This is a genomic window from Candidatus Paceibacterota bacterium, from assembly GCA_041661305.1.
Lineage (GTDB): Bacteria > Patescibacteriota > Minisyncoccia > Phycocordibacterales > VMEP01 > VMEP01.
Genome location: JBAZUR010000001.1, coordinates 340,973 through 398,643, shown reverse-complemented (window position 1 = coordinate 398,643; position 57,671 = coordinate 340,973). Strand labels below are relative to the sequence as shown.

Annotated in this window: 26 protein-coding genes (1 of these 26 cut by a window edge); 24 read left to right on the top strand and 2 right to left on the bottom strand. The window is 42.3% G+C overall.

Features of this window, described 5'->3' with window-relative positions:
* Window positions 1–14 precede the first annotated feature (14 nt).
* The 6 genes from secA to gatB all read left to right on the top strand — a co-directional run bounded on the left by secA (window position 15) and on the right by gatB (window position 6,404).
* Window positions 15–2,495, top strand: coding sequence for a preprotein translocase subunit SecA (secA, locus tag WC724_02100; GenBank protein ID MFA6077792.1), 2,481 nt, complete (start codon window positions 15–17; stop codon window positions 2,493–2,495).
* A gap of 132 nt (window positions 2,496–2,627) precedes the next feature.
* Window positions 2,628–3,092 (top strand): 8-oxo-dGTP diphosphatase, encoded by a 465-nt coding sequence (locus WC724_02095; GenBank protein MFA6077791.1) that lies wholly within the window; start codon window positions 2,628–2,630, stop codon window positions 3,090–3,092.
* A 74-nt stretch (window positions 3,093–3,166) separates the two neighbouring features.
* Entirely contained in the window at window positions 3,167–3,556 is a 390-nt protein-coding gene (locus tag WC724_02090) for a hypothetical protein (protein MFA6077790.1), read from the top strand.
* A gap of 29 nt (window positions 3,557–3,585) precedes the next feature.
* A complete protein-coding gene (locus tag WC724_02085; protein MFA6077789.1) occupies window positions 3,586–3,933 on the top strand; it encodes a phage holin family protein in 348 nt (115 codons plus the stop codon).
* A gap of 2 nt (window positions 3,934–3,935) precedes the next feature.
* Window positions 3,936–4,931, top strand: a complete 996-nt coding sequence (obgE, locus tag WC724_02080; GenBank protein ID MFA6077788.1) for a GTPase ObgE — start codon at window positions 3,936–3,938, stop codon at window positions 4,929–4,931.
* 60 nt (window positions 4,932–4,991) lie between these two features.
* Complete coding sequence (gene gatB / locus WC724_02075; protein ID MFA6077787.1) at window positions 4,992–6,404, top strand: Asp-tRNA(Asn)/Glu-tRNA(Gln) amidotransferase subunit GatB; 1,413 nt, start codon at window positions 4,992–4,994, stop codon at window positions 6,402–6,404.
* Window positions 6,405–6,487: 83 nt separating this feature from the next.
* Here the strand turns inward: gatB and WC724_02070 are convergent, their stop codons facing one another.
* Window positions 6,488–6,739 (bottom strand): MerR family DNA-binding transcriptional regulator, encoded by a 252-nt coding sequence (locus WC724_02070; GenBank protein ID MFA6077786.1) that lies wholly within the window; start codon window positions 6,737–6,739, stop codon window positions 6,488–6,490.
* Between the two features lie 47 nt (window positions 6,740–6,786).
* Between WC724_02070 and lepB the strand changes: the two genes are divergently transcribed.
* The 13 genes from lepB to WC724_02005 all read left to right on the top strand — a co-directional run bounded on the left by lepB (window position 6,787) and on the right by WC724_02005 (window position 52,781).
* A complete protein-coding gene (lepB, locus tag WC724_02065; GenBank protein ID MFA6077785.1) occupies window positions 6,787–7,326 on the top strand; it encodes a signal peptidase I in 540 nt (179 codons plus the stop codon).
* A gap of 340 nt (window positions 7,327–7,666) precedes the next feature.
* Window positions 7,667–39,454, top strand: a complete 31,788-nt coding sequence (locus WC724_02060; GenBank protein MFA6077784.1) for a tail fiber domain-containing protein — start codon at window positions 7,667–7,669, stop codon at window positions 39,452–39,454.
* Between the two features lie 14 nt (window positions 39,455–39,468).
* Complete coding sequence (locus WC724_02055; protein ID MFA6077783.1) at window positions 39,469–42,744, top strand: LamG domain-containing protein; 3,276 nt, start codon at window positions 39,469–39,471, stop codon at window positions 42,742–42,744.
* 8 nt (window positions 42,745–42,752) lie between these two features.
* A complete protein-coding gene (locus tag WC724_02050) occupies window positions 42,753–44,843 on the top strand; it encodes a LamG domain-containing protein (GenBank protein ID MFA6077782.1) in 2,091 nt (696 codons plus the stop codon).
* Between the two features lie 8 nt (window positions 44,844–44,851).
* On the top strand, window positions 44,852–46,936 hold the full coding sequence (locus tag WC724_02045; GenBank protein ID MFA6077781.1) for a LamG domain-containing protein: 2,085 nt from the start codon (window positions 44,852–44,854) through the stop codon (window positions 46,934–46,936).
* Window positions 46,937–47,075: 139 nt separating this feature from the next.
* Window positions 47,076–47,648, top strand: coding sequence for a CRISPR-associated endonuclease Cas2 (gene cas2 / locus WC724_02040; protein MFA6077780.1), 573 nt, complete (start codon window positions 47,076–47,078; stop codon window positions 47,646–47,648).
* A gap of 226 nt (window positions 47,649–47,874) precedes the next feature.
* Window positions 47,875–48,918 carry a glyceraldehyde 3-phosphate dehydrogenase NAD-binding domain-containing protein gene (locus tag WC724_02035; GenBank protein MFA6077779.1) on the top strand — a complete coding sequence of 348 codons (1,044 nt, stop codon included), beginning with the start codon at window positions 47,875–47,877 and terminating at the stop codon, window positions 48,916–48,918.
* 49 nt (window positions 48,919–48,967) lie between these two features.
* Window positions 48,968–49,315 carry a four helix bundle protein gene (locus tag WC724_02030; protein ID MFA6077778.1) on the top strand — a complete coding sequence of 116 codons (348 nt, stop codon included), beginning with the start codon at window positions 48,968–48,970 and terminating at the stop codon, window positions 49,313–49,315.
* A gap of 49 nt (window positions 49,316–49,364) precedes the next feature.
* The gene (locus WC724_02025) at window positions 49,365–49,817 is read left to right on the top strand and encodes an RpiB/LacA/LacB family sugar-phosphate isomerase (GenBank protein ID MFA6077777.1); all 453 of its coding nucleotides are present in this window, start codon (window positions 49,365–49,367) and stop codon (window positions 49,815–49,817) included.
* Window positions 49,818–49,848: 31 nt separating this feature from the next.
* Window positions 49,849–50,220: a four helix bundle protein gene (locus tag WC724_02020; GenBank protein MFA6077776.1), complete on the top strand. Its 372-nt coding sequence runs from the start codon at window positions 49,849–49,851 to the stop codon at window positions 50,218–50,220.
* Window positions 50,221–50,233: 13 nt separating this feature from the next.
* A complete protein-coding gene (locus WC724_02015; GenBank protein ID MFA6077775.1) occupies window positions 50,234–50,911 on the top strand; it encodes a hypothetical protein in 678 nt (225 codons plus the stop codon).
* Entirely contained in the window at window positions 50,901–51,764 is an 864-nt protein-coding gene (locus WC724_02010; protein MFA6077774.1) for a transketolase, read from the top strand. The genes WC724_02015 and WC724_02010 overlap by 11 nt, the downstream gene beginning before the upstream one ends.
* A 3-nt stretch (window positions 51,765–51,767) precedes the next feature.
* Window positions 51,768–52,781: a transketolase C-terminal domain-containing protein gene (locus WC724_02005; protein ID MFA6077773.1), complete on the top strand. Its 1,014-nt coding sequence runs from the start codon at window positions 51,768–51,770 to the stop codon at window positions 52,779–52,781.
* 8 nt (window positions 52,782–52,789) lie between these two features.
* Here the strand turns inward: WC724_02005 and WC724_02000 are convergent, their stop codons facing one another.
* Window positions 52,790–53,776, bottom strand: a complete 987-nt coding sequence (locus WC724_02000) for a carbohydrate kinase family protein (GenBank protein MFA6077772.1) — start codon at window positions 53,774–53,776, stop codon at window positions 52,790–52,792.
* Window positions 53,777–53,825: 49 nt separating this feature from the next.
* Here WC724_02000 and WC724_01995 point away from each other — a divergent pair, with 49 nt between their 5' ends.
* The 5 genes from WC724_01995 to WC724_01975 form a co-directional block, all read left to right on the top strand.
* On the top strand, window positions 53,826–54,692 hold the full coding sequence (locus WC724_01995; protein MFA6077771.1) for a class II fructose-bisphosphate aldolase: 867 nt from the start codon (window positions 53,826–53,828) through the stop codon (window positions 54,690–54,692).
* A 66-nt stretch (window positions 54,693–54,758) separates the two neighbouring features.
* Complete coding sequence (locus WC724_01990) at window positions 54,759–55,403, top strand: 50S ribosomal protein L25 (GenBank protein ID MFA6077770.1); 645 nt, start codon at window positions 54,759–54,761, stop codon at window positions 55,401–55,403.
* 153 nt (window positions 55,404–55,556) lie between these two features.
* Window positions 55,557–56,945 carry a hypothetical protein gene (locus tag WC724_01985; protein MFA6077769.1) on the top strand — a complete coding sequence of 463 codons (1,389 nt, stop codon included), beginning with the start codon at window positions 55,557–55,559 and terminating at the stop codon, window positions 56,943–56,945.
* 165 nt (window positions 56,946–57,110) lie between these two features.
* A complete protein-coding gene (gene rpmE / locus WC724_01980) occupies window positions 57,111–57,344 on the top strand; it encodes a 50S ribosomal protein L31 (GenBank protein MFA6077768.1) in 234 nt (77 codons plus the stop codon).
* 54 nt (window positions 57,345–57,398) lie between these two features.
* A protein-coding gene (locus WC724_01975) for a PCRF domain-containing protein (GenBank protein ID MFA6077767.1) crosses the window boundary here: on the top strand, window positions 57,399–57,671 show its beginning. It continues 717 nt past the right edge of the window; the window shows 273 of its 990 coding nt (coding positions 1–273); the start codon lies at window positions 57,399–57,401; its stop codon lies beyond the right edge, outside the window.

The window sequence follows — 57,671 nt, the reverse complement described above, 5'->3', positions numbered from 1 at the left end:
CTAGAATACTCACCATGCTTTTCTTGGAAAAAATACTCGGAACAACTAGTGAAAAGGCTGTAAAAGCCCTTAGTCGTGACGTCTTGAAGGTTGCGGAATGCGAAAAAGATGTTGCAAATTTGTCTCTTGATGAGATGCGTCAAAAGACAGCTCAGTTTAAAGATAGACTTACAAAAGGTGAAACACTCGATGATATTATGCCGGAGGCTTTTGCGCTTGTTCGAGAAGCTGCGAAGCGTACGCTAGGTGAGCGCCATTATGACGTTCAGGTCATTGGGGGAATTGTTTTGCACAAAGGAAACATTGCAGAGATGCGAACGGGAGAAGGTAAGACTCTTGTTGCGACGTTACCTGCATATTTAAATGCGTTAACAGGAGAAGGAGTTCATATTGTTACGGTGAATGATTACCTCGCGCGTCGTGACGGTGTTTGGATGGGACAAATTTATTCAGCGCTCGGTCTTTCTGTTGGTATTATCAACCACGAATCGTCATTTATATATGACCCTGAACACAAAGAAGAAGATGCAGAGCGCGACTTAACAGGGTCATTCCATGTTGTTCATGAATTTTTAAGACCGTGTAGTAGACGTGAGGCATATCATGCTGACATAACTTACGGCACAAACAATGAATTTGGTTTTGATTATTTGCGAGACCATTTGGCGTATGACAAAGAAACACTCGTTCAGCGTGGACACGCATACGCAATCGTTGATGAAATCGACTCTATTTTGATTGATGAGGCGCGCACACCACTTATTATTTCTGGGCAAGCAGCAGAATCTGAAGATTTGTACCGTACTTTTGCACGTATTGCTTCGCAGATGAAAAAAGAGGAAGACTATACCGTTGATGAAAAGAGTAAGTCCATCGCTATGACTGATAGTGGTATCAATAAGGCAGAAAAGGCCCTCAAAATAGACAATCTTTACACTGAAAAGGGTATTAAGTATGTTCATCACCTAGAAACCGCCGTGCGTGCTAAGGCACTTTTTGAGAAGGATAAAGAGTACGTGGTCAAAGATAATGCGATTGTTATTGTTGATGAATTTACAGGGCGTCTTCAGCCAGGCCGACGCTGGTCAGAGGGTTTGCATCAGGCCATAGAAGCAAAAGAGAATGTTCATATTGAGCGCGAGTCACGAACTCTGGCCTCCGTTTCATTCCAGAATTATTTTAGACTATACGGGAAGCTTTCTGGTATGACCGGAACGGCAATGACGAGCACAGAAGAATTTTTTAAAGTTTATGGTCTTGAAGTTATCGCAATACCAACACACCGTGACATTAAACGCCTTGATAGGAATGATTTGATTTTTCAAACTGAGACTGGAAAGTGGAAAGCATTAACTGCGCGCGTTAAAGAACTTAATCAAAGAGGTCAGCCAGTCCTTATTGGAACAGCTTCAATTGATAGAAATGAAATTCTTTCCGAGTATTTTAAACGTGAAGGTATTCCGCATGAAGTGTTGAACGCTAAAAACCACGAACGCGAAGGAGAAATTATTGCGCAAGCTGGGAAGAAGGGGAATGTTGTTATTGCGACAAACATGGCTGGTCGCGGTGTTGATATTAAACTTGGAGGAAATCCTCACACTAAAGAAACGTATGAAGCGGTTCGGGATTTGGGTGGACTCGCGGTTATTGGTACCGAACGACACGAAGCGAGACGAATTGATAATCAGCTTCGTGGGCGCGCTGGGCGACAGGGGGATCCAGGAGAAACTCAGTTTTACGTTTCGCTCGAAGACTCGCTAATGCGCGTCTTTGCCTCTGACATGATAAAAAACATGATGGGGCGATTTGGAATTCCTGAGGACCAGCCAATAGAAAACAAAATGGTTAGTCGTGCGCTTGAAGGAGCACAGGAAAAAATTGAAGGTTTTAATTTTGATTCACGAAAACATTTGCTTGAGTACGATAACGTTATGAACCACCAGCGTGGCGTGGTTTATACTCGTCGCGAAAAAATGCTTTTTGGAGAGCGTGAATACATCAATGCTTTGGTTGAGGAAATAAAACTTGAGAGTGAAGAGGCCAAAAAAGAAATTGAAGAAAAACAAAAAGAGTTGGGTGATGAAAAGTTTTACGAAGAATTCCGAAAACTCGCCCTCTATACAAACGATATGCTTTGGCTTGAACACTTGGAGATAATGGACTATTTGCGCTCTTCTGTTGGTTTAAGGGGATATGGACAGCGAGATCCCTTGGTTGAATACAAAAAAGAAGGACTCAAGCTATTTAAGGAAATGGAAATCTCTTTTAGGTTGAATCTTTCGTCAACAATTAAGTTTATTAAAGGAGATAGTGGTCTCGCGCATAAAGAACAAATAGAAACTGTTGAATTGCACGAAAATCCGAGCGTTTTGAGCGCTGGTGGTGTTTCAAAAGAAGCCGATTCGACTAAGACGCAAGTTAAAGCGCCGGTGGGACGTAATGACCCTTGCCCATGTGGTTCTGGCAAGAAATACAAGAAGTGTCACGGTGAGTAAAGAAAAACCGCCGGAATTACATGAGATGGGTATCTAATCCAAATCAATCCGGCGGGAGCGCTCTGGCTCACGAAAACCATATCAGGTTATTGTTTTGTGGGCAACGAAATAAGGTAGTGGTAAAATAGAAACATGAAAAAATTACTCACACTCTGTATTGTTCACCAGCACCCTAATGTTTTGTTGGGAATGAAAAAACGCGGATTTGGTGCTGGCAGGTGGAATGGTTTTGGAGGCAAGGTTGGAGAAGGAGAAACAATAGAAGATGCTACAAAAAGAGAAATGATGGAAGAGGCGGGGATAGAGATTCCAGATATTAATAAAGTTGGAATTATTGAATTTGAATTTCAGGGGAATCCCGAGATATTACAAGTTCATATTTTCAGAGCAGACAATTTTTTAGGTGAGCCGACGGAAAGCGAAGAAATGAAACCACAATGGTTCCACGTTGATGAAATTCCGTTTACGGAGATGTGGCCTGATGATATTCATTGGATTCCGCTACTTTTGGAAGGGAAGAAATTTAAAGGAAAGTTTCTTTTTGGAGAAGGTGACTCTATTTTAGAGCAAGAGCTATTGGAAGTTGGAGAACTATAATTTTTGCATTTTATATAATCCGCCTTACTAAAAAAGGTGCGTATTTACGATTTTCAGTATATGATAAGCCGTATATGGTAAAGAAACTTCTTCATTTTTTCGACAAATTGGAAGATAAAATTCGGGGACGCTTGAGCCATTACCCGATAATTTATGCAATTGTTGGTGGTGTTGGCATAGTTCTTTTTTGGCGTGGAGTTTGGCATATAGCCGATAGTTTTAATGTTTCCGGCTTCTTCTCGCTTGTTCTTGGCGTTGGACTCCTTCTGCTAACCGGTCTTTTTGTTTCGTTCTTCATTGGAGAGAGTATTATTATCACGGGCTTAAAACGAGAAAAAAAGGTTGTTGAAAAAACGGAAGTGGAAATCGAAGAGGAGTCTGTAAGCTTGAGCGAGGTGAAGCGAGATATCAAAAAAATTGAACACGATATGGAAGAGTTGATTGAAGCAATAGAAAACAAATAATTATATAAAATTAAAATAAATTAAATATCATGAGACTTATAGCAAAATGGATTATCGTAGCTCTCGCTGTTTTTGCAACACCGTATTTTATTTCTGGAATCATTGTTGATGGTTTTTACGTTGCTTTTGTGACAGCTCTTTTGCTCGGTATCGTTTCTGTGACGATAAAACCGCTTGCGATATTAATCACACTACCAATCAACATAATAACTCTCGGACTTTTCACACTAGTCATAAACGGCGCTCTTTTATGGATGCTTTCTACTTTTGTGAAAGGATTTGAAGTTGCTTCCTTTTGGTCGGCTTTTCTCGCAGCTTTGTTTATATCAGTAGTAACATTTATCGCCGAAAAAATATTTTTGCGCGATGATGAATAATTATGGCATTCGTTGATGAAATAAAACTTCATTTGAAAGCCGGCAAGGGGGGCGACGGTGTTGTTCGCTGGCTTCACGAGAAAGGTAAACCACTGATGGGCCCTGCTGGCGGGGATGGTGGTAACGGTGGCGATGTTTTTGCTCTCGCCAAAAGACAGATGCACGGTCTTGCTAGATATGCTCATAAAAAAATATATGAGGCAGAAAAAGGGGATAATGGGGCCAAAAATAGCCTGCATGGTAAGGGTGGAGACGATTTGATATTAGAGTTTCCAATTGGGACAATAATAATAAACCAGGCTACCGGCGAGAAATTTTCTTTAACAAAAGAAGACGAAAAGATAATGTTGCTTAAGGGTGGTCGCGGTGGTTTGGGTAACGAGCGATTTAAGAGCTCAATCAACAGAAGTCCAAAAGAATTCACCTTGGGCAAAGAAGGGGAAGAGGCCGATTTTGCAATCGAGCTTCAGTTGTTTGCGGATTTAGGTTTGGCTGGGTTGCCGAATGCTGGTAAAACTAGTCTTTTAAATATTTTAACTCGCTCACAGGGCAAGGTCGCCGACTACGCGTTTACGACACTTGAACCAAACCTTGGCGATATGCACGGTTTTATTGTGGCTGATATCCCGGGTCTTATCGAAGGGGCTTCAGAAGGAAAGGGGCTTGGGCATAAATTTTTGCGACACATAAAGCGAACGAGCATAATCGCGCACATCATTTCTCTTGAGAATAAAAATTTGAAGGACGCATATCAAGCGGTGCGAGCAGAACTTGAAGCTTTTGATTCAGATTTGGCAAAAAAGAAAGAAGTAGTTATTTTAACAAAGACAGATGTGCTACCAGATGGAGAGCTATCAAAAATAATTACAGCGGTGAAGAAACTAAACAAAGAGGTGTACGCAGTGTCTCTTTATGATGACAAATCTATTAAAGAAATAGAGGATAATCTCGTGAAGCTTCTACGCAAAGCAACAGCGGAAAAAGCAAAAAAAGATTAAATCGCATTAAAATATAAGGTCGAACCTTGTAGAAGTGCGAATATGCTATAATTTTTTCTTATGGAATATAAGGCGACAATTGGCTTAGAAATACACGCAGAGTTGAAGACCAGGACAAAAATGTTCTGTAACTCAAAGAATGATCCGGACGAAAAACGCCCTAATGTTAATATTTGTCCTGTTTGCATGGCTCACCCTGGAACACTGCCTGTTATCAACAAGGAGGCTGTTAAACACGTTATTAAGGTTGGATTAGCCTTGGGTGGAAATATCGCTGATTTTACGGAATTTGATCGCAAAAACTATTTTTACCCAGACATTCCGAAGGGCTATCAGTTGAGCCAGTATCAGTACCCAATTGTGTCTGGTGGAAGCCTAAATGGCATTCAAATTACCAGAGTGCACCTAGAGGAAGATACTGCAAAGTCTAACCATGAAAAAGGGGACTATACTCTAGTCGACTTTAATCGTGCTGGAGTACCACTTATGGAGCTTGTTACAGAGCCTGTTGTGAAGGACGCCACCGAAGCGGGTGCTTTTGCTCGTGAACTTCAGCTTTTACTACGCTGTTTAGGTGCAGGTGAGGCAAATATGGATAAAGGTGAAATGCGTGTGGAGGCGAACATTTCAGTCTCTAAAACAGACAAATTTGGCACCAAGGTTGAAGTTAAGAACATAAACTCCTTTAGGGCTGTTGAGAAGGCGATAGATTACGAAATAAAGCGACAAATCGAGCTTATTGAAGAAGGTGGAGAGGTTAAGCAGGAAACACGTGGATGGGATGAAAATAAGGGAGTAACATTTTCTCAGCGAGAAAAAGAGAGTTCTCATGATTATCGCTATTTTCCAGACCCAGACCTTCCAAAGCTAAAATTAAGAGAAGTCCCAGAATTTGATCTTGAGAAATTGCGAAGCGAACTCCCAGAGTTGCCTTGGCAAAAGCGCGAGAAATACATTACTAAGTTTGGTATGAAATCAGAACAAGCGGAAATGTTTGTTCAAAGTGATACTTTTGCCTCATTTTTCAATAGCCTTGTTTTAGGAAAGGAGAATCTTTCTCCAGAAATTATCGCGGGCTATGTTAATTTCATTACTTCAGATCTTGCTGGTTTATTAAAAGATTCGACAAACAAAGTTCCGAGTGTAGAAAATTTTGATGAGCTAATGACCTTGTGGGGGAAGAAGGAAATAACAACACGAACAGCAAAAGATATTTTGGCTATCATGGTACGTGACGACAAGAACCCTACACAACTTATGAAAGAAAATAATCTCACAGTATCCGCGAGTGGTTCTGATTTGGATTTGGTTGTTAAGAAAATAATTGATGCTAACGACAAAGTGGTTGCAGACTACAAAGCAGGGAAGGATGCAGCACTACAATTTTTGGTTGGACAATGTATGAAAGAAACTCGTGGCTCCGCAGACCCAGCATCTCTTCGAGAAACTATAATTAGAATCATTAACGCATAAAATTTTAGCGACCACAAAAAAACACCTCGACAAACATCGAGGTGTTTTTTATTGATGATATTAATTTGTTAAATTATCAAAAATTAGTCTTTGAGATGTTTTACTTTTAGAACGTGTACGCGAGTGTTCAGTTTTTTGCGTGTTGTTTTTTTCTCTACACCCATTTCTATTTTTTTCATAACAGCATCAAGTTCATGGCGATTATACAGACGATAGTTATTCATTGGGTGACGAGAAGCGTTTAGCTTTCCGCTGTTGTCCCAATTACGAAGAGTCAGGGGAGTGACGCCCAAGTACTTTGAAGCTTCTTTTATTGTGAGGAATCGTTTTTCCATAGGAATGATATAATGTACTTCATAGTATATTCGAAAACAAGTAAGTTATGAAATGGCACCCATTAGTTAAAATTTTGTTCTGCGCTTTTATGATAGCGGTAATAGTACGAGTTTTCTTTGTTGATTCGTTTTCTGTGAGTGGGGACTCAATGGCTCCAACTATAAATAATGGAGAATACGTAATTATTAACCGCTTAGCATACCTTTTTGGGCAACCAAAAAAGGGGGATATTATAGTCACGCAACCACGCGGATCTTATAAGAAAATTATTAAAAGAATTGCCGGTATTCCGGGAGATAGATTGGAGATATCTGGAACAACTCTCGTTATTAAAAAAGATAGAAATGATGTCGGGCAGATTGTGGAGTCGCTCGATTTTAGTGACTTAAAAGGTTACGTGAAACAAAATTCTGAGCAAAATAATCCAACAGTCTTTACGGTTGATCCATACGAATATTTTGTTCTGGGAGATAACAGGGCAGTTAGCATAGATTCAAGAAGATTAGGTGCTACAGATGCCTGGGATATCAAAGGAAAGGTATTTGCGAAGTTTACCTATAAACCCTTTAAATATATCAATCTTTAATAATATATCTATCAAGGTTTAGTAATGTTTATTAAAATACTCGCTTCAACAAAAAAACGATCAGACTTAACCTTTTAATTTTCGAATTTGGCACTCATTTTGTCTTCCTTAAAAATCTCCAAAAATTTTGTTTGGAGATTTTTTGTTGTCGCCATCTTTTGATGGTTTATTTCATCTTTTTGTTATTTTTTGATTTTTCTTTAGAAAAATATTTTTGAAAATATTTTTTAATTTTTGTTGTAAATTTTGTCACTTATCCCCAAGATTTTTCTCTTGTATATTTTGGTTAGATGCTAAAATAACTATAAATCACGCGCCGATACATCGTATCGGATACCACATGAACTTTAACTTAGGAGCCAAAAATTTTTTCAAAAATGACCACTCAAACAATGAGTGGATTCCTCTAAGCCTAGCGGCAAAGTTGACCCCCTACAGTTCGGAGTACCTAAGTCTCCTTGCTCGCAAAAAGAAGCTTTCAGCTAAAAAGATCGACAATACCTGGTACACGACAAAAGCCATTGTTGACGAGTACATGCACCGACAGATGGTTCGAGCCCAGATTCAAAATGGCTCACTCGATAGCGGAAAGATTAAGCCAATTTTTGAAAGGGCTTCGGAGGTCACATCAGCTTCGGTTGCTACGCCAAAAATCTCAAGCCCTGTTTTTGCAGAGGAAGTTTTCGTAAAGGAAAAGGTGCGTCCAAGTTTTGCAGAATTTCCACATCCTAATTTTGCATCAGTTGTAAAACCAGAAACATCGACTGAAAAAAATGTTCATATAGTAGAGAGAGGAGAAGAGAAATCTTTCTTTATGAATGAGTTTAAAAAGATTGGAGAATCTCTTAGTACACTAAATTCAAAAATTGAAAAAACTCAAGAAGAGAAAATAGCTGAAGAGAATAATAAAAAAATAAAATCAACTGAAAAAAGCGCACCACTAATTCCACCACTCGCACCAAAGGTTACAATCGTTCCGGAAATAAAAGAGAAAGTTGCTGAAGCTCCAAAACCATTTGATATTTCAGCTGCAGTTAAAAGAGAAATCAGTTCACAACTTGAAGGTTCGATAGTTTCTCCAATATCTGTTGTTTCTCGACCAATGACAGCTGCTTCGAAAATAAAATTCGGAGCACTCACACTAACGGCGCTCGTTCTATTTATCATCTTGCCTATCCCTGTTGTTTTTGGAATGTTCGATACTTCTTTGCATGCGGTAAAAGATTGGATGAAAGATTCGCAAACAGTTCTCGGTTTTCGTCCGGGGACACATGCGAACGAGTTGCTTCTACTTAATGATAATGGTGAGATTTCGATTCTCGGTTCTATTGAAACTGAAGGTCAATTAAAATCATTTGCAAAGCAAGGTATTCCTCCACTTGTTGTTACTTCTTCTACAACAGTGGCAAATTTGAGTGTGCAGTATTTGAACGGTTTATCTTCAGATGATCTCACCGCCATAATCACGGACACTGTTATAAAGAAGATTAGTTCTTCTGGAATATTAGTATCGGCGTCTGGCTCACAAACAACCAACATCACCCTTGGAACAACAGAAGAAGCTTTGGACAAGAGGCTCACTGAACTAGCCAACCTACTAAAGAGCGAGATCTACCGAGTGTCTTCAAATGCCACCACAAATTACAACAACAATTTCTCCGCCATTGCTCTTACACAAAGAATCGACAATTTGTCGAATGTCCGAATCAACAATGCAATCATAACCAATTCAACTTTCTCTGGAACAACTGGAACTTTCGAGACTCTTACAGTAAATGGCACTGGTTCATTCGTGGCACTTTCAGCAAATAGTTTTAATACACAGAGTTTGACTGCTACTGGAATTTCAAATCTTGCAACAACAACTATCGCAAGCCTCACCGTTACCAACCTTTCATCATTTCAGGATGTGACATTTGCAAACGCAACAGGCACATCTGCAACAACGACGAACTTCTTTGCCTCCATCCTTCACGCTGCAACAGGAGTCATTGATACATTTTCTTCTTCGGTCGCTGCGTTCACTGATTACACGGCAGTAAATGGCACGACAACAAACGCAACATCAACAAATCTTTTCGCACAAAATATTACCGCAGGTAATATCACTGCGACTGGCACTGCTTCGTTCGCAACAACATCGGCAACAAGTTTAGTTGTCACAGGTTCGTCTTCATTTGCGACAACATCGGCAACAAATCTATTAGTCACAGGTTCATCAACACTTCAGGATTTTACTTTTAACAACGCAACTGGGACATCTGCAACAACAACGAACTTCTTCGCAGCTACCGCTTCATCAACAAATCTTTTCGCCTCACTCTTGAATGTCGGTAACAATTCTTTGGTTGTTAGCTCAAATGGTAATGTCGGCATTGGTACAAGCTCCCCAACAGACGTCTTTTCAGTGGAAGGGCCTATCTATCTTTCAGAAAATGGCGCACCAATGACTGTTTTTGATAATCGTCTCTACAACAATGCTGGAGTTTTGTACTTTGGTGGTGTTGCTGTGGGTACTGGTCTTGGAAGTATTGATTGGTCATATTTCAATGGTTCTGGAACAAGACTTTCAACAACAACCAACCAAGTTTTGATTGGCGCGGTGTCTACTACTACTTCAGCAAAACTTGAAGTTATAGGTGATACATATATATCAGGTCTAACAAATCTTTTTGGGGGAGTTATCTCAAACGCTTCAACTTCTACAATTTCAAATCTTTCTATCCTCAACAGCACGACGACGAATGCAACATCCACCAATTTATTCACCACACTTTTCCACGCAACATCAGGAGTTATAGATAATCTTTCTTCCTCGTTTGCTTCCATCACTGAGTACACGGCGATAAATAGCACGACAACAAATGCAACGACAACAAATCTTTTTGCACAAAATATTACTGCGACAAATATCACCGCGACAGGTACCGCTTCGTTTGGCACAACAACACTTACAAATCTCGCTGTTACAAACACAAGTACCTCAACATTCAATGGTGGACTTACAATTGGTGGTTCTCAATTTGTAGTACAAAGCTCAACAGGTAATGTTGGAATTGGAACAACGAGTCCTTTTGGAAGACTTGATATTACTAATCCTGTTTTAAGCTCGCCAAGTTTAGTAATTGGTGACCCTCTTACATCAGGTGTTAATAGGTTTTCTATTGGAACAAGGTTAGGTAGCGGTAGTGCTTCTGGTTTAGCTTTTTCTCCAGCTGGTGGTGTAACAGAATTATTCACAAGTGCTGTTGATGCGCAACTCTATGCATATAATGCTGCGGGGACCAGAACAATACAATTAAGAACAACAGGAGATTCGTATTTGAATGGTGGCAACGTCGGTATCGGCACCACCTCACCATTCGCCAAACTCTCTGTAGCAGGTGATGCATACATCGGAGGCAATCTCACAGCAACAGGCACAGTTTCTTTCTTGGGCGGGCTTACATCATTATCTAATCTTTGGGTTACGGGATCATCAACACTTCAGGATTTCACTTTCAATAATGCAACAGGGACATCGGCAACAACAACAAATCTTTTTTCGACAACAGCATCATCAACAAATCTTTTCTCCTCACTCTTAAATGTGGGTTCAAACGCGCTTGTCGTTACATCAAACGGAAAAGTTGGAATAGGGACTTCATCACCTCTTGGTAAGCTTGATATCGCAGGGGCAAATTCATTAGGAAATGCGATTGTAATTGGTCGCGGTGCGGGAGCAAACAGCGGAGTTGGCGCTGCTCTATATGCAATAGACCAAGCCACAGTTCAATTTACCGCAACTAATGGTGGTACTGTTGGCGTTAACTCAGATACTTTTGTTGCAGGCTCATCTTTTGTTGGAAATTTAATTAGGCCAACAGTAACTGGAGGGACAATAAGTATCTTAGATCGTTACTTGGGTACACCAACGATAACATTCACTGGCACCACTCAAAACGTCGGCATCGGCACCACCTCACCATTTGCAAAACTATCAGTCGCGGGTGACGCATACATCGGAGGTAATCTCACAGCAACAGGCACACTCACAGCTCCATACTTCACTGCAACATCTCTTACTCAGGCTTCAACATTCCCATACGCATCAACAACAGCACTCACATCGTCTGGTTCTGCATACTTTGCAACAGCGGGTGGTAATGTGGGAATTGGCACAGCAAACCCTGCGGTCAAACTAGACATAGGTGGAGGATCAAACTACACCAACACAACAGGAGTAAATCAATTCTTTTCACCAACAGGAAAGATAATCCAAGTTCGTGACACAAACCAATCATCCTTAAACTTAATATCAGATGTTGATACAAACGGAGCAACACTAGGAGCAATTGCTTTCTCTCGCTCAGGAGGACAAGCAGATTCCCACGTAAACGTCGCTGGAATAAATTCCACACAAGTTGGTACAGGTGCATTATCCGGAGGAACACTACAATTCTGGACAAAATCAAACGGTGGTTCTGTCACTGAGCCTCGTATGATTATTGATAACGCTGGTAATGTTGGGGTTGGGACAACAACGCCTGGTTCTCGCCTCTCAATTTCTGGTGGTGTATCAATTGGAGCAAATTATGGAGTACCCGCTCCAACAAACGGTTTGATAGTGGAAGGAAATGTTGGAATTGGTACAAATAATCCAGGCGCATTGCTTGATGTGGCAGGAGATGCTCGCATTAGTAGTGTTTACGGTAAATTAGAAATTGCTCCGAGCGGGTACGGACACCTCGGTTTTAGGAATTCATACTATTGGATGGGAGTGAAAACAGGGACTCCTTTTGGTATTACTGATCCGCTTATTATTAATGCGGGTGCAAATCGTGGAGTAGTGATTGCGAATAGTGCTACGATAGGAGCAAACGGGACAGTAACTGGCGGTACAGTTACTGCTTATTTTAGCCCGAATGGTAACGTCGGCATTGGCACCACCTCACCATTCGCAAAGCTATCGGTTGCAGGTGATGCATACATCGGAGGTAACCTCACAGCAACGGGTACAGTATCATTCCAAAACTTCACATTCGTAAACGCAACGGGTACATCAGCAACAACAACGAACTTCTACTCCACCACCGCATCATCAACAAACCTATTTTCTTCAGTATTAAATGTTGGTTCAAATGCTCTCGTTGTCGCATCAAATGGAAACGTTGGAATTGGGACGACGAGTCCAATAGCTCAACTACAAGTTAATGGACAAGTAGCCATAGGAACAACTACTCGTACCAATTTTAATCCAGCTGATTCTGCTTTAGATGTCTACGCACCAGCTAAATTTATATATGTTGATTCTGATGCTGCCGGTGAGTGGGGGCTTAAGTTTAGAGGTGCGTCTGGTGGTGGTTTTGTAGATATTTTTAAATACACAGCAAACGGCACGACTGGCGAAATTAAGATTGGCGGTGTTTTTGCTACATACTTCCCAACATTTTACTCGGGCAATGCGGAACGAATGAGAATTACAACCGCAGGCAACGTCGGCATCGGCACCACCTCACCATTCGCCAAACTCTCTGTAGCAGGTGATGCATACATCGGAGGTAATCTCACAGCAACGGGTACAGTATCATTCCAAAACTTCACATTCGTAAACGCAACGGGTACATCAGCAACAACAACGAACTTCTACTCCACCACCGCATCATCAACAAACCTATTTTCTTCAGTATTAAATGTTGGTTCAAATGCTCTCGTTGTCGCATCAAATGGAAACGTTGGAATTGGGACGACGAGTCCGTCTGCAAAATTGCAAATAGGGAGCATCGCGACAACTCCTGTTGCTTCTACAGAAACAGGAATATCTCTTGGTAATACATACAGCTTAACCGCTGGAAGTAATTTAAAGTTGAAGTTATATGAAGCAGGGAGTGTTAATTACGGATTAGGTATAAGTAGTGGTTCTCTTGATGTTGTGGCCGGTCAATCAACTGGAGTTATAAATTTTTATACCAACGGCACAGGGGGCACTTCCAAAATGATTATAAACGCCTCCGGCAACGTCGGAATCGGGGCAAGTAATCCTTCCGAAAAATTATCTATCGGACCAGTTTCAGCAGATGCTGGTTCTAGAAAAGCCATATTGTTTGAGATAGGTGGATGGGCCGATCCATCTACTCCAAGCACACAAGGGTCGGGTGAAAAAATTATTCTTTTAAAGAACGGCTCGGTTGAAAAAACTGTAATCGGTTTAGACGCGAATAATTCCATGTGGTTTCAAACTCACGGGTCTTCGGCCGGATACCGTTTCTTCACTGGTGCTTCTGGTGCATCAGCTGTTTCAAACGAGAGATTAACTATTTTGAATAATGGCAACGTCGGTATCGGCACCACAACTCCTTGGGCAAAGCTTGCAGTTAATCCAGTTGCGGGAGATACAAACCAGTTTGTTGTTGGTTCATCGTCGGCAACAAGTTTTGTAATTAACCCCGCAGGGAAAGTCGGTATCGGGACATCATCTCCTTTTACAAATCTTTCCATTGTTGGTAGTGGATATTTTTCTGGAGCTTTAGGAATTGGGACAACAAACTCTATTGCTGGCACTCTTGAAACATCGGGAAATATAGGAGCAGGAAGTCAACTTTTAATTCGTGGTTTAACAAATTGTAGTTCAGGCTCTCAGGCTCTTAAGACTGATGGTGCAGGTCAAGTATCTTGCGGAAGCATCACTGCACTCGGAGGAACATCTGCCGGTGGTTGGACATGGATTTCTCCAGACCAGGTAAATCTTGCGACAACATCCGACTATGTTGTTATCGGAACAAGTACATCAACTCCATACGCAAAGCTTTTCGTAACTTCTGGCGCACCAGCAACAACAACTTTGGCAATAAGTGCAGTATCAGGTCAGACAGCAGATGTTTTCCAAATTTATAACAACACACTTGCGTTAGATTCAGTCTTCACAGCAAGTGGACTTTTAGGACTTGGTACAACATCTCCATCTTCTAATTTTAAATTGTCAGTAGCTGGAAGTGGATATTTTACCGGCGATGGTTATTTTGGTGGAAATATTACAGCTCAAAATATAAACGGAGCAGGTTCTGTCACATTCTCATCTCTTGGAAAAAATATGGTTATCACGACTGATGAAAACGGCACTCTTGTTTCATCATCATCTCCACAAGTTTCTGCAATCTTTGCCACATCAACAACAGCAACTTCAACTTTTGCAGGAGGAATTACAGGACCAAATAATTTCACTGTTCAATCATCGAGTGGCCGTGTTGGAATCGGGACAACTAATCCAACAAACCAACTTAGTGTAAGGACGGGTATTTCAGGGGCGTCTGCATACCCAACTGCAACAGCATCATTTGAAAGTTCAGGCAACTCATATCTTAACTTCCTTACACCAAACGCAAGTGAATCAGGGATTCTTTTTGGGAATGTTTCCTCAAACGTTGCCGGGGGAATTGTTTATAATAGCGTGGCTGGTGGTACGGTAAACGGCCTTCAGTTCAGAGTAAATGGTAATAGTACAAAGATGGTTATCGGTTCTTCGGGTCTAGTCGGCATCGGATCTACATCACCATTTGCAAAACTTTCTGTTCAAGCCACAGCAGGAGACTCTACTCCATTATTCACAATCGCAACATCAACAAATGGCGCTGGCACAACAACCGCATTTCATGTCGCAAGTAATGGAAATATTGGTATCGGAACAAATGTTCCTTCTCGCTCACTTGATATAGTTGCTGCTGATACTTTTAGCACAGGCTCTTTGACGGGTGGACCAATGATTAGTCTTTACGATAATGGCGGTTTCTCTGGCTCTCGTCGTTTTACTTTGCAAAATACTCGCGATGCTACAAACAATGCACTTTTGTTTAATTTAGAAAATGATGCTGGCACATCTTTGGTTAGAAATGTTTTGACACTGCAATCAAACGGCAACGTGGGCATCGGCACCACGACACCGTACGCGAAACTTTCAGTTGCAGGTCCTGTCGTTGCAGGATACTTCACAGCAACATCAACCACAGCAACATCAACATTTGGATATAGCGTTAGTTTAGATAGTGGATGTTATGCCATCGCCGGTGTTTGTGTGGCTAGTTCAAATAGTACCTTCGGAGGTGGTTCTGCCGGTGCGATGACTTACTGGATAAACAGCAACACCTTAGGCGCAACGACTTCTCCCACAGTTGGTTATTTAGTTGCAACATCAACAACAGCAACTTCAACTTTTGCTGGAGGAATCACTGGACCAAATAACTTCACAGTTCAATCATCGAGCGGAAATGTGGGGATTGGGACGACGAGCCCACAAGCAAATCTTGAGGTAGCAGCAATTGCTCCAATTTTAAGAATAACTTCAAACGGTGTGGTAGGTGGGCAAACAGCAGGCATCTATCTTACAAGTACATCAAACGGTGCACCTTTTACGAGTTCTATAACGCAAGGCAACAATGGTGCTTATTTAAATATTGCATCTCCAAACAATGGTGGGGTAAATGGTTACATGACTTTTTCTCCAGCGGGAACAGAAGCTGTAAGATTATTAACAAACGGCAACGTCGGTATCGGCACCGCGTCACCAACATATAAACTTTCTGTTGAGGGAACATCAACACTTGGCAATCAAGCAATTGCAGGATACTTCACAGCAACATCAACCACAGCAACTTCAACTTTTGCTGGTGCTGTTGGTATCGGCTCATCAACACCTGGTTATAAATTATCAGTCGCTGGTTCAGCATATTTTGACGGTGGAAATATTACAGTCTCAACCATCACCGCCACATCGTCGGTTTCAGCACTTTCATACAATGTGCTTTCTGCTGGAATCGGCACTGGTTATCAATTGGGCGGGACAAGCGTGTTGAATTATGTTGGTGGCGTCACTCGTTTAAATGATCTTGGCGGAGGTATATCACTTCGCACAAATAGCACAGATCGTTTGTATGTAGATACAGCGGGCCTCGTCGGAATTGGCGATATTAGTCCTACTTATAAACTAGACGTCACAGGTGATGCTCGATTCACTTCTTTCGTAGATGCTTCACATTTTGTTGCAACATCAACCACTGCCACATCAACATTCGCTGGAGGTCTCACTGTCGGTTCCACAAATCTATCTGTCCCACCAACAGGCAACGTCGGCATCGGCACAGCAAACCCTGCAGTCAAGTTAGATATCGGTGGAGGATCAAACTACACCAACACAACAGGAGTAAATCAATTCTTTTCACCAACAGGAAAGATAATCCAAGTACGTGACACAAACCAATCATCCTTAAACTTAATATCAGATGTTGATACAAACGGAGCAACACTAGGAGCCATCGCATTCTCTCGCTCAGGAGGACAAGCAGATTCCCACGTAAACGTCGCTGGAATAAATTCCACACAAGTCGGCACAGGTGCATTATCCGGAGGAACACTACAATTCTGGACAAAATCAAACGGTGGTTCTGTCACTGAACCTCGCATGGTTATTGATAACGCTGGTAATGTTGGGGTTGGGACAATTACTCCAGATTCTTTCAAACTTCAAATTGCTGGAAATGTCGGACCAAACACAGACAATTCTTATGACTTAGGTTCTTACCTTTTGCGTTTTAGAAATCTTTATGTAGCAAATATTTTTTCTTCAAGTTCACCAACATTTTCATCTTTGGGTAAGCATATGGTCATCACGACCGATGCAAACGGCACTCTTGTTGCATCATCAACCCCACAAGTCGCTGCAATCTTTGCAACATCAACAACAGCAACTTCAACATTTGCAGGAGGAGTAACTATGGGCACGAATGGTTTTGTTTATCAGCGAACAACAGGAAATGTTGGGATTGGTATGTCACCGACTTATGGAGGAAAGCTTGAGGTAAACGGCTCAATATTTATGGTCGGTGCGAGTTCTGGTTTACAACAAGTTGGTGGAAGCACAGGGATTCTTTCTTGGCGTGGCGGTATAAGCAGTTTGGGTGATAACACAAGTCTTCCTAGTTTGAAACTTGTGCGTGAGGGTGGGGCAGTTGCCACTGATTTAATTCAAACATACACCGACAACGGCACAACACCAGCATTCTTCGTTAAAGGTAATGGTAGCGTCGGGATCGGCACAACGACACCAGGTAGCAAGTTGAGTATATCTGGCGGTGTATCAATTGGTGCAAATTACGGCACTGCTTCGCCAACAAACGGACTATCTGTTGAAGGGACAACTTTAATTGGAACACAAACTGCTGGGGCCAATGGTCTTTTGCAGGTTGCTGGTGATATCGGCCTTTCTGGAACTAGAACTATTCGCCCAGCATCTAACTCAGACACAGACACTTTACGTTTTCTTGGAACACAAATCGTCGTAGGTACAACAAACTCAATTGCATATGGGTATAGTGGAGGAGGGCTTATTGCTTCAAAGTCTAATAGTGCAAGTGCTATCCTTTTGGATGTCGGCAGTAATAGTGGTACTAACAACTTAAAGGTAACTAATGATGGAAGTGGTTTAACAGGAACAATGACCTATATGGGTGGAAATGTAGGTATCGGCACGACGACACCGTTCAGTAAATTATCAGTGACAGGTGCAGGCACAGGTACAGGGCGAGGATTCTCAGTTGCCAACTCAAGTGAACTTGATAACTTCTATGTATTAGATAATGGCAATACCTACACGAGAGGTAATGTCGGCATCGGCACCACAACACCCGGAGCACCTCTTCATGTGCAAGGCAATGCTATTTTAGGAAACAGAGGAACTCTAGGTTCATGGGAATTTACACAAAATACTTTTTCTCATTATTATGGTAGCGACGTAACAAATCCAAGATTTGCATACCAAAGAGATACAGTTCCATCAGGAGGAAGTTCTGGAACGCTACTTTTTGCAAATAGCACTCAAACTTTTGCCGCCGGTGGTGCAGGGTTGGGAGCGCCAGCCGCTGGGGTGCTCGCTTTTTTCACAAGCAATGGTTCTGCTTTGGTTGAACGTTTGCGCATAACAAGCGCAGGCCTCGTCGGCATCGGCACCACCTCACCATTCGCAAAACTCTCTGTGGCAGGTGACGCATATATCGGAGGTAATCTTACAGCAACAGGTACGGTCTCTTTCCAAAATTTCACATTTGTTAATGCAACAGGAACATCGGCAACTACAACCAACTTCTACTCAACCACTGCATCATCAACAAATCTTTTCGCGACGTTACTTGCAGTTGGTGGAAACAAACTTGTCACAACAGCGGGCGGTAATGTAGGTATCGGTACGGCGAACCCAACTGTGAACGTTGACGTTAATGGTGCTGGCGACACATACGTCAGAGTCAATTCGCCAGACGCAAACACATCCGGATTTTTGTACAACAAAGCAGGTGTGCAAAAGTGGTTTACATACGTGCCATCAAGTAGCAACGATTTGCGTTTTTATGACAACACACTCAATGACAGAGTTACATTCCAAGTTGGTGGAAATGTTGGAATTGGAACGACGAATCCAGACTCAAAACTACATGTTGTAGGAACAGATTCAGACACACTTCTTAAACTTCGAGGTACTAACGTCACTTTGATTGGACGCACAGATAGTACTGGAAATGGTAATGGGTATTTCGGTACACTTGCCGGACATGACTTGAACTTCGTTACAAACAATACCGCTAAAATTACTGTACAAAACTCAACGGGTAATGTCGGCATCGGGACGACGACGCCAGCACAAAAGTTAACGGTAAATGGTGGCCTCATGGTTGAGGGTGGCTCGGCTCCCGTCGGCTATAACGCAGGGGCTCTTTATTGGTCTGGTAACGTTTTTCAGATTGAAGGTAGAACGTCAACAGGATTTGCTTCCAATCGGTATGAAGGCGTCCAGCACATTTTCAATGTATCGGGAAGTGAGAAGGCCAGGATAGACCCAAACGGCAACGTCGGCATTGGGACGGCGAGCCCAGGAAGTTTATTGCATGTTCAAGGAAATATTCAAATAGGAGATAACACAACCGCAAACGGAGCGTTCATACAGCGCACTGCTGCTGCTGGATGGGGAGATGTAATACAAGTCTATAGGGCCGGAGTAAATGTCTGGAATCTTCAGAATAATCCAGCAAACTCTTATGCACGATTTACCAACGGTTTGATTGTTGACGGCAAAATCGGCCTCGGCACCACCACACCAACAGTCTTACTCACAGTAGGTTCATCAACACCAGACAGCATAGCTTCAACAAACTACTACAACTCTGCATACATATCAGGTGATCTAGAAGTAGATGGAACAATCTATGGCACAACAGCTCCTGTCTACTCATCACTAGGTAAGCACATGGTTATCACCACTGATGGCTCAGGTACTCTAGTCGCATCATCATCTCCACAAGTCTCTGCGATCTTTGCTACCTCCACTACTGCGACGAGTACGTTTGCTGGAGGAATCACAGGACCAAATAATTTTATTGTCCAGCAAAATTCAGGAAATGTTGGAATTGGAATTGCAAACCCAAGCACAATTTTAAATATAAAAGGTCTTGATCCAACATTATATATTCAGAGCAATGGTGGTTCTGCTTCAAGTATTAAATTTGATACCGGTCACAGTTTTTACTTAACAGACGGCACCACTCAATTTGTAAGTGCTCTCAATGTTGGTTCGGGTAATGATTTAGAGATTAAGGCACGCAACAGTTCTGATGCGGACATTGGTTTTGTAACAGGAAGTGCACAGCGACGAATGACAATCACATATGCCGGTAATGTTGGCATTGGAACATCGACACCAGGTAACCTGCTTACAATGCAAGCGACAAATCCGAATATTCAGCTCTCCACTAATAGTGGTGGAACAGGAGTTATGTCTTCTATTTCGCACGATGTCCTTGGTCTTGCTCGCACATCGGTCGGATTCGGTACAATTACTGGCGGACAGGGGTTCGTGTCTTTTTCGACAGGTTCCGGTTCTTTAAGTGAAACCATGCGAATAGTAAGCGGCAACGTCGGTATCGGCACCACCTCACCATTCGCAAAACTTTCTGTTCAAGCAACAGCTGGTGGCTCAACTCCACTATTCACAATTGCATCATCAACAAGTGGTGCGGGAACATCAACGGCACTACATGTCACGAGCAATGGAAATGTGGGAGTTGGGACAGTAGTGCCAAGTTCAATACTTCATGTCTCACAACCGGGAACAGCAAGTTCTCAGGGGATGATTAGATTCTTGCAACCTTCATTGGCTGACGGAAATTATATGTCGATGGACTTCGGCAGGGCCGAAGCAACCAACGAAAGTGCTGGCTATTTTTATAAATATGCAACCGGCGATAATTCAATATTAGGTTTGTATCACTACGGAGACAGCGGTATTAACGGACAAGGATTGATTGTTAAAAAGGGTGGCAATGTTGGTGTCGGCACCACTAGCCCATGGGGACTCCTTTCTGTAAACCCAAATGGCATCACTGGTCCTGCTTTCGTTGTCGGAAGTTCAACTGCGACAAGTTTCGTTGTTGATAATGGTGGCAGAATAGGTATAGGTACAAGTACCCCAAATGGTAATTACAAATTATCCATAGTAGGGGGGACATATATTCATGGGGCTGACAATGACGGAATATATTTTGCAAACTCAGCAGTCAATGACGTGGACAGAGTTTACAAGGTAACGACCAACACCATGGGAACTGATGCAAGGTGGGCCGTAAGTAACGGATCCGTTGGTGCACCTGGTTTTGCATTTGTCGCGGACTTGGCAAGCGGTATGTATGCTCCATCGGCAAGTAATATCGGACTTAATACAGCTGGAGTTGAAAGAATAAGAATTGATTCAACTGGCAACGTCGGCATCGGCACAACCTCACCATTCGCCAAACTCTCTGTAGCAGGTGATGCATATATCGGAGGAAACCTCACAGCAACAGGCACACTCACAGTAACAGGTGCCATCACAGCTCCATATTTCACTGCGACATCTCTCACTCAAGCTTCAACATTCCCATACGCATCAACCACAGCTATCACTTCATCTGGTTCTGCATACTTTGCAACTGCTGGTGGCAATGTCAGTGTCGGAGCAGGGGTGAATCCTGGATATCAAATGTGGGTGAATGGCACACTTGCAGCTAGTTCAACAATCATCACAGGGTCTGGTGTATCAAGTGATTTTCGTATTGCACGAATTGGTGGTGGTACCTACTTGAGTCTTAGTGCTGGAGGAGGTGCATATACTTCTTACAATTTTACTACCAGTGGAACACCGGTGATGAGCTTCCAGGGGAACAATGTCGCATTTGGTTCATTCTCTGGAGGTACGACTCAAATAGGAGGAACAGATACCGCAATATTTGGTGGCAACGTCGGCATCGGCACCACATCACCTTACGCAAAACTTTCAGTTGCCGGAGCTGTTGTCGCAGATTATTTCCACGCAACATCAACCACCGCAACATCAACGTTTGCTGGCGGGTTGAATGTTGGTTCAGATAGTTTGGTTTATGATTTTTCATCTGGAGTCACATCTATTTCAAGTTTAAATCTTGGAGCAACAAGTTTTGATGCCGACTCAGGTGCTCTTTCTTGGATTGATATGCCAGTGACATCTGATTCAGCAATCGGAACAGTTGAAAGCTACACTGCACACCTAGACGGCAACGCTCTGCTCACTGTTTATAGTGAGTCTGATGGGGTAGGTGGTATTCAAAATTATGGCGTTGGAATCGGATCATCAACTCCTTGGGCAAAACTTTCCGTAATGGGAACATCTGGTTCCACTCGTCCTGTGTTCCTAGTTTCAAGTTCAACAAACGCATCTATGTTAACTGTTGGTTACGACGGTAATGTCGGCATCGGGACCTCATCACCGTTCACCACACTCTCCGTTAACGGCTCAGGATTCTTTGGTGGCACACTCACAGCAACAAACATTACCGCGACAGGCACACTTTCATTTGCAAATCTATTAGCAACAGGTTCATCAACTCTTCAAAACTTCACATTCGTAAATGCGACAGGAACAAGTGCAACAACAACAAACTTCTACTCAACTACAGCGTCAACGACAAATTTGTTTGTCGGTGGAAATGTAGGAATTGGGACAAGTAATCCGCAATCCCCACTACATATCACCTCTAGTCTTTCTGATAATTGGAGAATTGGGACTGGCCGAACGTTTGCGTATTACTATAGCAGTGAAGCAAGTCCACGTTATCAGTTATATAACGGTGGTTCTCCTTCTATGGTAAATGGTTTGACAATGAAGATGTCAAGCACTGGTACTTTGGAAACCAACGGGGTTTCTGTAGTTACTATCGCAGAAAGAACTCTTGGTTTTGGTACTTCTAATGGCACTAATATAGTAGAAAGAATGAGAATAGATAGTAATGGTTTGGTCGGTATCGGCACAACGACACCGAATTCCGTTCTTTCAATTTCAAACTCTGCGACCACAGCTGTAAACACACCGCTATTCACTATTGCTTCAACAACAGCTGGAAATTCCACTACTACTTTAATGACTGTGCTTGCAAGCGGAAATGTCGGAGTTGGTACGGAAAATCCAAGCTCAAAATTCGTAATCAATCAGGGAAACATAACAAACAAGTATGCACTTTCACTGGAGAATCTTGGGGCAGGGACAGTAGGTATCAACTTGTCTTATGCTGGTGGGGGGACGATGGCCATTGGGCAACTAACAGGTGTCCAAAATCAAATTTATTCAGCAAACAGAACACTTAAGTTCTCTGTCTCGAACAGTGCCTATGACTCAGCACCACAAGCAATGTTGTTTACGCAAGATGCCAGCACCCCCACAAGAACGCTAGCAGTATTCCAAGGAGCATCATCACAAACTGCAGATATTTTTCAAGTTCAGAACTCAAGTTCAAGTGTATTATTTAACGTGAAAGGAAACGGCCTCGTCGGCATCGGCACCACCACACCAACAGTCTTACTCACAGTCGGCTCATCAACACCAGACAGCATAGCTTCAACAAACTACTACAACTCTGCATACATATCAGGTGATCTAGAAGTAGATGGAACAATCTATGGAACAACAGCTCCTGTCTACTCATCTCTTGGTAAGCATATGGTTATCACCACTGATGGCTCAGGCACACTTGTCGCATCATCATCTCCACAAGTTTCTGCTATCTTTGCTACATCAACCACCGCAACTTCAACTTTTGCTGGAGGTTTAACGGTTGATACGAATTCTTTGGTTGTTGATTATTCAACAAGTAGGGTTGGTATTGGAACTACAGATTTGCAAGCAAAACTTTCTGTGGAGAGTACGGTGAGCGACACATTAAGAATAGGACAAACAAACAGTATCGCTGGTAATCGTTTTATGCATATTGGTGTTGATACCACGAATGGATTTGGTGAGATTGGTGTGACTCAGTATGCCCAAACATCACTTCCCTTGATTTTGCAAAGACTTGGTGGAAATATCGGGGTGGGAACGACGACGCCAACGGCAAAGCTCAGTGTCTTTGGTAACACAGTAGTAGGGACGTCTACGGCTCTTGTTTCTGGGTCAGCACTTACAGTAGCCACAGAGAGTGTGAATTCCGGTTCTAATCTTTATGGGGCTGTTGCGATGATATTAAAGACGACGAACGCCGATATCTCTAACTCGACGATACGTTGGGTCAACCAACAAGGCACCTACGAAACATTCCTTGGTCGTAACTTCAATGTTTCGGATTCTATCCTTGAAGTCGGCGATAACACAACGACTAAATTTATTATTACCAACGCCGGCAATGTTGGCATCGGCACGACGAGTCCGGCAGATAAACTCCACGTAGAAGGTGGGGGGGTTACCGCTCAATCTGTTCAAGCTGTTGGCTCGCCTTCATATTGGGGCACAGGACAAGGTCTTGGTATAAGTTACGCTTCTAATATTGGTTCTATTCGTGCTTACAACAACACTTCAGGAACAGGTTCCGCTGATATTAACTTCATCACAGGCGGTACAGAAAAGATGAGGATAACAAGCACTGGCAACGTCGGCATAGGCACCACTTCTCCATATGCAAAACTTTCTGTCGCCGGCCCTGTTGTCGCAGATTATTTCTACGCAACATCAACAACAGCAACATCAACATTCGCCGGAGGCTTGAACGTTGGTTCGGGTGATTTAACTTATGATTTTTCATCCGGCATAACTTCTGTTTCAAATCTAAATCTTGGTGCAACAAGTTTTGATTCTGACGCAGGCGCACTTTCTTGGATTGATATGCCTGTTACTTCTGATTCAGCAATCGGAACAGTGGAAAGCTACACAGCACATCTTGATGGCAACTCAATGCTCACTGTTTATGGTGAGTCTGATGGGGTAGGTGGTATTCAAAATTATGGCGTTGGTATCGGCTCATCAACTCCATTTGCAAAACTTTCTGTAATGGGAACATCCGGTTCCACTCGCCCTATATTCCAGGTTTCAAGTTCAACCAACGCTTCAATATTAACAGTGAGCTACGATGGCAAAGTCGGCATCGGCACCACCTCACCAACAGTATTACTCACAGTCGGTTCATCAACACCAGACAGCATAGCTTCAACTAACTACTACAACTCTGCATATATAGCAGGTGACCTAGAAGTAGACGGCACAATCTATGGAACCACTGCTCCTGTCTACTCATCACTAGGTAAGCACATGGTTATCACAACTGATGGCTCAGGTACTCTTGTTGCATCATCAACTCCACAAGTCGCTGCTATCTTTGCTACATCAACAACAGCAACATCAACTTTCGCAGGATACTTGAATGTTGGCACAAACGATTCGTTTACTAATCCTTCTGGTAAGTTGAATGTTATCGGGACCGCAGTTTCTGCTGGTTCAACTGTTATCAAAAATCAGAAATTGTTTAGTCTAATGCTTCCACAAGAATCAACCTACGAGCAGGTGGCTGATTTTTGGATGGGAAGGTGGCAGGACGCAACAAACAATTCACGTACAGCACTAACAATTTCTCTTAACTATGCAAGTGGTAGTGATGCAGATACTGATGTGATGACATTATTATCTTCCGGCAACGTCGGCATCGGCACGACGACACCGAACGCGAAACTGAACGTACTTGGTAGCAGTGGAACTATATATGCAAATTCCATTGCAAAGTTTTACGCGGCAAACACACAGGGTGTATATGTTGGCTACAACACAACCAATAAATACGGATATATTGGAGCAATTACAGAGGGGGTGACACACGACGCATTAGTCTTAGAACCATCTGGAGGCAATGTCGGTATTGGAACAACGAGCCCTGATAATGCACTCGTTGTATCACGCAATACCACAAGCGGTTCTTATGGCACTTACCCTCTCTCCGCGGTTAATAACGATGCCCTAACTGGATACGCTGGTTTCGCGATTACGAAAGGCACGGGTCTCGCTGGTCTCCGTTCGCGTATATATGTTGATAATAATGATGATCTTTTCATGGGTACGTATACTTCAGACCCACTTACGCTTACGACTAATAACTCTGCTCGCGTTACAATCGATACAACCGGCAACGTCGGTATTGGGACAACGACACCTGGATTCAAGACACAAATCGTAGCAGATGGAACGGGGCCCTATCCTTACGACAACAACGGCGGTGCACAATTGGCGATAAGCGGTGCGACAGATCCGCTCAAACGACTTTCTTTCATGATTGACACAACGAACAATCGCGGTGTTATTCAGGCGGCGCGAAGCGGTGATCAGACATATCCGTTGCTTTTGAACCCTGTCGGCAGCAACGTCGGTATTGGGACAGCAACACCAGCATATAAATTGGATAATTGGGGAACATTTCGTACTCATGCGGGGACTAACGTTAATGTCGACGTTATCGGCGCACTAACTGCCGGGGCCGGGGCCTCAGTTCGTTCATTTAACGATGCCGGTAATGTTTATTTGCCAATGGAATTTAATGCGTCACTCTTTGCGTTTATGACGGGCAACGTTGGCATTGGCACATCAACACCAGGGGTTAAGTTAGATGTGACTAGCGGGAGTGATTATACGATCACCTCAGAAAGAACATCTGCCGCAATTGATTCTATTGCACGAGGTTTAATGGTAAGACACAAAACAACAGGTGATATGATAAATGGTTTTGGCTCAGCCGTAACTTTTTCAATTCAAGATATTGCAGGAGTATCAAATCCGATAGCAGATATAGGTGCGGTAAGAAATGGAGCGGATAATTCTGGCGACATTGTATTTAGGCCGTATTCTGCAGGGACAGCATCGGAACAAGTAAGAATAAAAACAAGTGGCAACGTCGGTATCGGAACGACGGGGCCGGAAGGGAAGCTGAACATATTCTCAGGAAGTGCGGGAACCATTATTGCTAACACAGCGGCTGACGACCTTGTGATAGAGAATTCTTCTGATGTAGGAATGCATTTCATCAGCCCAGATGCGAATCCTGCCCGTATCTTATTTGGCACTCCAGCTGATGACGCTGGTGCTCAGATACAATACAGTTACAACTCTGGCAGCCCACTTCTCTCACTCCTTTCAATGAACGCTAATGGTGCGATTGTGTTGAGTCCTGGTAGTTCCGTTGAGGCAATGAGACTTACCAGTGCAGGCAATGTCGGCATCGGCACATCAACACCATATTCAAAACTAACAGTGTGGGGGACAGGCACAACAACAGGGCAGACATTTGCGTTGGTGAATAGTGCCTCAACAACACTCTTGCAAGTCACAGACAATGGAGATATGAATATTGGTGGTTACGATATTTTCTACGAAGCTTCCACCACTTCAACATCGATTTCAAATCTTAATTTTGGTTCAATGAATTTTGATACCGACGGGGGAATACTCTCATGGGTTGATATGCCAGTCACATCTTCTTCTGCAAACGGAACAGTTCAAAGTTACACCGCTCAATTAGACAGCAATCCTGTCCTCACAATCTACGGCCAAGCAGACGGCACAGGCAGTATGGCAAACACACGTGTTGGTGTAGGCACAAGCACTCCATATGCAAAACTCACAGTATGGTCTGCAACCACAACAGCAGAAAATGTATTTCAAGTTGTTAACTCCGCTTCATCAACATTGTTTGTAATAAACAATTCAGGGTATGTAGGAATAGGCACTACGACACCAGGAACATTTAAACTTCAAGTGTTGGGAAATGTTGGCCCAGATGCTGATAATACATATGACTTAGGTAGCCCAACAATGAGGTGGCAAAATATTTATGCTACAAATATTTTTTCTTCTACATCACCAACATTCTCATCTTTAGGTAAACACATGGTCATCACAACCGACGGTTCAGGTGCTCTTGTCGCATCATCAACTCCACAAGTCTCTGCTATCTTTGCTACTTCAACCACTGCGACGAGTACGTTTGCAGGAGGAATGATAGTTGATACGAACTCATTCGTTGTCGATTATTCAACGGGTCGCGTTGGTTTGGGGACACTTTCTCCTTCAAATAAATTAGACCTTGGAAGCTCTGGTTCAATCGTTAATTTCGGCGCATCTTTGACCGTTCTAAGTAACAATCAACTAACATTAAATGCTTCTGGTGGGGTGACAATTCAAAATCTTGCAAGTCAGGATAGTTCTCCTCTTACAATTCAAACAGGGAATTCTGCGGCGAATAATAACGACATAATTTTTAAACCAGGAGCTGTTGAAGTTGCACGTATTGCCGAAACAGGTTTCGTTGGTATTGGAACAACGACACCGACGTCGCTACTCGATGTTTATGGAGCACGAAGTGCTGGAGCAAATGTTGATTTCATTAGAATAAACTCTGCTGGTCACGGTGGTTCGGTGGCCGACGGTGCATCACTTGCATTTACTAGCGGAGTTGGTGGTACTACCGTTGGACGTGTTCAGTCTGTCGTCTCCGCAGGTTCATATGACCTAGCATTTCATACTGGTGGCACTATTGGAGAGAAGATGAGAATAATGGCTAACGGCAATGTTGGTATTGGTACAACGAGTCCGAGTGCTCTTCTTACTCTTGATGCTGGGGTAGTGTCTCAGGCGTTTTACAGTGTCTTATCGGGATCTCGGAATGGTATCGCGGGAATAAAAATTGCGAACATTAGCACCGGCACGGGCGCACAGAGTATTTTGACATTTGGAGAGGATACGGGACAGTCCGCGACACCCGCTTATCTTATTCGATACAATTCGACTCACTCTACGCGAGCAAACGATTTGGATATACACGCGTCAGGGGATTTGGTGTTGCAACCGAACGGGGGCAACGTCGGCATCGGGACGACGAGTCCGGCAAGTAAACTCGCAGTTTCGGGCGGCGCATCCATCGGTGCAAATTACAATATCGCTGCCCCAACAAACGGTCTTATGGTAGAAGGCAACGTTGGTATTGGGACGACGGATCCAGTTAATTCAAAATTATATGTGTTAAATAGTGGAGTCGCTAATTTAATCATCGGATATAATAATACCTCCAACAATTACTTTGATGCGGGAAACAATATATTCCGAAACGCATCTGCTGTAGAAGCGATGAGAATTACAAGCACCGGCAACGTCGGCATCGGCACGACGAGTCCGGCAACAACACTTAGTGTTCACGGCACAGGAAGTATGACCGGGCTTTTAACTGCTAATTCTGGTGGGACCCTCGCACAATCAGTCTCTGGAATTAGAATCCTTGGTTCTTCTAGTGATAACAATTGGGCTGGTGGCATGGACTTCACCTCTTACAATGGAACCTCGGTATATAACCGCATTCTTAACTCTACTGGTGGGATGTTTTTCTACACTGGTACTTCAGCAACAAATGTTGAGCGAATGAGAATTGATAATACAGGCAACGTCGGCATCGGCACAACCTCACCATTCGCAAAACTATCTGTAGCGGGTGATACATATATTGGGGGCAACTTCACGGCGACAGGCACAGTATCTGCCGGCACAACAACACTCACAAATCTTATTGTCACCAACACAAGTACCTCCACGTTTGCTGGAAGTTTGAATGTGAACAACGGTGATTTTGCATACGACTATACAAGTGGAATAACTTCAATTTCAAATCTTAATCTAGGTGCAACCAATTTTGATGCTGATGCAGGTTTGGTCACATGGACAGATATGCTCGTGAGTTCAAACGTCGCACAGGGTACAGTTGAAGGATATGTTGCTCAACTAAACGGTGACCCCGTCCTCACAATCTACGGCCAAGCAGACGGCACAGGCAGTATGGCAAACACTCGCGTCGGCATTGGTACATCAACACCATACGCAAAACTAACAGTATGGTCAGCAACCACAACAGCAGAAAACGTATTCCAAGCGGTTAACTCCGCTTCATCAACATTGTTTGTAATAAACAATTCTGGAAATGTTGGTATCGGCACCACCTCTCCATTCGCTATGCTTTCTGTAAACGGTTCAGGATACTTTGCCGGCACACTCACAGCAACAAACATCACAGCAACCGGCACAGTATCATTCCAAAACTTCACATTCGTAAATGCAACTGGAACAAGTGCAACAACAACAAACTTCTATTCAACCACAGCGTCAACAACTAATTTGTTTGTTGGTGGAAATGTTGGAATAGGGACAAATTCACCAGGTGCGAGATTGGATGTGAGTGGAAATATTCGTAACCAAACAAGCGTCAACTCATTTGCCAACAGCTACACTGCAGCATTTGGTAAAACTCGTGTTATTGATGCATCAAATCCACAGTTTGAATTGTGGCACGACGGAAGTAGTGCTGGTCAGTTTAGTTATTCTGGAGGCACATTAAATTACGGAACACATACTGGTGGTGGAACACAGACAACATACCTAACAGTATTAAGTGGTGGTAATGTCGGCATCGGCACCACAACTCCAGGAACACTCCTCTCTCTTGGCAACACCGGCGCGAATACAATCAATATCTCAAACACGGCAACTTCGACATTTGGCTATGGTATCAACCTCGCTACCGGATGTTTCGCAGTAAATGGCGTATGTGTGGGCTCATCCAGCGGTACCAACTTCTTCACCAACTCTGGTGCGAGCACGTACCTCAGCACTGGCACCAACCTCGGCATCGGCACCACTTCACCATACGCAAAACTCTCAGTCCAAGCAACAGCAGGTGGTTCAACTCCTTTATTCACAATCGCATCATCAACAAGCGGTGCGGGAACATCAACCGCATTCCATGTCGCAAGTAATGGATATGTTGGAATTGGAACAAGTAATCCAAGCGTTGCGTTAGATGTATTAGGAAATATAAAACTTGGAGCAAACACAGGAGCTGCCGCAAGTCCTGGCACCTTAATTACTTTTAATAATTCTGGATATGCCGCCCCAGCTGCGCCTAGCGTTGTTGGCGCTGGCGAGAAGTTAATGCTTTGGGATAACGGTGGTTATAAGTCAACAATAGGATTAAACGCCGGAGAACTTTATCTACAGTCTTCAGGGTCAGCAACAGGAGGAATGTCTTTTTATACAGGAACATCTGGTGCTGGTACTGAAAGATTAAAAATTACTCCAACTGGAAATGTTGGAGTTGGCACAACCTCTCCTTCATACAAACTTGATGTCGCAGGCTTTATCAATACCGATAAATATTCTGGATACAAGCAAGATGGGAACACAGTATTGTACGCAAGCACGACTAATACTTCATTAGCTGTCGGCGCATCCTCAGCATCTTCATGGATGAGCGCATCATCAACACCTTGGTATTCTGTCGCCGTTGGTCAAGGCGCCCTTGCAACGACACCTACTAATGCCACAGCACAATACAATACAGCTGTTGGGTATAACGCCCTTACTTCTAACACTACCAGCAAGAAAAACACCGCCATCGGTGTGGATGCCCTTTACTCCAACACCACCGGCTCTTTCAACACTGCTAACGGTATGAGCACCCTCTACTTCAACACCACCGGTTCCTCCAACACAGCTAATGGCTTGAATGCTCTCTACTCCAACACCACCGGCGCCTCCAACACCGCTATTGGTGCGAATGCCCTCTACTCCAATACCACCGGTAATACTAACATCGCCATCGGTCGCAGTGCTCTCCACAACAACGCTTCCGCTACCTCCTCCATAGCGATTGGATATTCGGCCGCAGAAGGCAACGCTTCCTACTCAAATCAAGGTGGCGTGTATCTTGGTTATTCAGCTGGCTTTAGCGCCGCCACTGGCTCCGACTACAACACATTCGTCGGTTATAACTCCGGCTACGGTGTCACCACTGGTGCAAGGAATGTCTTCCTTGGTAACTCAACTATCTCCGCTTCATACAACCAAGTCACCACAGGTTCAAACAACATTTCTATCGGTAATGATGTCGCAGTCGCATCAGCAACAGCTTCAAATCAGCTCAATATTGGAAATTTAATTTATGGTGTTAATCTCAACGGCACAGGCTCGACTCTTTCAACAGGAAATATTGGCATCGGCGACGCAACTCCATCATACAAACTAGACGTCGCTGGGTTCATCAACACCGATCAGTTCGGCGGATACAAGCAAGATGGAAATACCGTCCTTTATGCAAGCACCACCAACAATGCCCTCGCCGTCGGAGCATCAAGTGCCGCAGGATGGATGAGCGCATCATCAACACCTTGGTATTCTGTCGCCGTTGGTCAAGGCGCTCTCGCAACGACACCGACAATTTCTACGGCACAATATAATACAGCTGTTGGGTATAACGCCCTTACAGCAAATACAGTAGGTTATTACAACACCGCAAATGGTTATCAAGCTCTTTACGCCAACACCACCGGTGTTAACAATACTGCAGTCGGTGGAAAAGCACTTACAGCCAACACCACTGGCTATTACAACACTGCAATCGGCATGAATTCTCTTTTAGCTAACACTACTGGTTATTACAACACCGTAAGTGGTACAGCAGCTCTTGTAGCGAATACTACTGGTTATAACAACACCGCTAGTGGTGTTAATTCTCTCTATTTTAACACCACCGGTTATAACAATGTCGCAAGCGGAGTACAGGCACTCTATTTAAACACCACAGGTTATCAAAACACCGCAAATGGCACGCAAGCCCTCTACAACAACATCACCGGCACCAACAATACAGCAAATGGCATGAACGCTCTCTTCAACAATACCTCAGCCACTTCCTCCACTGCAGTTGGTTATTCCGCAGCTCGAGGTCCTTCTTCTTACTACAACCAAGGAGGCACCTATGTCGGCTACCAGTCTGGCTACTCTGCTGGCAACAACTCCGACTACAACACCTTCCTCGGCTATCAGTCTGGTTATGGTGTCACCACTGGTTCCAATAATATTTGGATAGGAACAGCAACTTCCTCCACTGCAATTGCAAACCTCACCACTGGTAGCCAAAACATACTTATCGGTAATAACATTTCACTTCCATCAGCCACCGCTTCCGGTCAACTCAACATCGGAAACATAATATTTGGTACGGGAATCACCGGAACAGGCTCCACACTCTCCACCGGCAACGTCGGCGTTGGTACCACTTCTCCATACGCAAAACTATCTATCTCCGCTTCTTCTACTTTACCGGCGTTTGCGATTGTGCAATCAACCTCTACAACTGCAACTGGACCATTAATGTCATTTCTTAACGGTTTTGCCACTTCATCTGGTCCCGCTGCTTCGCCGATTGAATTCGGATCCATTCGTGATTTTCACATGACAGTTAAGGGTAGTGTTGCAGACACTACTAATCTCCCTGGGGCTATGGCTCTCTCTGTTTCTGGCCGTTACGCTTATGTTACATCAGATAGTGGAGATAGACTTACTGTTGTTGATGTTACAAACCCATCAACCCCTGTTGTTGTCGGGTCTGTAAAAGACAGTATTAATTTAAACGCTCCTCGTTCTATTTCTGTATCTGGGCGATATGCTTATGTAGGGGCACAAGATAATAATGGTTTAGCAGTGGTTGACATATCAAATCCCACAACCCCTGTTGTTGTGGGGTCTGTAAAAGACAACACTAAATTAAACGCTCCTCGAGCCGTATCTGTATCTGGTCGTTACGCATATGTAACGTCGTCTGGCGGTGCCCGCTTAACTGTGGTTGATATATCTAACCCAACAAATCCTGTTGTTATTGGGTCTGTAAATGATGCCACAAATTTAAGTATTGCAATTGGTCTGTCTGTTTCTGGTCGTTACGCATACGTAGCGGCGGCTGGTAGTAGTCGCCTAACTGTAGTTGATATATCTAACCCCACAACCCCTATTGTTGTAGGGTCTGTAAATGATGCTGTAAATTTAGGCAGTGCAATCTCCGTTTATGCTTCCGGTAGGTATGTTTATGTTGGCGCAAACGGTACAAGCCGTCTTACTATAGTTGATGTTTCTAACCCATCAACCCCTGTTGTTGTCGGGTCTGTATTTGACGCAGATAATTTATCTGCTCCCCAGTCGATGTTTGTTTCTGGGAGCTATGCGTACGTAACTACACTAAGCGGTAGTAACCGCCTAACTGTGGTTGATATTTCAACTCCAACTAACCCATTCGTCGTCGGTTCATTAAAAGACAGCACAAACTTATCTTCCGCTGCCGCAGTTTATGTTTCCGGTCGTTATGCGTACGTGACAGCTTATGGTACGAGTCGTCTTACGGTAGTTAATCTTGCAGGTATAGAAATACCAACAGTCCTTACGGGGAATTTGCAGTCATCATCGGTTACGGTTTGGGATAATATGGATATAGGAAACAACCTCTATGTCAGAGGTGGTTTGAATCTCGGTCAAGGGGGTCTTTTCAGTAATGGTTCGGGAACGTTTATGCAATCTACCTCCACCTCCCTCGTACTCTCCCCGGCGCTCTATGCGGGCACCTTCGACAGCAACACCTCATCTAATGCTGATGTGCTTACCATTACTCACGGTGGGTGGGCAACTACCACTCCAGGAGCCAACGGCATCAGTACCAGCCTCCTCTTTGCCGCCGGTAACACCTCAGCCACTACCACCAACATCGGTCGTATCAGCGCTATTTTCACTAACGCTGGCGGTACTGCCACCACCTCTGCATTAACCTTCTCCACATTGAACGGGTACTCGCTCTCTGAGAAGATGCGGCTTGATGATAACGGTTATCTCGGCATCGGTACAACGACGCCATGGGGTCAACTTTCTGTAAACCCAAACGGTATCACTGGCCCAGCGTTTGTAATTGGTTCGTCAACTGCTACTAAATTTATCGTGACGAATGGGGGTAAGGTTGGAATTGGCACAAGTAACCCAACCGCAGCACTTACTATTGGGAGTGGACAAATAATAATACCTGATGGAAGTACGGCGGCACCTTCTATTGCATTTGCCGATTCAACAAACACTGGTATTGCGAGGGTCGCAGGCAACACCGTAGGGTTAGTTGCTAATGGCATCGAAGTAGCTAGAGTGAACCCCACGCAATTAACCATTCAGATTTCAGGGTCGGCTAGTATTCCGACACTTACGGTCGGAAATGATACCACCACTGGTTTCTTTAGACCTTCTGCAAATGCTATCGGAATAACTATTTCTGGCACAGAACGTATACGTATTGACTCAACTGGCAACGTTGGTTTTGGCACCACCACCCCATCGGCTAAATTAACTGTCTACGGCGACACACTTCTCAATGGAACGAGCCGTTATCTAAACTTCGGCACATCAACAGGCACAGGTGGTTACGGTCTTCGTGACAATGCCGGCACTCTTGAATTCAAAAATCTAAATGGAACATGGCAAGGAATGAATACAGCGACGACTGGGCCTTCGTTCAGTGTGTATAAGAATGGGACGAGTCAGGTCATTACTGCAGGAGGAGGTAATACTACCGTTACGTTTGATGCGGAGAGGTTTGACACCAACAATAACTTCGACCTCACTACTGAACGGTTCACGCCGACGGTAGCAGGCAAGTACATTTTAACTGTAAACCTCACAACAGATACCTTTGCAACTTGTACTGTGGGAAATGGTGTTACTGTATATATCACAAAGAATGGAGGTGGATTAACAAGTTCAGCTCTTCTTGGTAACGGTTCGTATGTGGTGGGAGTACCTTCGCTTAGTGTGGTTGCAGATGCTAATGGAACAACTGATTATTTTAGCCTTATTATTAATAATACATGTGGTGGTGACCATACACTCGGTAATAATTCAACCTTCACCGGCGCCCTCATTGCTCCAGTCAACGCAACAGCTGGTGGTTGGCAAAACGACGGAGTTCAATCTTTCTTGGCTGATTATGCTGATAAGGTTGGCATCGGCACCACCTCGCCATATGCAAAACTTTCTATTCACGCAAACGCAGGAGAGACAAACACAACACTGTTCTCAATAGGAAGTTCAACATCCGCATACGCAACATCAACTCTATTCTCAGTATCAAACGCAGGTAACCTCACTGTTAGCGGAACAGCCACCTCAACCTTCGCTGGCTTCATCGACGTGAACGGCACGGGTACAAATGCCACCTCGACCTTCGCTTCAAACTTGTGGGTGAAAGGAACACTCCGCACAGGCACCGGTTCGATGTATATGAATGATGGAGGTATCAGTTCATCAAACGGAAATATTTTAATCAACAATAGTGGAAACTCATATTTCAATGGTGGAAATTTTGGAGTTGGTACATCAACACCTTGGGGTCAACTTTCTGTAAATCCAAACGGTATCACCGGCCCTGCATTTGTCATTGGTTCATCAACAAAGACAGACTTCATTGTGACGAACGGTGGAGGTGTGGGTATTGGGCTGGCGAATCCGGCGGGCCCTCTACATATTAGTCACTCAGGGTCTAATTCTGCTGCATTCATAGTTGGCGATGTAAACACCTTTGGAAATGATACAGGAATGTACTTGAGAACCAGTGGTACGGCTTACATTGGTACTCATTCAGCAACTGGGAAAATTAGAATTACGACAACTACTTTCGGCAGTAGTGGTAATGGGATAACGATAGCAACTGGTGGCAACGTCGGTATTGGTACCACAACACCATCAGCAGTTTTGAACGTTTATTCTGGTACAAGTGAAACAGCTCGCTTCGAGTCTAATGTATCAACAGGAGCTTACACTACGTTTTATGATAGTACAGCTAATGGGGCTCGAGGATATGTTGGTTATGGCGCCACTCTATTCGGCACCGCCGACAGTTCTCTGTTTGGCCTACGCTCACAAGGGTCAATTACATTCGCTACTAACGGTGGGAATCGCCAAATGACCATTGATACTAACGGAAAAACTGGCATCGGGACAACTCCATCAGCAAATTACTCTTTGAATATTCCATCTGGGTCTGCTGGTTCGGGGTTGCGTGTTGGAGTGGTGGCTATAGGAAATTCTGGTGGTAACTACGGGTCTACGGGTTACAACTTCCGCACCACAGATACCACAGATTCTTATCTTTACGATGTTAGTGATAAGGCTTCACAAATTAGATATGGTGCTGGTGGTGGTATAGGCGTAAGAGTTATGACCGCACCATCTGGAACGGCGGGAAATGCAATCACATTTACCGCAGGGCCGTATGTGGCAGATCAGGGTGTTGACTGGGTGTCGGGATCAGATGTTCGCCTTAAGAAAAACATAGAAAGTTTGTCCGTTCTTAATCGTTTAGATAATTATCGTGCCGTAGCATTTGATTGGAAAGGAACAGGTAAACATGATATTGGGGTTATAGCTCAAGAATTGTATCCAATATTTCCAGAGGTTGTAATTAAAGGAAGCGATAACGATGACCCTAATCTAAAAGATACAGATAGCGGTGCTTGGGGTGTGAGTTACAGCAAGTTAGGAGCCTTAGCATTGCAGGGTGTGAAAGAACTCAACACCCGCACAAGTTTTATTTCAAGTGCCACGACAACATCTGTGCTAACCGTTGATGTAAACGGCAACGTCGGCATCGGCACGACGACGCCAAATCGCGCGCTTTCTGTTGCAGGAGACGTTGGCGCTACCGCTTTCGTGAACACATCAACAAAGACTGCGAAAAAAGATATTTCTTACACGACTGCTTCTTCAGCGGAAGACATGTTTAATCAACTCATTAATTTGAAGACTGCGACATATCGTTACAACGCAGAGGAAAATAGTGAACCGCTTCGTCTTGGTTTTATCGCTGAAGATGCGCAAGTTGTTGCCCCTGAAATTCTTTCCCCAGATGGAAAAGGTGTTGATTTGTATAAACTTGCAACTTTCACACTCTCTGGCGTACAAACCTTGGCTTCAAAAGTTGATTCAATGAAAGATTTTGATACTCAGATTAGCGCATCTCTCGCTTTGGCAACTTCAACAATTGCAACAAATGCTTGGGTCATAGATAAGACGACAGGCGCAACAACCCTTTCAACAACGACAGTTCTTAATTTGAAAGGTAGCTCTATAAAAGAAGTTTCTAGTATCCTCGGTGTTGACGGAAAGTGGTCTGTTGATGAGAATGGAAAATTTGTTGGCGACACGGTGGAGGTTAAAAAAATAAACACAGAAGATATTTACGTTGCAAAAGATTTGAACGTCGGCGCGGACGCCGTATTCAGTGGCAACGTTGGCATCGGCATCGCAACAACCGGCTCAACAACCGGCGCGATAGGAATCGCACCAACCGCAACCGCCCGCCTCACCGTCCAAAACAATTTTGGAGGCTCAACCTCCAAAATTGGAGAAACGATGACTTTCGTCGCACTTGACGCTGTTGGTAACACTTCGTTTGCAATTACAGGCGATGGTCGTGTTGGAATCGGCACATCGGCACCAAAATCAGCACTATCAATTTCAGCTCCTTCTCCTCGTTTGACTCTCACCGACACAGCTTCTGTTATCGACTCAATTAGTGGTGGAAATGTTGGGGTCGGAACAACAACAAAAGATTGGTTTGTTGAATCAAGAAATGGCACCTTCTCAATCGGTGAAGTTTCTAGTTCTTCTGATAATTCTTCAAGCTCTACTGAAAATATCTACCTTTCAATTTCCGCAACAAGCACACCGGTATTAACTTTTGCTGGCGATATTAAAGCAAATATTATTTCCGCCAAGGCAATTATTTCAGACAGCATCTGTGTCGCATCTTTCTGTGACTCATTTGGTTCACGCACAATCTCGTCAGATAAAGTTGCTCTCGCAGAATCAGGAATCGCAGAACATTTTGCCGACCTTTCCTCAAGTGATGTTGAGGCCGGTGATATCGTCGCAATGAGCGCCACAACAACCCAAGCCACCAACTTGGCGGTCGAACCGCCAAGTGAGATGGGTGCAACAACAACATCCGCCGTTTTGGTTCGCGCAGACAAGACAAACGCAACATCAATAGTTGGAATCGCGAACGTTGCCGGACTAACGTTCTCGAGTACAAGCACTTCACCATCAGTCGTATTTTCTGGAAAGACTGTCGTTAAGGTTTCAACTGAGGGCGGTGTAATCAAGCCGGGCGATCGCATCACACTATCTTCAGTTCCTGGTGTTGGTATGAAGGCGACAACATCATCACAGACAATAGGTATAGCACTTGGTTTGTTTGACGGAACTCAGTCGGCAACTTCGACCGTGACCTCGGTGAATGTTGATGGCACGTTTGTTTATCAGGGCTCGGTTGCTGTCGCTGTTTCAGTTGGTTGGACACGACTTGATGGGGCTTTGACAAGCGCGACATCAACTTCTGCGACACTTGCCGTTGATTCAGTATCTGGTCGAGTTTTGTCACAAGGAGTTCTTGATATGGCCGGATTTGCTGTTGAAAATGTTAGCGCAATCACTTCGTCCTCCGGCACATGGAGCATCGACGCAAGCGGTAAATTATTGGCTGACAATATTGAGGTGCGTGGTGGAATCAAGGTTGGTTCACCAGAGAGACGTTCTGGAATTACAATGTACGACGAAGAGTTTGGAACGCCATACTGTCTAACAATCTCCGGCGGTCTTCCAAAAACAACGTCAGGGGAGTGTTTGGTCGGTGGAGCAACAACAGCAACACAAACTTCAAGCTCGTCGGTTGTCGGAGCGATTGTTGATGCGATTTCTGGAAGTGTGAATGCTCTCACTGAACCAACTGCGACCTACACCGCACCAACTACAGAGACCACCACGACAACGACAGATACAACGACGACTCCTGTCGTTGATACAACAACCACAACACCAGTGGAAACAGTCGCACCAACTACAACAGAAACAGCGACAACAACAGATACGGTTGCAACAAGTACTCCGGCTATTTAAAATATTTTAAATTCATGAAAATAAATTTTAAAAATAAAATAAAATTAATTACTAATTGTTTTTTGTTTTTAATTTTTATTACCTCACCCGTCGCTGTGTCTGCTGCCGCGACAGTTCAAGCTTCTCTTCAACCAAGTTTTGAGGCTAATCTAACGAATTCTATAATTCTTCAGACAGGTAGAGGAAATCCAGTATTTTCAAGAGCTTCCACGGCGTATGTGCAAGATTGGGAAAATTTGTTTAGGCAAGCGAAAAGCGGGGAAGTGCGTTTTGAGGGAGCGAGAAGAGTTGAAAATTTACTATCTTCTACGGAAGATTTTAGTACTTCCTGGACTCCTGTATCGCTCACTGTTACCGCAAATCAAACAACATCTCCTATTGGAACAAATACCGCAGATTTATTTACTACATCCGGGGTTGGTGGACAGCGCGTTGTGCAGAATGCTGGTGCTGTTAATGGCACAGCAGTAACATATAGCGTGTGGATTAAAGGGGGAACTGCGACAAACGCGAAGCTTCTTATCTATGATACCAGCGCTGGCGCCACCCGCATTGGTCAGCAAGTGACACTGTCCACGTCGTGGCAACGTTTTTCTGTAACAGCTACGAACCTGGTTTCTGGTAATAATCATTATTTTTATATCTATATTGATGAGAATGTAGCTAATGGTGCCGGTGCCACGGCGTATGTGTGGGGAGCTCAAGCCGAAAATGTTACTGGGCAATCAAACCAAAATCCGTCCGATTATGTTTCTAAAGGAGTGCTTTCCTCGCCATACCATGGAGCAAATGTTGATGGCGTGAAATATTTTGATAGACAAAATGGAAATACAGTTTTGTCTAATGTTGTGACCGCTAATACTGGTGCAAAAATTTCTACAAATACTTTGCGTGGTTATTTAGCAGAAGGTGCGCGAACAAATTTAGCTTTGTATTCTGAACAGTTTGATAACGCGGCGTGGAGTAATAACGCTGAAGGGTTAACAGTTTCTGTAGACAATGTTGTTGCGCCAAATGGAACAATGACGGCAGAAAAATTAGTAGAAACAGCAGACACAACACTACATCGTCGCGGGCAAAGTATTGCTTCGTCGGCTGGGACTTTGCGTCGTTTTTCCGTGTATGTGAAATCTGCTGGTAGGACGAAGGCACGCGGTTGGTCTTGGGCCGGAGGCGATACTGGACAACAAACATTTAATCTTTCAACTGTTACTGCGACAGGAAATTTAAATCCAACAATACAAAGTGTTGGTAATGGTTGGTATAGATGTAGTTTTGATATTCCTTCTTCTCACAGTACTTCAGTTGTTTTTGGTCCTGTTGATGATACTCACGTAAGCACCGACGCATATTTAGGCGATGGTTCTTCTGGAATTTATGTATGGGGTGCTCAAATTGAATCTGCTCCATTTGAATCATCTTATATTCCAACGACGTCAGCTTCAGTAGCTAGGTCGGGAGACTTACTTGCATATCCTACGTCTGGAAATATAGGAGAACGAGCGTTTTCTCTTTATTTAGAAATGAATAGAAAAAATAACAATGGGGATTCTTACCCAAGCAAGTCGCCGATTCAAATTGGTTCATATGCTAGCAATTCAATGATAAATTTTGGTGGATATAGCGGAACAAACCTCTCGCTTCTTGTTGATTTTGGGACAGTTTGGGATGTGGCATCAAACCCATTTTCAATTACATACAATACTCCAACAAAAATTGCGTTGCGTCTGGCGAATAATCTTACAACATTTTCTTCTTTTAAAAATGGGGCAAAGAGTGCCGATGCTGTTTCCGGAAATGCTAAAACTTTAAATTGGGCTGGTTCTCCATCTTATATTTATATTGCCAATTCCGGCACAGTAGACGCTAATCAAAGTATTAATGTTAAAAATGTAAAAATATGGCCTAGGGCTTTGACCGACGCACAGCTTACTGGTATGACAAAAAATACAGAATATTTTTCTCTACAATCAATCGCACCGAAGACGACAATAAAAACACCACCTAAATCAGGTCTCGTCGGCTACTGGAATTTCAATGATGGGGCTGGAGCTAAAGCGGGAGATATTTCTGGTAATGGAAATACCGCGACACTTGTAGGAAGCCCTTCGTGGATAACAGGAAAATTAGGAAAGGCGCTAAATTTTAATGGGTCCACTAATTATGCAACAGCAGGATCTAGTTCAAGTTTAAATCTTAGCGACACAATTACTATTTCTGTTTGGGTAAAATCTCCCGATTGGCACCCAACAGCTTCTTGGCGTGCAATCGTGGATAAAAGTTCATATGGGATTTATGTTTGGCCAAGCTCCAATATTTTGAGATTTCAACTTGTTTTAGCCACGACAGGAATTGTTACTGTGGACTCAGGTGTACTTAACACAAATCAGTGGTATCACGTTGTTGGAACTTATGATAAAAATGCTGGGGCAAACAACTTTAAAATTTACGTTAATGGTGTATTACACGACAGCTCTACTCAAAGCAATTCAATAGTGGCTGGCAACGCACTTAATATTGGGCTTTATTCTGGTAGCTATTTTAACGGAATAATGGATGATTTGCGTATCTATAACCGTGCACTTTCTGTAGCTGAAATCCAACAACTGTATAAACAAAATGCAACGCAAGTAAACACGTCTCAAAATAATTTTTTAACAAACGGTCTTGTTGGACTTTGGTCTTTTAATGGCAAAGATGTGAATTGGGGCACCAATAAAGCACTTGATAGGAGTGGAAATGGAAATGATGGAACACTTGTCGGGATGAGCACTAGTTCTTCTCCTGTCGTTGGGAAGATTGGACAAGGGCTTAATTTAAACGGTGATAGCTACGTCTCGATCAGCGGATCTCCTGCAAACGGTTCAGCCAGCGTTTTCGCTTGGGTCAACCCGTATTTTCTAGGGACGTGTCCTGGGTCGTCTCCGAACACGTGTGAGATAGCAATGATTGCTGGGAATTTCTTATTCGAGATTGGTAACGGCACAGTGAACATCTATGGATATTTATTTAATACTCCACAATGGGTGAGCATCTCAAATGCGGGGATTAAAATAAATACATGGATGCACCTCGGCTTTACATATGACCAAACTACACTCCGGGTGTACTTGGATGGTGTACAAATCGGCACCGCAAACGTGCCTGGCGTTATGGGCTCTGGCGGGGGCTTTAGTATTGGCGGTGCTAACAATTTCAGATTGTTTAAAGGGAAGATTGATGACGTTCGTGATTACAATCGGGCTCTTTCAGCGACAGAAGTAAAACAATTGTATAATTCAGGACGTTAGAAAATTTTATGAAAAACACTTATACACAAAAAAACATAAACCAGAATTTTGGAGGCGAAGCCTCCAAAATTCTGGTTGCGTGTTTGGTTTTGTTTTTTATATCTGTGCCACTTGTAACTTTTTCTGCATCAATAAAAAATGTTGGTAAAAGTGGATTGGTGGGGTATTGGAATTTTAATGATGGTGTAGGGACTAAAACAGGCGATATTTCAGGCAATGGAAATACAGGAACCGTCTCGAACGCAACATGGACACAAGGACGTTTTGGTAAGGCTCTTTATTTCGGCGGTGTAAATAGTTCTGTGTCTGTTCCCAACAAACCAATTTTTGATATTACTAGTAGTATTACACTCTCTGCTTGGTATAAAAAAGATGTTGGCAGTGGTACAAACAAATGGCTGGTTCACAAAGCAACAGTGAACACCTCTTATTCGATGTTTATTGAAGGCGGGTTAAAGATGAGAATAGAACATCCTGCTATGCAAGATTGTGCGACAACAGAACCGTCTGAAGGTGTATGGCATCATGCGGTATCAACATACGACGGAACAAATATGAGAGTGTATGTCGATGGGGTTTTGAAACAAACTTGTGCGGCAACAGGAAGTATAAATATTTCTGGTGGTGGTATTGAAATCGGAAGTTTTTCTTCTACTGGATACCCATTTAAAGGGGTGATTGACGAAGTACGTATCTATAATCGCGCATTATCGGCCTCTGAAATTTCAGATTTATATAAAGCAGGGGGGGCTGTGTTAATTAAGTCCGCTGTTTCTGGGAAAAGTGGCTTGGTGGGATATTGGCCGATGAACGAAGGAACAGGAACTCAAATGGGGGATTCTTCTGGAAATAAAAATAACGGTTCTCTTGTAAATAGCTTCACATGGGCGACTGGTAAATTGGGAAATGCACTAAATTTTAATGGGACAAATAATTATGTAAGTGTTCCATCAATCGACTCAAGTGGAACAAATGTTGTCTCGGTTTCTTGGTGGATGTATAAAAGTTCGTTCCATAATAGTATTAGTATTGTCGCTGAAACTAGTCCAAATTTTAATGTTAGTACCACGGGGTGGGTTATTGGACCAGATGATAATACTGGATACTTTGCAGTTGGGTTAAGGGGAAATGTTGGCTATTCAATTCCATACTACAATCGCCCGTCGGCTGGGGTTTGGCATCATTATGTCGCGATTTTAGATAAAAGTAAGGCAACCAACGAAGTTAGTTTTTATATAGACGGAGTTTTACAAACGCCGGCAACATACGCAGTACACAACAACAATAATACGAATAATTTTGGTAATGACGCTTTTTATATGGGGATGCGTGGTGGAGTGCAATACCCGTTTGCTGGGAAGTTGGATGATTTTCGTATTTATAACCGTGCTTTAGCTGTCTCTGAAATTTTAGATTTATATAAATCTGGCGGTCAGAGTATTTTAAATGCGTCTAGAAATAATGTGCTTACTCGCGGGCTTGTAGGGTTGTGGTCTTTTGATGGTAAGGATATGAATTGGAGAACCAACAAGGCTCTTGATAGAAGCGGAAATGGAAATGATGGGACTTTAGTTGGTATGAGCACCACATCATCTCCTGTTATTGGAAAAATTGGGCAAGGGATGAAGTTCAATGGAAATGGTCAATATATTACAACAGCTCCAATAAGTCTTCCGAAATTTACAGTGGCGGCGTGGGTAAACCCAAGTGGGAATCAAACAGGTTATTCAGCCGTTGTTTCTGACCAATATCCTAGTTATGTAAATTACGTAATTGCATTTACCTCAGGTACAACTAATGTCTATGGAGGTATATATAATGCCGGATGGTATCAGACAGGAGCATCAACACTGCCAATAAATAAGTGGACTCACGTTTCTATTACTTTTGATAACAATATATTAACCCTATACATAAACGGCGCGAGCACCACATCTGTTTATGCTCCGATAACACCACAGTCAAGCGGTACGGGTATTAATATTGGCAAAAGGTGGGATCTTCCAGATTATTTTTCTGGCTTAATTGACGATGTTCGAATTTACAATCGTGCGCTGTCGGCAACAGAACTTAAACAGCTCTACAACATGGGCCGTTAGAAAATTTTATGAAAAATCTTTCCATACAAAAAAACAAAAACTGTAATTTTGGAGGCTCAACCTCCAAAAAGGGGATATTTTTTGTGTTTGCGTTTTTATTTTTTTCTTTTTATTTTTCTATCACTTCTGCAGCAACTGTTAAATCTGTAGGTAATAGTGGCCTTGTCGGGTACTGGCCACTTAATGATGGAGCTGGAACAAAAGCTAACGATATGAGTGGGAATGGAAATACGGGAACGTTTATGAGTACTCCATTATGGACGTCTGGTAAAATCGGTAAAGCCCTCAGTTTTAACGGTTCCAGTTCATATATAAGGGTTGCCAACAGTAGCTCGCTAAATCCGATTAATTTAACAGTATCCGCATGGGCAAAAAGCGCCACTGGTACTTGGAATGATTATGGTTTTATTGTAAGTAAAAGAAATGTGTACATAATACATCCGGCTCAAAATCTTACCTCTGTTAATTTTTATATATACACTACTGGCTGGGTGGCAGTAACCTGCACACCCTCAGTTCCAATAACTAACTGGAATTTGTACACACTTACATGGAATGGCACAAATTTAACAGCATACATTAACGGTACTCAGTGTAATACCGCTGTTCCCGGTGGAATTATTAATACCACTGATACTAATGAGCTTAACATTGGGAAAGACGCAGGCTTGTCAAGATATTTTAACGGCTCTATTGATGACGTCAGAATTTACAGTCGAGCCTTATCTGCATCAGAAATAAAAACTCTTTATCAATTTGGCTCGGCCCAAACAAAAGTTGTAAGCAATAGTGGATTGGTTGGTTATTGGCCTTTTAACGACGGCGCTGGTTCTAAAGCAAATGATATGAGTGGAAGTGGAAATACTGCGGCAACAACGTCCAGTAGTTTGGTTTGGGTAGCGGGTAAGAATGGTAAGGCTGTCAACTTAAATGGCGCTACTTATCTTAGTGGTAATGGCTCGGCTTTGCCTAATGTTGGCACGGCTGGCAATGTGACATTAAGTGCGTGGATAAAACCAAATACTGTTGTTGGACAAGGCACAATCTTCTCTAAGGGGGCAAGTGGTAGTTGCTTTAATTATGGGATAGTTATTTTTGGTTCAGGGTTACGTGGGCGAAATTCCACAAATGATCATGCGTTAGGTGGAACAATTGTCGCTAATCAATGGCAACACGTAGCCGTGGTTTATAGTGCGTCTGGAATGGAGGGTTTTGTAAACGGTGTTTCTGTTGGTACTTCTGTAAACACCACGACAACTTGTGCTAATAATAATTGGGCAATAGGAACTCGTGCGTATAACGCAGCAACAAGTGAATTTTTCAACGGTTTAGTTGACGAATTACGTGTATACAACCGCGCTCTTTCGGCAACTGAAATTCAGCAACTATATAAACAAAACGCGACTCAAGTAAATGCTTCAACTAATAATTTTTTAAATAATGGATTGGTTTATGTTTTTAGTTTAAACGGAGGTGATATAAGTTGGGGCTCAAACACTGCTTACGACAGGAGTGGGCAGGGGAACAACGCTACTTTAGTTTCTTTCAGTACTACGTCTAGTCCTGCCACTGGAAAGCTCGGACAAGGACTTAAGTTTAATGGTGTTAGTACATATTTAAATACTCCAGCAATGGCTTTTTTGGGGCAAGCCTCAGCCACATTTTCGGTTTCAGTGTGGGTAAAACCAAGAGTGGTTGGTGGAACAATTATTCATAATATGAACGAGAGTGTTGGGTGGAGCACAGGATTAATAGGTTTTCATCTTGGTAAATTAAGTTATAACATTTACGCAAACGGGTTTGCGGATTCTCCCAATACCGCAGTTGCCGGTAGGTGGTTGCTCGTATCTTTTACTAGAGATGGAGTAACTGGGGTGAATAAGTTATATGAAAATGGAGTATTGGTAAAAACAACAACCACTGGATATAGCCCAAGTGGTGGTTCTCATAAATTTACACTTGGTAGATTTGTTGCTGATTGTTGTCAGATGGATTCTCCAGGGTGGTTTGATGGGGTAATGGATGATTATAGACTTTACAATAGAGTGTTATCTGACACAGAAGTTAAGCAACTCTACAATATGGGCCGTTAGTCACTTGGAGGCGAAGCCTCCAAAAGGAAAGTTGCAATATTTCTTTTCCTACACGTACACTATAATCTTGCTATAGCAATATTATAGTGTAATAATTTATCTGTAAATTTTTAAATACTTATAGAAAAGAAAGTTGTATATGGGAAAACTTGAAGAAAAATCAAAGAAAAGAAGTCGCAAAGAAAATATACAAAAAATTGTCTTAAATACAATAAAAGGTGCTGGGTTATTAAGTGTGGCCTTACTTGCACCAAACGCGGTTGGCACTCTCTATAAATTAGGTGTTATTAAAAAGAATACAAATTACCGTGTTAATAGAACAATAGACAGTCTAATTAAGGGCGGTTTGGTTCGTTTTGAAAAAACAGATAGAGGAACTTTTGTTTGTTTAACACCAGCAGGGGAACATCATTTATACAAACAATACGACAAAGGTTTGATTGTTAAACCAAAGCGATGGGATGGCAAATGGCGCGTAATAATTTACGATCTAAAAGAAAATAAAAAATCCTTACGTGAAAAACTACGACTTACTTTGATTGGTTTTGGATTCACTAAACTTCAAGATAGTGTTTGGGTGTATCCGTATGATTGTGAAGATTTAATAGTTTTAATGAAAGCCGATTTTAAGATAGGTAGGGAAGTGCTCTATATGATAGTAGACAAGATTGAACAAGACGAAAGTTTGAAAGAAAAATTTGGATTAAGCTAACTTTTTAGTTAATCAGATAAGTAGTCAATGATAATTGAGTAAGTTAAATAAATTAAATACAGACCCATACGTACACTATAATCTTGCTATAGCAAGATTATAGTGTACGTATGGGGTAAATAAAAATAACAGATTAAATGGAATATTGTTTAGGTAAAATTAAACCTAGTAAATTCACCTTATTTGCTTCTTATTTTGTGTGCAATTTTGTATAATATAGAACAATATGGATAAAAATGTACGAGTAGCGATAAATGGTTTTGGGAGAATTGGGCGAGCCTTTTTGAAGTTGGCACTTAATGACTCGCGGATGACTATTGTTGCGATAAATGATTTAGGGGATGCGGAAAATCTCGCATATCTTTTGCGTTACGATACTGTTTATGGTCGCGGGCGAACATTGATTGAAATCGTAGAAAAAGGAAGTGAGAAATATTTAAAGATTGGAAGCAAAGAAATTCTATTACTCGCAGAGCGTGAACCAGCCAAACTTCCGTGGGGAAATTTAAATATAGATGTTGTTGTTGAATCAACTGGAGTATTTGAAAGCTTTGATAAAGCGAAAATGCATATTGATGCTGGCGCGAAGCGCGTTGTTATTTCTGCTCCAGCAAAAGATGGCGAAGAGAATGGTCCAAATGGAGCAACGGTACTTATGGGGGTAAACGAAGTTGAGTTATCAACCTGCAAAGTAAGTTCAAATGCTTCATGCACCACAAACGCCGGTGGTCCGGTTATGCAAATTTTAGATGATGCAATCGGAATAGAAAAAGCAGTTTTAAACACAGTGCATGCTTACACGGCAACACAAAGTATTGTTGATTTACCAGATGTAAAAGATTTTCGTCGTGGTCGCGCTGGCGCGCAAAATATTATTCCTTCAACGACCGGCGCGGCTGTTGCGGTGACAAAAGCGATTAAAGGTTTAAGTGGAAAATTTGATGGTATTGCTATCAGAGTCCCTGTGGTTGCGGGTTCTTTAGTTGATATTACTTTTATCTCAAAACGAGAGACAACTGTTGAAGAGGTAAACGAAGTACTAAAAAAGGGTGCGCAAGAGTTGAGATGGAAAGGAATTTTCGCAATAACAGAAGAGCCACTTGTTTCCGCTGACATTATTGGCGATACCCGCGCATCAATTGCTGATTTGTCGTTTACTAAAGTTGTTGATGGAAATTTAGTGAAGGTTCTTGCTTGGTATGACAACGAGATGGGATATACCAAAACACTTATTGAGCACGTAATTAAAGCGGCGTCATACATAGTATAATTTTAAATTTCAAATTTTTAATTTCAAAATAATGTATTAAGGTAACGAAATGAATTACGATCTTGAGGAGAGAACTGCGAAATTTGGAGAAAAAATTATAGATTTCGTTAATTCTTTAACAAAGAATGAAGTAAACAAGATATTTGTTAACCAGATTGTTAGGTCTGCTACAAGTATTGGTGCCAACTACATGGAAGCAAATCAAGCAAGTTCCAAAAAAGATTTTAGGAATAAGGTGGGTATTTGCAGGAAAGAAGCTAACGAGACAAAATATTGGATTAGAATGATATCTAAAGCTAATAGTGATAAGATTAATGAGTGTAAGAATCTTTGGAAAGAATCCCACGAATTATTGCTTATTTTTTCTAAAATTTTTAGCAGTTCTGATAAAAATTAAACATTATGACATTATTTAAAAATTTGAAATTAAATATTTATAATTTTCTATGAAGATATTCATTGGTTCTGATCACGCAGGGTACGATTTGAAAGAAAAACTTTTACAGTTTTTGATTGACCTTGGGTATGAAGTAACAGACGAAGGACCGTTTTCTTTTGATCCAGAAGACGATTACCCCGACCATGTATCAGAAGTAGCTAAAGAAGTTGCGGATGGCGGAGGAGAAGTTAAAGGGATTGTCCTTGGTGGTTCTGGACAAGGGGAGGCAATCGTTGCCAACCGTTTTAAGGGGGTTCGCGCAGTTGTTTATTATGGTGGTGCGGGCACTATCGTGCGTCTTTCTCGTGAACATAACGACGCAAACGTTCTTTCTATCGGCGCGCGCTTTGTCAGCGAAGAAGAAGCTAAACAGGCTGTTAAAATGTGGCTTGAGACCGAATTTTCTGGTGAGGAACGACACAAAAGGCGAATAGCCAAATTAGACCAACTAGATAATTAGTTGGTCAGTTAGGCTCTAGGCACTAGTAATTATGAGTAAAACGTACAAGGATTTATTAGTTTGGAGCAAGGCGATGGACTTGGCTGTAAAGGTGTACTGTTTAACGGAGAATTTTCCTAAAGAGGAGATTTACGGGCTTACTTCGCAAATGAGGCGGGCAGTCGTGTCTATCCCTTCAAATATTGCTGAAGGAAAACTTAGGGGCGGTAGTAAAGAATTTAGACATTTTTTATTGATTGCTTTTGGTTCTGGTGGGGAACTAGAAACTCAAGTTGAGCTGGCTAAGAAACTTCCTAAAACATCCAATCTAGATTATTCTGATGTAGAGCAGTTACTCAATGAAGTTATGAAAATGTTGAATGGTTTAATCTCTAGTATTAATAAGCTAACACCTAAAGCCTAATCGCTAATCCACTATGATTGAAATTATTCCGGCGGTAATGCCACGAAGTTTAAACGATTTAGAAGAACACATTTCGCGTGTTGTTGGTTCTGCTCCATGGGTGCAAATTGATGTGATGGATGGAATTTTTGTTCGTGGTAAAACATGGCCGTATATTTCTTTTGATGCCAAAGCGTTTGAGTTTGAATTCGAAGGATTACCAAACTGGGAAGAAATTGATTACGAATTTGATTTGATGATTAAAAATCCCGAAAAAGAAATTGACCGGTTTGTAATGATTGGTGCTTCGAGAATAATACTCCATGTTGAAAGTACAGAATTAATAAGTGAAGCGATTGCACTTGCGAAAGAAAAAGATTTAGAAGTTGGTTTAGCTTTAAATATTGATACACCCAATGAAGTTTTGGAAAAATTTATTACCGATATAGATTTTGTTCAGTTTATGGGTATTGCGACAATAGGTCTTCAAGGTGAACCATTTGATAAAAGGGTTATTGAAAAGATATCCTCATTTAGAAAAAAATTTCCTGATGTTATAATAAGTGTTGATGGTGGAGTGGGAATGAGTAATGTTTCAGATCTTGTAAACGCGGGCGCTAATCGTTTGGTTGCTGGATCTGCGATATTTAAAAATGAAAATACTCACGGTGCAATAGGAGATCTTTATAACACAGCAAACAATGCTATCTGACAAAGAAATTAAATTTTTAGAACTTAAGGCGAATGAAATTCGCCAGTCTATTATTGGTATGCTTATGGAGGCTGGTTCTGGTCATACAGCTGGACCGCTTGGTATGACAGACATTTTTACTGCTGCCTATTTTCATTTTTTACAGCACGACCCGAAGCGACCCAACTGGGATGAACGCGATAGGTTAATACTTTCAAACGGACACATTTGTCCTGTACTTTATGCGACACTCGCTCACGCTGGATACTTTCCAGTGGAGGAATTAAAAACACTTCGAAAGTTTGGGTCTCGACTGCAGGGTCATCCACACCGTGAATGGCTTCCATTTGTAGAAACGTCATCTGGACCGCTTGGTTCAGGACTTTCACAAACGGTCGGTATGGCTCTTGCCGATAGAATAGACCATGGTCGTTCCACTCCACACTTTTTTTACTGCTTATTGGGCGATGGGGAGCTTGATGCTGGTGAAAACTGGGAGGCTATAATGCTTGCTGGTAAAGAAAAACTCCGTAATGTTATAGCAATTATAGATAGAAATAACATTCAAATAGACGGATTTACGGAAGACATTATGCCCCTTGAACCACTTCACGAAAAATGGGAATCATTTGGTTGGCACGTGCAAGAAATAGACGGACATAATTTTCAGGGAATTATTGAGGCGGTAGAACAGGCTCGTGCGATTTTTGAAAAACCATCAGTTATTATTGCGCACACAATTCCAGGAAAAGGAGTACCAGAGTTTGAGCGTGATTTTAGGTGGCATGGCGTTACCCCAAATAAAGAGCAAGGAGCACAGGCTTTAAAAGAACTCCGCACTTTACACGGACAAATTGAAAGTGAAGCACATTAGAATATGTTAAACAAAGATATAAAATTAAATCCAAAACTTTTCGATGTTGACGTTGAACAGCTACCAATACGAAAGGGTTTTGGTGAAGGATTGTTAATTGCTGGAACACAAGATGACAGAGTTGTTGGATTGTGCGCTGATCTTACAGAATCAACACAAATGCATCTGTTTAAAGAGAGATTTCCTGCACGATTTATTGAAATGGGTGTAGCTGAGCAAAATTTGGCGGCAGTTGCCTCGGGAATGGCAGTAATGGGAAAGATTCCGTTCTTTACGTCATACGCGATGTTTTCTCCTGGAAGAAATTGGGAGCAGATTCGCACGACTATTTGCTATAACAATGTTAATGCCAAAATAGTTGGCTCTCATGCGGGAATTTCTGTTGGTCCAGATGGTGGAACTCATCAGGCTGTTGAGGATATTGCTTTGACTCGTGTTATTCCAAGAATGACAGTACTTGTTCCGTGTGATTCTATTGAAGCGAAGAAAGCGACAATTGCTGCTGCAAAATTTAATGGTCCAGTTTATATTCGTCTTGCAAGAGAAAAAACTCCAATCATTACGGGAGATGATACTCCGTTTGAAATTGGTAAAGCGCAGGTGTTTTACGAGACGGAAAATTCTTATGATAAAAAAGTTGGAATCATTGCTACGGGAGCACTTGTTCACAAAGCTCTTGTTTCTGCGCGTGAACTTGAGACAGAAGGAATTTCTGTTGGGGTTATGAATCTTGCGACAATAAAACCTCTCGATAAAGAAGCTGTGTTAAATTTTGCTCGCAAATATCACGCAATTGTTACAGTAGAGGAACACCAAATTGCGGGAGGAATGGGAAGTGTTATTTCAGAACTTTTGTCTTCGGAATTGCCGACACCCATAAAATTCGTTGGCGTTAAAGACTTATTTGGACAATCTGGTAAGCCAGAAGAGCTTATAGAACATTACGAAATGGGAGTTGGTTCAATCAAAAAAGCGGCCAACGAGGTTCTTTCGCTCGCTCGTCTTTTGAAATCGTAATTTTAAAACTAGATTTTTTTGGGAAGATATTCTGCCGGGGAGGCAGCTTTTAATAATTCCTCAAGCTTTTCGCGAGAAAGAAGTCCTTCTTGCGCGCCGATTTTTTGTACAACAGACATGGAATTTACCGGTGCCCACGTGAATGCTTCAACAGGGCTTTTACCTAAAGCGAGTGCGGAAACAAACGTAGAAGCGAAAGCATCTCCTGCGCCAGTGCGTTCGTAAGCAGGACGATGATCGGGATAAAGCGGAATAAACCAATTGTCTTCGGCGTGCGACAGATATGCGCCATTTGGTCCATCTGTTAGGACAACAATTTTTGGTCCGAGCGCACGCATCATTCCAAGTAATTTCTTCGGGTCTTTTTCGTTAGTGTTTAGTATGAGCTGTGCTTCTTCTATGTTACAGATAAAAAAATCTGTTCGTGCATATATATGACGAAGTGATTCGCGTCCAAATTTCATTTGATATGTGCCTGGCTGAAAGGCGAGTTTAACGCGCGGGTTCTCGGCACAATATTCAGCTATAGTTTCATGGAAAGACAGAGAGTGTTCCCCAAGAGAACTTAGATAAAGCCATTTTGGGTTTTCAAAGTGAGGTAGTTCGTATGGGAAATTTTCGTGTTTTATTAAAATGGTGCGATCATTTTGAAACCACAAAACGTAGTGATAGTTTGTTTTTTTACCATCATGTTGACGCACAAAATCTGTTGAGACCAATTCTTTTCGAAGTGTATCAATACACAATTTTCCGTTGGCATCATGTCCAACGTTTGTCACTATGGCCGACTTCAATCCGAGTCTAGATGCGGCAACGGCCGCGTTTGGACTATTGCCAACAGCAGAGACTAGTTTTGAAAACTCAAAAGGAACCTTATTTCGAAATGGTATACAAAGAAGATTTTTTTCTTCGTTAACAGAACCGCCAGAAGAATCGTCGAGGCGAATGAAATCGTCGATGACCGTATCTCCAATTGCAATGATGTCAAAACTCATACAAACATATTTTAACACGCTTTCGAAGCACGTGGTATAATATTTTCAAATGAAATCATTAAGAGAGGTTATTAAGGAGGCTGACGAGAAGGGTGTTGCGATTGGGCACTTCAATGTCTCAAATCTGGAGATGCTAAAAGGCGTTTTTGAGGCCGCAAAAGAGCTAAATCAGCCGGTTATTGTTGGTGTTTCTGAGGGGGAGAGGGATTATATTGGAGTGGAGCAAATTGTCGCTTTAGTGCGTAGTTTGCGCGAAGAACATGATTTTCCAATCTTTTTAAATGCAGACCACTCCTATTCATTTGAGCGCGTTAAAGAAGCAATCGATGCTGGTTTTGACGCTGTTATTTTTGACGGAGCAAAACTTTTACTTGGAGATAATACTCAAATTACTAAGCAGTGTGTTGATTACGCTAAGGCGAGCGGTAAAGATGTTCTTATTGAAGCAGAGATTGGATATATCGGAATGTCCTCACAGGTTATTGATACAGTTCCAGAAGGAATTGACCTTAAGAATTTTACAAAGCCAGAGGAAGCAGAGAGTTTTGTAAACTCCACGGGAATTGATTTATTTGCACCGTCAGTCGGCAACATTCACGGTTTTATTAAAGGTATTGGCAACCCAGCTCTTAGTATCTCTTCTATTAGAGATATAAAAAATAAAATTAACACACCGCTAGTCTTACACGGTGGTTCTGGTATTTCAGAAGAAGATTTTAAGGAGGCTATTCGTGCCGGTATAAGAATTGTCCATATAAGTACAGAGATGAGAGTGCTGTATCAAAAATCAACCAAAGAGGCTGTTGATAAAAGTATTGAGGAGAATCAGGTTGCTCCATATAAATACGACTCTGCTGTGGTTGACGACCTAAAGGATTTTGTAAAAAGATATATTTTAATGTTTAGTGGTGTTTAATATCTTTAAAAAAGTGTTGTCTTACAAAGACTTCACAATTTTATTTGGTTGTGTATAATGTCCGCCATGTTTGAACTAGCAATAGAAGAACGAGACATGAAGGCAAATCTTGCCACCGTACGAAAAAACGGGCGTATTCCCGCTGTATTTTACGGACCAAAAGCAAAATCAACTTCATTTTCTGTTGATACTGTTCAGTTTAAAAAAGTACTAAAAGAAGCAGGGGAATCATCACTTGTGCGTCTAACTGGATCAAATGGCAATACTGATGTTTTGGTTCACGAAGTGCAGTATGACCCAATCCGCCACGAGCCTATTCATGTTGATTTTTATGTTGTTGAAAAAGATAAAAAGACCCAGATTGAAGTTCCTCTAGAGTTTGAAGGGGTTTCTCCAGCAGTTAAAGATTTTGGTGGAATATTGGTTAAGGTTCTTCACGAAATTGAGGTTGAAGCTCTACCACAAGATTTACCACACAACATTGTTGTTGATGTTTCCTCTATTGTTGCGATTGACGGACACGTTACCGTTAGTGACATTAAAATGCCAAAAGGTGTTACCGTCTTAACAAAAGGTGACGAAATCGTTGCTTTGGTATCAGAAGCAGCCAAAGAAGAAGAGGCACCGGTTGCAGCAATTGACCTTTCTGCAATTGAAGTTGAAAAGAAAGGTAAGAAAGAAGAGTCCGGAGCAGAAGAAGAGGAAAAATAGGACAATCTACAAAGTAAACACAAAAAACAGAATGCCAAATCATTCTGTTTTTTAATTTTTTCGTCGTGTGGCTTGAAAGTATTCAGTAAGATAGAATATATAGATGGTGTAATTTTCCTGAAATCAATACACCAGTTTTTCTTTTTAGCTATTATGATACTTCGCCATCCTTTTAAAATATTCCTAGTCGTATTTTTGGCGACATCTTTTTCGGTACTTTTTTCTCTGGGCGCTAATGCTCAAACAGCAGATGTTATCAATCAGCAAGAAGCAAAGCTTCAAGCGGAATACGACGCACTTCAAAAAGAAATTAATACATGGCAGATGGTTTTAGACGAGACGCGTAAAAAGGCGAATACTATTCAGGGAGACGTCACTATCCTCACGGCTAAAATAAGAGAGGCAGAATTAATGATCAGGCAAAAAAATCTAGCTATTTCTCAGCTCGGAAAACAGATTAACGAGAAGAGTAAAAAAATAAAAGACCTTGAGGTTAAACTTGACGACGGGCGTCAGTCGTTGGCGCAAATTATCAGAAAAACAAACGAGATAGACGAAGAGTCTGTGGTTGAAGTTATGTTGTCCAACAGGAACCTTTCCGAGTTCTTTCAGGACATTGATTCGTTTAGTTCAATAAAAAATGAAATGAGACAGCACTTCACTCTTGTTAGAGAGGTTAAGGCAACAACAGAGGAAGAGCGTAAAAGATTGGACCAAAAGAAAAATGAGGAAGCAGACGCTAAATATGTTGTTGAGGTAAAAAAGAAGACCATTGCGCAAACGGAAGCAGAAAAAAAGAAGCTTTTAGCGGCTACAAAAAGTGAAGCAAGCGGTTATCAAGCTGTGCTAAGTGAAAGGCAAGCTAGGGCAGCTCAAATCAGGGCTGCGTTGTTTAAGCTTCGTGACACAGATGGAATCTCTTTCGCGAAAGCACTTGAATACGCAACTTTGGCTGGAAGTAAAACTGGTATACGACCTGCGCTTATTTTGGCGATTCTTACTCAGGAATCTGACTTAGGTAAAAATGTTGGATCATGTATTTTGTCTAGTATTGATACAGGTGATGGTGTTGGAAAAAATACTGGAACGATTTTCGAGAAAGTCATGAAGTCCCCTAGAGACACAGAGCCATTTAAAGATATTACCAATAGACTCGGAATGGACTGGAAGGTTACTCCCATTTCGTGTCCACCAGCAGCGAAGTGGTCATCATCGCGTGGTTATGGTGGGGGAATGGGACCTTCACAATTTATTCCATCAACTTGGGAAATTTTTAAAAAACGAATAGCGAGCTCGGTTGGTGTTTCTCAAAATGAAGCAAATCCTTGGAATCCAGAACATTCGTTTATAGCAACAGCGATATATCTCTCTGATCTTGGAGCCGTGAGTGGAAGTTATACCGCGGAAAGAAATGCGGCGTGTAGGTATTATTCTGGTAGAAGTTGTGACAACAGAAAACCAGTTAACACTTTTTATGGCACGCAGGTTTTACAAAAAGCAGAAACTATCCAAGCTAATATTGAGTTTTTGAAAGGGGTTTGATTTGCTTTTGAATAAATACCCCCTTTATCTATTTTTAAAATGCATTACGGAACGCGACCGGCGTGAGTATAGCCAATTTTCAGCAGAAAATTAGGCGTGCATTTTAAAAATAGAGAAGAAATGAACATTTGCAAATTTCAACACTTTCTAGTAAAGTACAGGCTTATGAAGAAAGAGATTCACCCAAAATATAACGACGAAATTAAGGCTACCTGCGCCTGTGGAGCGACTTACGTCGTTTCTTCTGGTTTGCCTGAAATTAAGGTGGAAATCTGTAGTGCTTGCCACCCATTCTATACTGGCAACGAAAAGGTTATCGACACCGCCGGACGTGTTGAGCGTTTCAAAAAGCGCAAGGCAGCCGCAGAACCTACTAAGAAAGCAGTTAAAAAGTCTTAGATAATAAAACGGAAAAACAGCGATGCAATTGCTGTTTTTTCTTTTTCTACCACTATGCAGGATCTTGAAAACTGGAAGAAGAACTCAAAGACCGCTTATCTGGCGACTCAGTTTGAGCAATTACTGAAAGAAGAGGAAGAGATAAACTCTATGGTTGAGAGCGATTCTTCCATGGGCGAAATTGCAGAGGAGGAGTTAAAAAGAATTTCTGAGCAAAAAGAAATAATCGAAAAGCAGATTGAGACAATCTTTGAATCAGAGAAGGAGGAGGTGGCAAAACCAACCGGTGCCATTTTAGAAGTGTATGCGGGTGTAGGGGGAGAAGAA

What these genes read in the sequence shown, in the direction of transcription:
- secA (MFA6077792.1), top strand. Translation starts at nt 15, where the DNA reads ATGCTTTTCTTGGAAAAAATACTCGGAACAACTAGTGAAAAGGCTGTA.
- WC724_02095 (MFA6077791.1), top strand. Translation starts at nt 2,628, where the DNA reads ATGAAAAAATTACTCACACTCTGTATTGTTCACCAGCACCCTAATGTT.
- WC724_02090 (MFA6077790.1), top strand. Translation starts at nt 3,167, where the DNA reads ATGGTAAAGAAACTTCTTCATTTTTTCGACAAATTGGAAGATAAAATT.
- WC724_02085 (MFA6077789.1), top strand. Translation starts at nt 3,586, where the DNA reads ATGAGACTTATAGCAAAATGGATTATCGTAGCTCTCGCTGTTTTTGCA.
- obgE (MFA6077788.1), top strand. Translation starts at nt 3,936, where the DNA reads ATGGCATTCGTTGATGAAATAAAACTTCATTTGAAAGCCGGCAAGGGG.
- gatB (MFA6077787.1), top strand. Translation starts at nt 4,992, where the DNA reads ATGGAATATAAGGCGACAATTGGCTTAGAAATACACGCAGAGTTGAAG.
- WC724_02070 (MFA6077786.1), bottom strand. Translation starts at nt 6,739, where the DNA reads ATGGAAAAACGATTCCTCACAATAAAAGAAGCTTCAAAGTACTTGGGC.
- lepB (MFA6077785.1), top strand. Translation starts at nt 6,787, where the DNA reads ATGAAATGGCACCCATTAGTTAAAATTTTGTTCTGCGCTTTTATGATA.
- WC724_02060 (MFA6077784.1), top strand. Translation starts at nt 7,667, where the DNA reads ATGAACTTTAACTTAGGAGCCAAAAATTTTTTCAAAAATGACCACTCA.
- WC724_02055 (MFA6077783.1), top strand. Translation starts at nt 39,469, where the DNA reads ATGAAAATAAATTTTAAAAATAAAATAAAATTAATTACTAATTGTTTT.
- WC724_02050 (MFA6077782.1), top strand. Translation starts at nt 42,753, where the DNA reads ATGAAAAACACTTATACACAAAAAAACATAAACCAGAATTTTGGAGGC.
- WC724_02045 (MFA6077781.1), top strand. Translation starts at nt 44,852, where the DNA reads ATGAAAAATCTTTCCATACAAAAAAACAAAAACTGTAATTTTGGAGGC.
- cas2 (MFA6077780.1), top strand. Translation starts at nt 47,076, where the DNA reads ATGGGAAAACTTGAAGAAAAATCAAAGAAAAGAAGTCGCAAAGAAAAT.
- WC724_02035 (MFA6077779.1), top strand. Translation starts at nt 47,875, where the DNA reads ATGGATAAAAATGTACGAGTAGCGATAAATGGTTTTGGGAGAATTGGG.
- WC724_02030 (MFA6077778.1), top strand. Translation starts at nt 48,968, where the DNA reads ATGAATTACGATCTTGAGGAGAGAACTGCGAAATTTGGAGAAAAAATT.
- WC724_02025 (MFA6077777.1), top strand. Translation starts at nt 49,365, where the DNA reads ATGAAGATATTCATTGGTTCTGATCACGCAGGGTACGATTTGAAAGAA.
- WC724_02020 (MFA6077776.1), top strand. Translation starts at nt 49,849, where the DNA reads ATGAGTAAAACGTACAAGGATTTATTAGTTTGGAGCAAGGCGATGGAC.
- WC724_02015 (MFA6077775.1), top strand. Translation starts at nt 50,234, where the DNA reads ATGATTGAAATTATTCCGGCGGTAATGCCACGAAGTTTAAACGATTTA.
- WC724_02010 (MFA6077774.1), top strand. Translation starts at nt 50,901, where the DNA reads ATGCTATCTGACAAAGAAATTAAATTTTTAGAACTTAAGGCGAATGAA.
- WC724_02005 (MFA6077773.1), top strand. Translation starts at nt 51,768, where the DNA reads ATGTTAAACAAAGATATAAAATTAAATCCAAAACTTTTCGATGTTGAC.
- WC724_02000 (MFA6077772.1), bottom strand. Translation starts at nt 53,776, where the DNA reads ATGAGTTTTGACATCATTGCAATTGGAGATACGGTCATCGACGATTTC.
- WC724_01995 (MFA6077771.1), top strand. Translation starts at nt 53,826, where the DNA reads ATGAAATCATTAAGAGAGGTTATTAAGGAGGCTGACGAGAAGGGTGTT.
- WC724_01990 (MFA6077770.1), top strand. Translation starts at nt 54,759, where the DNA reads ATGTTTGAACTAGCAATAGAAGAACGAGACATGAAGGCAAATCTTGCC.
- WC724_01985 (MFA6077769.1), top strand. Translation starts at nt 55,557, where the DNA reads ATGATACTTCGCCATCCTTTTAAAATATTCCTAGTCGTATTTTTGGCG.
- rpmE (MFA6077768.1), top strand. Translation starts at nt 57,111, where the DNA reads ATGAAGAAAGAGATTCACCCAAAATATAACGACGAAATTAAGGCTACC.